The 56,002-nt window shown below is 71.5% G+C and carries 52 protein-coding genes, 2 tRNA genes, 1 other RNA gene and 4 pseudogenes (1 of these 59 cut by a window edge); 29 read left to right on the forward strand and 30 right to left on the reverse strand.

Annotated features, from left to right (window positions below):
• Together GVV04_RS30435 and GVV04_RS30440 are read left to right on the forward strand one after the other, a co-directional pair.
• Positions 1–522, forward strand: a pseudogene (locus tag GVV04_RS30435) (helix-turn-helix domain-containing protein); the annotation flags it as partial.
• Between the two features lie 2 nt (positions 523–524).
• Entirely contained in the window at positions 525–764 is a 240-nt protein-coding gene (locus tag GVV04_RS30440; RefSeq protein WP_161692465.1) for a hypothetical protein, read from the forward strand.
• Positions 765–966: 202 nt separating this feature from the next.
• Here GVV04_RS30440 and GVV04_RS30445 read toward each other — a convergent pair whose 3' ends face one another.
• The 7 genes from GVV04_RS30445 to GVV04_RS30475 all read right to left on the reverse strand — a co-directional run bounded on the left by GVV04_RS30445 (position 967) and on the right by GVV04_RS30475 (position 7,660).
• Positions 967–2,199, reverse strand: coding sequence for an ABC transporter permease (locus GVV04_RS30445; RefSeq protein ID WP_161692466.1), 1,233 nt, complete (start codon positions 2,197–2,199; stop codon positions 967–969).
• Positions 2,196–2,879 (reverse strand): ABC transporter ATP-binding protein, encoded by a 684-nt coding sequence (locus GVV04_RS30450; protein ID WP_407938862.1) that lies wholly within the window; start codon positions 2,877–2,879, stop codon positions 2,196–2,198. Before GVV04_RS30450 ends, GVV04_RS30445 begins: the two co-directional genes overlap by 4 nt.
• Before the next feature lie 5 nt (positions 2,880–2,884).
• Positions 2,885–4,027, reverse strand: a complete 1,143-nt coding sequence (locus tag GVV04_RS30455; RefSeq protein ID WP_161692468.1) for a peptidoglycan-binding protein — start codon at positions 4,025–4,027, stop codon at positions 2,885–2,887.
• Positions 4,024–4,578 (reverse strand): hypothetical protein, encoded by a 555-nt coding sequence (locus GVV04_RS30460; protein WP_161692469.1) that lies wholly within the window; start codon positions 4,576–4,578, stop codon positions 4,024–4,026. Before GVV04_RS30460 ends, GVV04_RS30455 begins: the two co-directional genes overlap by 4 nt.
• Positions 4,579–4,724: 146 nt before the next feature.
• Positions 4,725–5,993, reverse strand: a complete 1,269-nt coding sequence (locus tag GVV04_RS30465) for a beta propeller repeat protein (RefSeq protein ID WP_161692470.1) — start codon at positions 5,991–5,993, stop codon at positions 4,725–4,727.
• A complete protein-coding gene (locus GVV04_RS30470; RefSeq protein ID WP_161692471.1) occupies positions 5,990–6,535 on the reverse strand; it encodes a SigE family RNA polymerase sigma factor in 546 nt (181 codons plus the stop codon). The genes GVV04_RS30465 and GVV04_RS30470 overlap by 4 nt, the downstream gene beginning before the upstream one ends.
• A 189-nt stretch (positions 6,536–6,724) precedes the next feature.
• Entirely contained in the window at positions 6,725–7,660 is a 936-nt protein-coding gene (locus tag GVV04_RS30475) for a recombinase family protein (protein WP_201754412.1), read from the reverse strand.
• Between the two features lie 88 nt (positions 7,661–7,748).
• Here GVV04_RS30475 and GVV04_RS30480 point away from each other — a divergent pair, with 88 nt between their 5' ends.
• Together GVV04_RS30480 and GVV04_RS30485 are read left to right on the forward strand one after the other, a co-directional pair.
• Complete coding sequence (locus tag GVV04_RS30480; RefSeq protein WP_161692472.1) at positions 7,749–8,135, forward strand: MerR family transcriptional regulator; 387 nt, start codon at positions 7,749–7,751, stop codon at positions 8,133–8,135.
• 24 nt (positions 8,136–8,159) lie between these two features.
• Positions 8,160–9,176: an NADPH:quinone oxidoreductase family protein gene (locus GVV04_RS30485; RefSeq protein ID WP_161692473.1), complete on the forward strand. Its 1,017-nt coding sequence runs from the start codon at positions 8,160–8,162 to the stop codon at positions 9,174–9,176.
• On the opposite strand, the pseudogene GVV04_RS32490 reads toward GVV04_RS30485, so the two are convergent.
• A pseudogene (locus GVV04_RS32490) lies at positions 9,173–9,319 on the reverse strand (integrase core domain-containing protein); the annotation flags it as partial. The gene GVV04_RS30485 and the pseudogene GVV04_RS32490 overlap by 4 nt on opposite strands.
• Positions 9,320–9,332: 13 nt before the next feature.
• Positions 9,333–9,689, reverse strand: a pseudogene (locus GVV04_RS33685) (GNAT family N-acetyltransferase); the annotation flags it as partial.
• A gap of 197 nt (positions 9,690–9,886) precedes the next feature.
• On the opposite strand from GVV04_RS33685, the gene GVV04_RS30495 reads away from it, so the two are divergent.
• Positions 9,887–11,797, forward strand: a complete 1,911-nt coding sequence (locus GVV04_RS30495) for a CBM96 family carbohydrate-binding protein (RefSeq protein WP_161692475.1) — start codon at positions 9,887–9,889, stop codon at positions 11,795–11,797.
• Positions 11,798–11,858: 61 nt separating this feature from the next.
• On the opposite strand, the gene GVV04_RS30500 is transcribed toward GVV04_RS30495, so the two are convergent.
• Positions 11,859–12,449 (reverse strand): TetR/AcrR family transcriptional regulator, encoded by a 591-nt coding sequence (locus GVV04_RS30500; RefSeq protein WP_328822661.1) that lies wholly within the window; start codon positions 12,447–12,449, stop codon positions 11,859–11,861.
• A gap of 92 nt (positions 12,450–12,541) precedes the next feature.
• Here GVV04_RS30500 and GVV04_RS30505 point away from each other — a divergent pair, with 92 nt between their 5' ends.
• Entirely contained in the window at positions 12,542–13,417 is an 876-nt protein-coding gene (locus GVV04_RS30505; protein WP_161692477.1) for an NmrA/HSCARG family protein, read from the forward strand.
• 80 nt (positions 13,418–13,497) lie between these two features.
• Here GVV04_RS30505 and GVV04_RS30510 read toward each other — a convergent pair whose 3' ends face one another.
• On the reverse strand, positions 13,498–13,971 hold the full coding sequence (locus tag GVV04_RS30510; RefSeq protein ID WP_161692478.1) for a hypothetical protein: 474 nt from the start codon (positions 13,969–13,971) through the stop codon (positions 13,498–13,500).
• On the opposite strand from GVV04_RS30510, the gene GVV04_RS34645 reads away from it, so the two are divergent.
• Positions 13,913–14,605, forward strand: coding sequence for an MFS transporter (locus GVV04_RS34645; protein WP_328822662.1), 693 nt, complete (start codon positions 13,913–13,915; stop codon positions 14,603–14,605). The genes GVV04_RS30510 and GVV04_RS34645 overlap by 59 nt on opposite strands.
• Positions 14,606–15,124: 519 nt before the next feature.
• Here GVV04_RS34645 and GVV04_RS30520 read toward each other — a convergent pair.
• Positions 15,125–15,769 (reverse strand): histone deacetylase, encoded by a 645-nt coding sequence (locus tag GVV04_RS30520; protein WP_328822663.1) that lies wholly within the window; start codon positions 15,767–15,769, stop codon positions 15,125–15,127.
• A 269-nt stretch (positions 15,770–16,038) separates the two neighbouring features.
• Here GVV04_RS30520 and GVV04_RS30525 point away from each other — a divergent pair, with 269 nt between their 5' ends.
• On the forward strand, positions 16,039–17,415 hold the full coding sequence (locus GVV04_RS30525) for a sensor domain-containing diguanylate cyclase (protein WP_161692518.1): 1,377 nt from the start codon (positions 16,039–16,041) through the stop codon (positions 17,413–17,415).
• A 112-nt stretch (positions 17,416–17,527) separates the two neighbouring features.
• On the opposite strand, the gene GVV04_RS30530 is transcribed toward GVV04_RS30525, so the two are convergent.
• Both GVV04_RS30530 and GVV04_RS30535 read right to left on the reverse strand, forming a co-directional pair.
• A complete protein-coding gene (locus GVV04_RS30530; protein ID WP_161692479.1) occupies positions 17,528–18,592 on the reverse strand; it encodes an aspartate-semialdehyde dehydrogenase in 1,065 nt (354 codons plus the stop codon).
• A 5-nt stretch (positions 18,593–18,597) separates the two neighbouring features.
• The gene (locus GVV04_RS30535) at positions 18,598–19,863 is read right to left on the reverse strand and encodes an aspartate kinase (protein WP_161692480.1); all 1,266 of its coding nucleotides are present in this window, start codon (positions 19,861–19,863) and stop codon (positions 18,598–18,600) included.
• Between the two features lie 246 nt (positions 19,864–20,109).
• Between GVV04_RS30535 and GVV04_RS30540 the strand changes: the two genes are divergently transcribed.
• The 3 genes from GVV04_RS30540 to leuA all read left to right on the forward strand — a co-directional run bounded on the left by GVV04_RS30540 (position 20,110) and on the right by leuA (position 23,633).
• Positions 20,110–20,898 (forward strand): hypothetical protein, encoded by a 789-nt coding sequence (locus tag GVV04_RS30540; RefSeq protein WP_328822664.1) that lies wholly within the window; start codon positions 20,110–20,112, stop codon positions 20,896–20,898.
• A gap of 85 nt (positions 20,899–20,983) precedes the next feature.
• Complete coding sequence (locus tag GVV04_RS30545; protein WP_161692481.1) at positions 20,984–21,535, forward strand: nitroreductase family protein; 552 nt, start codon at positions 20,984–20,986, stop codon at positions 21,533–21,535.
• A 340-nt stretch (positions 21,536–21,875) separates the two neighbouring features.
• Positions 21,876–23,633 carry a 2-isopropylmalate synthase gene (leuA, locus tag GVV04_RS30550; protein WP_161692482.1) on the forward strand — a complete coding sequence of 586 codons (1,758 nt, stop codon included), beginning with the start codon at positions 21,876–21,878 and terminating at the stop codon, positions 23,631–23,633.
• 35 nt (positions 23,634–23,668) lie between these two features.
• Here the strand turns inward: leuA and GVV04_RS30555 are convergent, their stop codons facing one another.
• Positions 23,669–25,123: an MFS transporter gene (locus GVV04_RS30555; protein WP_235967251.1), complete on the reverse strand. Its 1,455-nt coding sequence runs from the start codon at positions 25,121–25,123 to the stop codon at positions 23,669–23,671.
• Between the two features lie 141 nt (positions 25,124–25,264).
• Between GVV04_RS30555 and GVV04_RS30560 the strand changes: the two genes are divergently transcribed.
• Together GVV04_RS30560 and GVV04_RS30565 are read left to right on the forward strand one after the other, a co-directional pair.
• Positions 25,265–25,936, forward strand: a complete 672-nt coding sequence (locus GVV04_RS30560; RefSeq protein ID WP_161692484.1) for an HNH endonuclease family protein — start codon at positions 25,265–25,267, stop codon at positions 25,934–25,936.
• The gene (locus GVV04_RS30565; protein ID WP_161692485.1) at positions 25,918–26,349 is read left to right on the forward strand and encodes a hypothetical protein; all 432 of its coding nucleotides are present in this window, start codon (positions 25,918–25,920) and stop codon (positions 26,347–26,349) included. The genes GVV04_RS30560 and GVV04_RS30565 overlap by 19 nt, the downstream gene beginning before the upstream one ends.
• 49 nt (positions 26,350–26,398) lie before the next feature.
• On the opposite strand, the gene GVV04_RS30570 is transcribed toward GVV04_RS30565, so the two are convergent.
• The 9 genes from GVV04_RS30570 to ffs all read right to left on the reverse strand — a co-directional run bounded on the left by GVV04_RS30570 (position 26,399) and on the right by ffs (position 36,456).
• Positions 26,399–27,517, reverse strand: a complete 1,119-nt coding sequence (locus GVV04_RS30570; RefSeq protein WP_161692486.1) for an ABC transporter ATP-binding protein — start codon at positions 27,515–27,517, stop codon at positions 26,399–26,401.
• On the reverse strand, positions 27,514–28,635 hold the full coding sequence (locus tag GVV04_RS30575) for an ABC transporter ATP-binding protein (RefSeq protein WP_161692487.1): 1,122 nt from the start codon (positions 28,633–28,635) through the stop codon (positions 27,514–27,516). The genes GVV04_RS30570 and GVV04_RS30575 overlap by 4 nt, the downstream gene beginning before the upstream one ends.
• Positions 28,636–28,757: 122 nt before the next feature.
• On the reverse strand, positions 28,758–29,720 hold the full coding sequence (locus GVV04_RS30580; protein WP_161692488.1) for an ABC transporter permease: 963 nt from the start codon (positions 29,718–29,720) through the stop codon (positions 28,758–28,760).
• Positions 29,717–30,721: an ABC transporter permease gene (locus GVV04_RS30585; protein WP_161692489.1), complete on the reverse strand. Its 1,005-nt coding sequence runs from the start codon at positions 30,719–30,721 to the stop codon at positions 29,717–29,719. Before GVV04_RS30585 ends, GVV04_RS30580 begins: the two co-directional genes overlap by 4 nt.
• Positions 30,722–30,799: 78 nt before the next feature.
• Entirely contained in the window at positions 30,800–32,464 is a 1,665-nt protein-coding gene (locus GVV04_RS30590) for an ABC transporter substrate-binding protein (protein ID WP_161692490.1), read from the reverse strand.
• A 328-nt stretch (positions 32,465–32,792) separates the two neighbouring features.
• Positions 32,793–33,386 carry a recombination mediator RecR gene (gene recR, locus GVV04_RS30595; protein WP_161692491.1) on the reverse strand — a complete coding sequence of 198 codons (594 nt, stop codon included), beginning with the start codon at positions 33,384–33,386 and terminating at the stop codon, positions 32,793–32,795.
• A 12-nt stretch (positions 33,387–33,398) separates the two neighbouring features.
• The gene (locus GVV04_RS30600; RefSeq protein ID WP_201754419.1) at positions 33,399–33,707 is read right to left on the reverse strand and encodes a YbaB/EbfC family nucleoid-associated protein; all 309 of its coding nucleotides are present in this window, start codon (positions 33,705–33,707) and stop codon (positions 33,399–33,401) included.
• Positions 33,708–33,817: 110 nt separating this feature from the next.
• A complete protein-coding gene (locus GVV04_RS30605; RefSeq protein ID WP_161692493.1) occupies positions 33,818–36,259 on the reverse strand; it encodes a DNA polymerase III subunit gamma and tau in 2,442 nt (813 codons plus the stop codon).
• A gap of 107 nt (positions 36,260–36,366) precedes the next feature.
• Positions 36,367–36,456, reverse strand: an RNA gene (ffs, locus tag GVV04_RS30610) — signal recognition particle sRNA small type.
• A gap of 82 nt (positions 36,457–36,538) precedes the next feature.
• Between ffs and GVV04_RS30615 the strand changes: the two genes are divergently transcribed.
• From GVV04_RS30615 to GVV04_RS30660, 10 genes are all read left to right on the forward strand, one after another.
• Positions 36,539–36,626 (forward strand) — tRNA-Ser (locus tag GVV04_RS30615).
• A 442-nt stretch (positions 36,627–37,068) separates the two neighbouring features.
• Positions 37,069–38,427, forward strand: a complete 1,359-nt coding sequence (locus GVV04_RS30620; RefSeq protein ID WP_161692494.1) for a helix-turn-helix domain-containing protein — start codon at positions 37,069–37,071, stop codon at positions 38,425–38,427.
• Between the two features lie 25 nt (positions 38,428–38,452).
• Positions 38,453–38,965 carry an NUDIX domain-containing protein gene (locus GVV04_RS30625; protein WP_161692495.1) on the forward strand — a complete coding sequence of 171 codons (513 nt, stop codon included), beginning with the start codon at positions 38,453–38,455 and terminating at the stop codon, positions 38,963–38,965.
• A gap of 10 nt (positions 38,966–38,975) precedes the next feature.
• Positions 38,976–39,590: a hypothetical protein gene (locus tag GVV04_RS30630; RefSeq protein ID WP_161692496.1), complete on the forward strand. Its 615-nt coding sequence runs from the start codon at positions 38,976–38,978 to the stop codon at positions 39,588–39,590.
• 32 nt (positions 39,591–39,622) lie between these two features.
• A complete protein-coding gene (locus tag GVV04_RS30635; protein WP_201754421.1) occupies positions 39,623–40,147 on the forward strand; it encodes a hypothetical protein in 525 nt (174 codons plus the stop codon).
• A gap of 80 nt (positions 40,148–40,227) precedes the next feature.
• The gene (locus GVV04_RS30640; RefSeq protein WP_161692498.1) at positions 40,228–42,327 is read left to right on the forward strand and encodes an NACHT domain-containing protein; all 2,100 of its coding nucleotides are present in this window, start codon (positions 40,228–40,230) and stop codon (positions 42,325–42,327) included.
• Positions 42,328–42,523: 196 nt separating this feature from the next.
• A complete protein-coding gene (locus GVV04_RS30645) occupies positions 42,524–43,042 on the forward strand; it encodes a hypothetical protein (protein WP_161692499.1) in 519 nt (172 codons plus the stop codon).
• Between the two features lie 76 nt (positions 43,043–43,118).
• A complete protein-coding gene (locus GVV04_RS30650) occupies positions 43,119–43,967 on the forward strand; it encodes a DUF4097 family beta strand repeat-containing protein (RefSeq protein ID WP_161692500.1) in 849 nt (282 codons plus the stop codon).
• A 25-nt stretch (positions 43,968–43,992) separates the two neighbouring features.
• A complete protein-coding gene (locus GVV04_RS30655) occupies positions 43,993–44,949 on the forward strand; it encodes an ATP-binding cassette domain-containing protein (protein ID WP_161692501.1) in 957 nt (318 codons plus the stop codon).
• Complete coding sequence (locus GVV04_RS30660) at positions 44,946–45,737, forward strand: ABC transporter permease (protein WP_161692502.1); 792 nt, start codon at positions 44,946–44,948, stop codon at positions 45,735–45,737. Before GVV04_RS30655 ends, GVV04_RS30660 begins: the two co-directional genes overlap by 4 nt.
• 124 nt (positions 45,738–45,861) lie before the next feature.
• Here the strand turns inward: GVV04_RS30660 and GVV04_RS30665 are convergent.
• Positions 45,862–45,951, reverse strand: a tRNA-Ser gene (locus GVV04_RS30665).
• A 75-nt stretch (positions 45,952–46,026) separates the two neighbouring features.
• Between GVV04_RS30665 and deoD the strand changes: the two genes are divergently transcribed.
• Entirely contained in the window at positions 46,027–46,734 is a 708-nt protein-coding gene (gene deoD / locus GVV04_RS30670; protein ID WP_161692503.1) for a purine-nucleoside phosphorylase, read from the forward strand.
• A gap of 107 nt (positions 46,735–46,841) precedes the next feature.
• Here the strand turns inward: deoD and GVV04_RS30675 are convergent, their stop codons facing one another.
• The 4 genes from GVV04_RS30675 to GVV04_RS30685 all read right to left on the reverse strand — a co-directional run bounded on the left by GVV04_RS30675 (position 46,842) and on the right by GVV04_RS30685 (position 48,837).
• Positions 46,842–47,303, reverse strand: a complete 462-nt coding sequence (locus GVV04_RS30675; protein WP_201754422.1) for a nucleoside deaminase — start codon at positions 47,301–47,303, stop codon at positions 46,842–46,844.
• A gap of 211 nt (positions 47,304–47,514) precedes the next feature.
• A complete protein-coding gene (locus GVV04_RS30680) occupies positions 47,515–48,039 on the reverse strand; it encodes a tRNA adenosine deaminase-associated protein (RefSeq protein ID WP_161692504.1) in 525 nt (174 codons plus the stop codon).
• A 129-nt stretch (positions 48,040–48,168) separates the two neighbouring features.
• The gene (locus GVV04_RS32495) at positions 48,169–48,336 is read right to left on the reverse strand and encodes a hypothetical protein (protein WP_201754414.1); all 168 of its coding nucleotides are present in this window, start codon (positions 48,334–48,336) and stop codon (positions 48,169–48,171) included.
• A gap of 111 nt (positions 48,337–48,447) precedes the next feature.
• Positions 48,448–48,837: a hypothetical protein gene (locus GVV04_RS30685; RefSeq protein WP_161692505.1), complete on the reverse strand. Its 390-nt coding sequence runs from the start codon at positions 48,835–48,837 to the stop codon at positions 48,448–48,450.
• Positions 48,838–48,968: 131 nt separating this feature from the next.
• On the opposite strand from GVV04_RS30685, the gene GVV04_RS30690 reads away from it, so the two are divergent.
• The 3 genes from GVV04_RS30690 (at position 48,969) to GVV04_RS30700 (ending at position 53,984) form a co-directional block, all read left to right on the forward strand.
• Positions 48,969–49,739 carry a M23 family metallopeptidase gene (locus tag GVV04_RS30690; RefSeq protein ID WP_161692506.1) on the forward strand — a complete coding sequence of 257 codons (771 nt, stop codon included), beginning with the start codon at positions 48,969–48,971 and terminating at the stop codon, positions 49,737–49,739.
• Positions 49,740–49,948: 209 nt separating this feature from the next.
• Positions 49,949–52,849: a glycosyl hydrolase gene (locus GVV04_RS30695; protein WP_328822665.1), complete on the forward strand. Its 2,901-nt coding sequence runs from the start codon at positions 49,949–49,951 to the stop codon at positions 52,847–52,849.
• Between the two features lie 70 nt (positions 52,850–52,919).
• The gene (locus GVV04_RS30700; RefSeq protein ID WP_161692508.1) at positions 52,920–53,984 is read left to right on the forward strand and encodes a PHP domain-containing protein; all 1,065 of its coding nucleotides are present in this window, start codon (positions 52,920–52,922) and stop codon (positions 53,982–53,984) included.
• Here the strand turns inward: GVV04_RS30700 and GVV04_RS30705 are convergent.
• A pseudogene (locus GVV04_RS30705) lies at positions 53,873–54,959 on the reverse strand (DMT family transporter); the annotation flags it as partial. The gene GVV04_RS30700 and the pseudogene GVV04_RS30705 overlap by 112 nt on opposite strands.
• A 116-nt stretch (positions 54,960–55,075) precedes the next feature.
• Between GVV04_RS30705 and GVV04_RS30710 the strand changes: the two are divergent.
• The gene (locus GVV04_RS30710) at positions 55,076–55,675 is read left to right on the forward strand and encodes a Uma2 family endonuclease (protein ID WP_161692510.1); all 600 of its coding nucleotides are present in this window, start codon (positions 55,076–55,078) and stop codon (positions 55,673–55,675) included.
• A 52-nt stretch (positions 55,676–55,727) separates the two neighbouring features.
• Positions 55,728–56,002, forward strand: the 5' portion of a protein-coding gene (locus tag GVV04_RS30715) for a DUF885 domain-containing protein (protein ID WP_161692511.1). Its footprint extends 1,396 nt past the window's final position; the window shows 275 of its 1,671 coding nt (coding positions 1–275); it begins with the start codon at positions 55,728–55,730; its stop codon lies off the right edge, out of view.

Below are 56,002 nucleotides of genomic sequence, written 5' to 3' on the forward strand. Positions count from 1 at the left end.
ATCGCCCCGCCCGACCCGGACGACGGAACACCACCGGAGCTGTCGCTGTGCGGGACGCTGCTCGTGCAGGCCGCCCTGGCCGCGGCCCGACACGGCGACGACCAGACCACCGCCGACCTGATCGACGAGGCCGCCGACATGGCCGCCCGGGTAGGCGACGGCCACGACCACCACCGGACCGCGTTCGGGCCGACAGCGGTCGACCTGGCCCGTGCCGCCGCAGCCCTCGAACTCGGCAACGCACCCGACGCGGTCGCCTGGCACGAGAAGACCACCAAGCGGGACACCTGGCGGTGGCTACCGGTCGAACACCGCGCCGCCCACCTGCTCGACGCCGCCCGCGCCTACCTCCAAGCAGACGACCCGATCAGCGCGGGCCGGCTGCTGATCGACGCCGACCACACCGCACCGGCCGAGATACGCCACCGCCCCGCAGGCCGGGAGGTCCTCGCCCAGGTCGCCCGCGACCCACACGCCCCGGCCACGATTATCCAACTCGCCCTCACCCTCGGCGTGACCTGAACATGACCGCACCATTCCTGTCCCTGGCCCAGATCCGCAACCGACTGATTCTCACCGCCCGCTGGGTCCTCCGCGACCACCAACCCCGACCCGACGGCCACTGCCCGATCTGCCGGACAGCAGACTGCCCGGTGGCCACCGCCGCCCGCGACGTCCTCCGCGCAGCCAAGGAAGTACAGCTGTGGAGTACAGCAACCGAGCCGACCACACCCGACCGGGACGACTCGCAGCAGGCCGATTGACCTCGGAAGACACCCGATCCGACCGCCTCGCCGCCAGTTCGGGACGAAGAGGTCGTCGGTTCGAATCCGGCCACCCCGACCGAGGCCAGGGGGCACATCCGATCGACGGCGCCGAACCCGGGTACTGCTTGGGACAACGCATGCCACCGACGCTCGCCCCGGCAGGAAGACGGACATGGCCGTCCCGGTCAGGCTTGCTGAATCACGTGCCGGCGAGGGCTTCGGTCGGCGCGAGTCGGCTTGCTCGTACGGCGGGGTAGAGGCCGGCGACGGCGCCGATCAGGAGGGTGGACGCGAGGCCGCCGGCCATTGCCCAGGCGGGCACCACGACGGGCCAGCCTTGACTTGCCGCGTAAAGGCCGGTAACGACGGCGCCGAGCAGGGTGCCGCCCGCACATCCGAGCGCGGAGAGTAGTAGCGATTCGGCGAGGAACTGGCCGAGGATTTGTCCGCGGGTGGCGCCGAGTGCTCGACGTAGTCCGACCTCGACGCGGCGTTCCAACACCGAGATCACCATGGTGTTGGCGATGCCGACTCCCCCTACCAGGAGCGCCACCGCGCCCAATCCGAGCAGCAACCCGTTCAGGGCGCTGTCGGTGGCCTGCTGGGCGGCCAACGCGTCGGAGGGTCGGGATACCGCCACCTCGTTTGGTGTCTGCGGGTTGACGGTGCGCCCGAGTACCGCCCGAACCGCCGCGACCTGGGTGGGCGCGGCACGGAGGTAGAGCCGGGTGGGATGGCCGTCGAATCCGAGGTAGGACTGAGCGGCCTCCCACCCCACCAGCGCGGCCGAGTCCAGCTCCTCGATCAGGGGTACGGGCGTCAGGATGCCGATTACCGCGAACCACTCGCCGCCCAGCCACAACCGCGTCCCGACTCCGGGTACGTCCAAGCGGCGCGCGGCGGCGGAGCCGAGTATGACCGTTGGATAGGTGGCGGTGGCGGGCGTGAACCAGGAACCGGCGTGCATCGTGGCGTCAACGACGGTCAACAGTTCAGGTTGGGCGGCGAGCACCTGGATGCTGCCGGTCTGACCTGCGGGGACGTGGTCTGTGCGGTAGATGGATTTCTTGATGGCAGCGGTTGCGCCGACCGTTTCCACCGGCCCGATCCGGCCGACCGACGCCGTTGACTCCTTGGGTAGGACCGCCTCTTCGCCCGTCTGGGTCTCGCCTGGGGCTGCGGTCAGCAGGTTGGTGCCGAGCCGGTCGAGGGTTTGGTCCAGTTCGGCTCGGCTGGAGGCGGAGATGCCCACCACCGCCAGCATCGCTCCGATGCCGATGGCGATGCCCAGCGCGGAGAGGAAGAGCCGAAGTGGTCGGGCCCGCAACCCTGCCGCGCCCAGCCGGGCCACGTCGGCTGGGCTGAGGCGGGCCGGCCGCGGTTTAGGTGTGCCGAGTTTCCGGGGTGTGGCGGTGCCGGCTTTCTGGGTCATCGGCGCACCGCCGGAGGCCCACCCGAATCGCGGGTGATCCGACCGTCCCGCAGCGTGATCTGCCGGGGCAGACTGGCCGCGATGTCCTGGTCGTGTGTGATTACGACGACCGTTGTGCCTTGGGCATGCAACTCGTGCAGCAGTGCTAGCACCGCCGTGCCAGCGGTCGAGTCGAGGTTGCCGGTCGGCTCATCGGCGAGCAGCAGCGCTGGCTCGCCGATGACGGCCCGCGCGAACGCGACTCGTTGTCGTTCACCACCGGACAGCTCATGCGGCTGGTGGTCGAGCCGGTGGTCGAGGCCGACTCGGGCCAGGGCGTTCGCCGCGCGTCGCCGCCTTTCCCGCCTGGGTGTGCCGGCGTAGAGCAGTCCGTCGGCCACGTTGTCCAGCACGGGTATGCCGGCGGCCAGGTGGAACTGTTGGAACACAAAGCCGATCCGGCGGCTGCGGAGGGCGGACACCTCCCGGTCGGTGAGGGTGGACACGTCGTGCCCATCGATACGCACCGTCCCGACCGACGGGCGGTCGAGGGTGCCGATCAGGTTCAGCAAGGTGGACTTGCCGGAGCCGGAAGCGCCGACAATCCCGGCCAGTTCTCCGTAGGCAATGGTCAGGTCAACGTCGCGTAGCGCCGTCACTCCGCCGGGGTAGGCCCGGGACACCCCGACGAGTTCGATCACATCGGTCATTGCGGCACCCCCACCATCGCGCCCTCGGTCAGGCTTTCGCCGCTGACCTCGACCCGCCCGTCGGCGAACAAGCCAGCTTGCACTGCCACGATCCTGGCTCCGGCCGGTTCGGTCACCTCCACGCCGTACCCACCCTCGGCGAGCGCCAACAGCGCCTCCACCGGCACGGTGAGCACGTCCCGGCGCTCCTTCGCGACGTATCGCACATCCACCGGCGTGGCGCTCAACCCACCCAAAGCCTTCTGATCAGCGATCGCGATAATGACCTCGACCGTTGCGGCACCGGTGCCGGGCCGTTCCGGGTTGGCAGGCTGCTGCTCACCTCCGGCTGGGGCGCCGGCTGCTGGGGCGCCCACCGCGCTGACCTTGCCGGCCACCGAGCCGCCGGTGGGCAGCGTCACGGTGACCTTGGTGCCCTTCGCCGCCCAAGCGGCCTCGCCCGCGCCGGCGGACACCGTCACCATTCGGGTACTGCCGGTGTACGTCAGCACGTCCCCGGTCGCACTCGCACCAAGGCGTACCAGGTGCTGCGCGATGCGTACCGCCTTCGGCGCGTAGACCACCCGGTCCCGCTCGACCGTACCGGTCTCCGGCAGCTCCAGGTCCTTCTGCCAACGCTTCACGGCGACAGTAGTGGTCGCGGAGAACACCTCATCCGCCGTGAACCCGCCATAGCCGAGGGCGGCGAGATTTCGCTCGAACTGCCGCACGTCCGAGCCGGTGCTGCCCTCGGCCAGTGGCCGGTACATCGGTAGGAGGCCATACAGCAGCACCACTGGCCGCTCGTCGGCGCGTAGCAGCACCGCGCCGCGCCGTACCGTGGCCCCGACCTCCGGTAGCCAGGTCACCGTGCCGGTGGCGGTCGAGGCGAGCGGTATGGCTGGGCCGTATCCGAGTTCGCCGGCCAGCGTCACGGTCTTGACCAGCGTCTGCCGGGTGACCGGCGCGGTGGCGGCCGGCCCCGTACGCGCCGACGACGGTGTGTCCCCACCCCGCCCGCCGAGGCCAAGGGTGGCCGCGCCGGCCACCGCGAGGGTGACCAGCGCGGCAACGCCGCCCAGCGCGGCCCGCAGCCGCCGTCGCCGCCTCCAGCCTGTTGGGGTAGGGGCCGGCTCGGCCGGGGGTACCTGCTGGCTCATCCCTGGAAGGTCGCCTTCGGGTTCGGGGTGGTCTTCGGACGCCCATCAAGCACCGGTGCACAGATTTGCATCGCTCGCAGTTTCGCCGCCTGCTCCTGCGGGGTGAGTTCCACGCCCATCCCGCCCTCAGGCCATCCGCCATCCGGGGCCGGGTCAGGCGAGTCGGGCGACCCGTTCGCGCGCATGCACTTCGCGTACTCACGCCGGTGCCCAATCTGCTCCGCAGTCAGTGAGGGCCCCTTGTCCTCCAACTCCCCAGGGAAAGGCAGGTTGAAGTCCTTACATTTCGTTTGAGCCGCCAACCACTTCGGATCAGTCTTTCTCGAGCCGCCGAATTGGCTTAGGTCGACGTGCCCCTTGGCGTCCGGATCTGGCAGGTCAAAGCCCTCTTTACGCAGGCAGTTGACCCACTGGCGCTGCCCTTCGATGTACTGGGCGACAGGCCCACTGACCGCACCGGCCGATCCCGTCGGCTGGGCGCTGGAACCGTCGGCGGTGGCCACCGCCGGCACCTCGGCGCCACCGCATGCGCTGAGCGCCAACGTCACCATGACAGCAGCTCCCGCACTGATGACATGACGCCGATACCGGTGGGAAATTCGTAGATTAACCATGCTCTCCTGACCTCTATGTCCGGGCTACGTGCGCTGAAGCCGCACGGGCAATCAAACGAGCTGACCAAAAAGGGGGCGATGTTTTAGGAGCCGCGGGCTACCGGCGACCAGTGCCAGCCATCGGTCGACCCGTACAGCACCTCGTCGTCGTAACTGGTTGTGTAGAACCAACCGTCGGACGTACGGCGGATCGGGTAAACGGTGGCCGGGAGGCCATCTGGTTCGACTGCCTCATACGTGCCATCCGAGCCCGCCGCCCACCAGCGGTAGCCGTCGAGGTCCCGGTCGCGTTGGGGCACGGATTCGAACAGCACATGGGTCCCATCGGACGTGACGAACGACTGGGGGCTGCGGCTTTGGTCAGCCGGCACACTGTCCGCACCAGAAACGCGCTGCCAACTACCACCGTCCTGGCTGCCGTCGTCCACGTAGCGGTAGACAGCTCGGTGCTGCGCGCCGACGACCACCGAATACCCGGTCGCCCCGTCACCCGTTGCCAGGTACGGCGCTAGACAGCGGTCTCGGGCGCAGCTCGGCGCGTCCGCGAAGACATGGGTGGACCAGGTGCCTCCAGCATCCCGGCTCACCGCGACCCCCGGTCGGCCGGTCGGCGGATCGATGCCCGACGCCCACAGTCGGCCAGCCGACTCCTCGACCCGCACATCATCACTCAAAGTCAAAGCGGGTTGATTGGTCAGCGGCGCGATCCGGTGTGATCCCGGATCAAGCGCGTGCATCCTGCACGGTGAAGCCGCCTTGTTCGGCTCCGGCCAGCACATGGCAATGCTGCCGGTCGGCACCGCCGCGACGGGAGGGACACGATCCAGCATGTGCCAGGTTCGCCCGCCATCAGTACTGGTCTGCAGGGTCCGCTGCGAGCCGTGCAGGACGACGGCGAGCAGCCGGCTGGGTCCGAGGACCTCGAAGCTGGCGGCATCGATCGGCCCGCCCCGGTCGCTCCAGGTTCGTCCGCCATCGTCGGAACCAACCAGTTGCACAACGGTCTTGACGCAGGGACCCGTGGCGCATCTCGGCTGCGTCGACATCGACAGGTACAGGTGTCGTGCGTCGGCCGCCCCGGCCCACCGAATCCGCTCCCCACCGTGTGGCAGGACGCCAGGCACCGACTGCCGACCAACGCCCGTCTCGCCTCTGACGGACCGCTCCTGACTGACCATTGCGGCAATGCCCGTACCGGCGGTCATCACGAGGGCCACAGCGACCGCGAAGTTGGCGGCCGTCTGCCGGCGGCGACGCCGGCGGCCAGCCGCGTACAGCTCATCCGCGACCAATCGGCTCGGCGGCGGCGCCGAGTTCGCCGCCGCCTCGAAGAGATCACGCAGCTCTGTCATTCCTTTCCCCCCGTAGCACCCGCCAGTACGGGGACAGAAAGCGCGTCACCCAGAACCTTGCGTAGCGTGGCGAGACCCTTCGATGTCTGACTCTTCACCGTGCCCTCCGAACAACCCAACGCGACGGCCGTCTCGGCCACGTCAAGCCCTTGATAGAACCGGCAGACCAGGGTCACCCGCTGCCGCGGTGGCACCTGACGCAACGCCTGAGCAAAGACCACCCGACGGGCCACCGACTCGGCGTCGTCACTCCCGCCGGCCACATCGGGCATCTCCGCCACCACGCGCTCACGGCGCCGCCACACCCGCCGCGTCTCAGACAGGTACGTCCGGACCAGACAGGTCCGCACGAACGCGTCCAACGCCTGCGGATCGCGGACCCGGTGCCAGGCCGAGGCAACCCGGATGAACGCAGCCTGGGTCAGGTCATCCGCCCAGTGCCAGTCCCCGCACATCAGGTATGCGGAATGCCGGACCACCTCGCGCCGAGCAGTGAAGTACTCACTGAACTGGCGCCGATCCTCGTCTTCGTGGCTTCGCATCCGACTCCCTTCACCCTGTAGGTGCGCGGGCGAGGTGGGATCGGTTGCTTGGATCGCCAAGGATTTTTCGCGCTGACCGAGACCAGCCAAGCTTTGGTCCTTACAGCGGCGGTCCGGTGTGCCGCTTGCTGCGGCCGTAGGGCCAGGGGTTGGCCTGGCAGCCGTTGAGGAACAGCGTCTGCTGCGTCATCACCGGCACACGCTTCCCCGCCCCCGGACACCGCTCATGCCTGGGGCCACGCCGTCTGGGCAGCCGGGTTGCTGAACCGCGATGGTCGCTTCGTCGTGCTCGCGGAGCAGCCTAAGGATCGTCGCGGGAGACGGATGCTGTCCCTTCTTCTTTCCCTTGGTGATGACCAGCCGGGAGGCGATGTCGCGCAGGCTCAGCTCCTGGCTGCGTAGGTGCAGTGCCATGGACAGCATGTGGTCGTCGGTGACGCTGGCGCCGCCGATGCTCTTGCCCCGAGTGCGGGCGGACTCGTGGCCTTCCAGGGTGCGATCTCGGATGTACTCGCGTTCCATCCCGGACAGGGCGGCTAGCACGGTGAACACGATTCCGGACGGGTCGTGTGAGCCTTGGAGTTCGCCGGTAAGGAACTCCAGGCCGACGTCCGAGGCTTTCAGCTGCTCGGCCAACGCGGCCAGTTCCAGGCCCCGGCCGAGGCGCTTGTGCTCGTGGACCACGAGGGTGACCGCGACGCCGGAGGCCCGTAGCTCCCCTGCGAGGCTTATCGCCTTGTCGAGTTCGGGCCGCCTTGTCGCGCGGGTGGAGATCTTCTCGGAGAAGATTCGGGTAACGCCGGCCGTCCGCAGCGAGTCGAGCTGGGTGTCCAGGGACTGCCGGACGGTGGAGGCGCGTGCGTAGCCGATGCGTACGTGCCCGGCTGGTTCGGTTCCGCGGACGGCGGGGCGGGGCAGTTCGACCCACACCGACCCCGGCTTGCGCACCGGTGGTGTCGCGACGGCGAGAGCCTTGGCCAGATGGGGTACCAGCCGGAAGCGTGCGGTGTGGTACTGCACGGCCACCCTGCCCTTGCCTGTCCGGCACGGCGACCCGGCCGGGGCGGCGCAGGCGGACATCGGGCAGTCGCACGCTTCCACGCGCTGGAAATCATCGTCGCTCACCTGCGGAGTGTTTCATGTGGGCGTTTCACTAGGTAGCTTCTTTGCGACCGCTGGAAGATCGCGGTGCGCCTGGACGTTGCCTCTAGGTATGAGGATCAGCGCAGCTTCCAGAGTCAGCGGCGTGAGTGCACGGTCGTTGCGGCACTACGAGGATGAGGGCTTGATCGTCCCCGGTCGTTTCAGTAATGGGTTCCGCGACTACTGCCAGTCCACGATCGACCGGGTCCTCGTCATCCGCTCGCTGCTGGAGTCCGGGCTGCCCGTGCGGTTGATCAGGCAAGCTCTGCCCAACCTCACTGAAGGATCTGATGGCGGCACGGATGTGGTGCACGCGGAGTTCCTGCACGAGGTGCAGAGCCATCGCGATCGGCTCGCTGCGCGTATCGCCATTCTCAGCGACCAGCAGGCGGCACTCGATGCGTACCTACAGGAGGCCCGTCGCACTGCCTATGACCGCCACTTGACCTTGACGTAAGTGTGAGGCTCCTACGCTTCGTACATGGAGATCAGCGAGCAGCAGCACAGCACCGGGCAGACGGTACGAGCACTGGTCCAGCGGTCGAACCGGGGACCGAAGGACCTGACCCTCACGACAGGCCTGCGCCGCCCCACCCCGAGACCCGGCGAGTACCTAATCCGCGTGAGCGCCGCCGGGGTCAACTTCGCTGACGTCATGCAGACCCATGGCACTTACGAAGGTGGCCCACAGGCACCCTATGTGGCGGGCTTCGAAGCCGCTGGCGAGATCGTGGGCATCGGCCCAGACGTCGAGAGCCTGCTTCCGCTCGGCACCCACGTCGTCGGAGCCGGCCCGGGCGCCTTCGCGCAGTACATGACGATGCCGGCCGCTGGTGTACTCCCCGTGCCTTCCGGTTGGAGCGACGCCGAAGCCCTCGGCCTGGTGCTGAACTGGGCCACCGCCTTGGCCGCACTGAAGCCGTTGGGCGAGATCAAGACGGGGGAGGTGGTGCTCGTTCATGCCGCGGCCGGAGGCGTGGGACAGGCCGCTGTCCGCCTCGCTCGCCACTACGGCGCACGCGTAATCGCCACGGCGTCACCAGCCAAGCACGATACCGTCAAAGCGCTCGGCGCTGACGAGGTCCTGGACAGCGCGCGCCCCGATCTGACCGAGGAGATCACCCGCTTGACCGGCGGGGTCGACCTGGTCCTGGAATCGGTGGGACAGGCTACGTTCAAGGTCAGCCTGTCGGTCACCAAACCCTTCACCGGACGCATCGTCGTGTTCGGTGCTGCTTCCGGCGACGCCACAGTAACCACACACGACCTGGTCTTCACCCACCACGTCCAGCTCAAGGGCCTGCACATCGGTGCGCTGGCGGCCGCGGCACCGTCGCTCTACCAGTCGTTGCTCGTCGAGATTGGGGCACTGATCGCTCACGGCGTGTACCCGCCCGGTGCCCCCCAGGTTCACCCCCTGGCCGAGGGGCCGTCAGTGCTGCAGCAACTCGGAGCCGGCCAGACCCGCGGCAAGCACGCACTCGATCCCTGGCGCTAGTTGTAATGCCCAGCACCGTTGTTGACGCGGGTGATGGGTGGTTTGCCGCCGAGTGAGGTGTGGTTGCGGTGGTGGTTGTAGGTGTGGATCCAGGTTGGTAGGGCGTCGGTGCGGTGTTGGTTGCTGGTGTAGGGCTGTTGGTAGAAAGGCGTGCACCCGCGACCAGCGCCCGTCGTCGCGGGCCTCGTCGAGCAACAGCCGGACCGCCCGCTTGGCCACCCCCCGACCCTGGTGCTCCGGCAGCACCATCCAGCCGATCTCGCCTCCGGGCTCGCCGTCGCTCTCGTGCCGTACGAGGGTCACCGTGCCGGCGACCGTCGCCGGGTCGGCCGGGTCGGGCACGATCATCCTGATCAGCCCGGTGCCCCGCGCCACCATGTCGATGTCGTGCCGGAGCTGGCCCGGCACGGACTCCGGTGGCCTCGGCCCGCCGAGGTCGGCCATCATCACCGGGTCGCAGCGCATCCGACGGTACGCGTCGACGTCACCGGCGTGGACGTCACGAAGAAGCATCCGTATCCCCTCGATCCAGGCGGCTGGCTCCGACGGTAGCCGCCGACGTCCCCGGCGACGGCGCGCGAAATCGCGCCCGCAGGTCCGCAGACCACCGCCTGAACGGTTGATGCCTCTTGGCGCAGCTCGACGGTTAGATGCCAATAACTGTCCTGGGTGGACGCTCCGGGCGCAGCACACGGGGAGGAAAATCTACTGTGATCGAACTCTGGCCACGTCGTGTCCTCGCCGGCCTGGTCGCGTTGACGCTCGGCGTCACCGGCCTCGCCGTCATCACCACCGGCGGTGCCGCCGCAGCGGCACCGCACACCGAAACGCCCCCGTCGGTGCAGGTCGGCTGGACCGACTCAGCGACGCCGACCAAGGCGTACAACCTGACCGATCAGGTCAACCTGCCGCTCGGCACCCGGATCGACGAGGACGGCGTGAGCCACACCTCCCGGGTCTACGCCACCTTCGACCTCTCGCAGTTCGAGGGCAGGAAGGTCTACGGCGGGAAGGTCTTCGTCACGGAGTTCAGCGCGGCGGACTGCACCAAGCGGGCCGTCGAGATCTGGCGTACCAAGCCGGTCGGCACCACGCCCACCTGGAACCGCCGCCCTGCCCCGCTCACCAAGCTCGACGAGGTGCTCACCCCGAACTTCTGCCCGAAGGGATCCCTGACCTTCGACGTGGGGGCCGCCGTGCAGGACGCGATGGCACACAAGCAGCGTCGGGTGACCTTCGAGATCCGGGTGCCGGAGCAGTTCGAGAACGACCCGGCCTACGGCCGGACGCTCAGCTGGTCTTACGGCGTACGCCCGTCGGTGGATTACAACTCGCTGCCAACGATCGACAGCAGCAACCTCTACAACGGCGGTGTCCCCTGCACCCAGTTGAAGCCGTACCCCCGGCGGGGCGGACTCGCCAACGTGCTCCAGGCCCTGGGCGCCGACCCGGACGAGTGGGACCAACCGAGCCTGGTGACGGAGTACGCCATCTGGCCCAAGAACGACGCGACCGCGCGGGCCGTGTTCACCGCGGATTCCAGCATGCCCGGCCGGGTCAGCACGGTCAACCTGCCGGCGGGAACCCTGGTCGACGGGAAGTCGTACGGCTGGCAGGCCCGCGCCGGTGACGGCACCGACCTCTCGGCCTGGTCGAAGAAGTGCTTCTTCACCTACGACGGCACCGCGCCCACGACCCCGACGGTCAGCTCGGCGAACTATCCGCCGACCAGCTCGGGCGAATCGGCCCCGGTGGGCGTGCCGGCGACGTTCACGTTCTCCGGCAACGGGAACAAGGACGTGGCGGGCTTCGAGTACGGCTGGAACGGCCTTGGCACCCCTGCGTGCGCGGGGAGCGGCGACGCCGGGCAACTCGAGTGCCCGGCCCCGTTCAGCCGGCCGAACTCCGTCAGGGCGGACGCCCCGGGTGGCTCGGCCACGGTGACCCTCAGCCCGGCCGGATCCGGGCCGCAGCGGCTCACCGTCCGGTCTATCGACCTGGCCGGCAACCGCTCCGGGAGCATCGAGTACATGACCTTCGTGCCCGCGAGCGAGCCGGAGGTGCGAGTCGAGGGCGGGCAGCCGGAGTGGGGGCAGGATGTCCTGCTCAAACTCGTCCCGGCCAACGGCATGCCGGGCGTCACCGAGTACGAGATCACCCTGGACGGGGGCAGGCCGGACACCCGGCAGGCCGAGGAGGACGGCACGGCGTACTTCCTGTTCACCGCCAACAACCCCAACGGGCACCGCGTCTCCGTGCGCAGCCACAGCGCCAACGGCTTCGTGTCGCCGGCGGTAGAGTGGTTCACCTACTTCCTGCCCTGGCCGGGGGTGAAGTCGGACGTCTACTACTCCCCGGAGGACGGGCACGCCGTCGGCGGCGTGGGAGTGCCGGGCACGTTCACGTTCTCCCCGCCGCCCGGCTGGACGGACGTGGCCGGGTACCGGTACTCGTTCAACGGCGGCGAGGTCGCCGACGCCCCCGCCGGTGGGGACGGCCGGGCCACGATCAGCTGGACGCCGACCGAGGCGGGTTACGTGACGCTGATCGTCCACGCCGTCAAGGCCGACGGCACCGTGAGTGACTACTCGAACTGGTACTCGTTCGAGGTCGGGTCCTAGGGTCACCACCGGCGGAGACCCCGACACCGCAGCGGCCGATCAGCGAAGTGGCATCGGAGTATCAGCCGGGCGTTTCGTGAACCACGTCGAGGCCATCGACCACCAATGCGACCAGCCGGTCAGCCAGACCCGCGTCGGCGGGACGTTGCTCGGTCACCCACGCGATTGCGTACGCGATCGCCAGCAGGTCGCCGTGGTCGGTGTCCCTGCGTACGCCATTGTGGTTCTGGGCGTGCGCGAGCAAGCGGGCGATCGCGGCATTCATCCGGTCGCACGCCGCGCGTAGGTCGGACCGCTCCTCGCGTAACGCGGTCGCGACCGCGGCGGAAAGCCCTCGAACGGCGGCGCTCGCCGCGGTGAACTCCCGAAGCCAGCTGGTCAGCGCCGCGCGCGATTTCCGGCCTTCCATCAGGCACAGTTCGTCGGCGCGCTCCGTGAGCCGCGCGAAGTGTTCCCGCAGCACGGCTTCCATGAGAGCTTCCCGGGTCGGGAAGTGACGATAGAGGGTCCCGATCCCGACGCCGGCGGCGCGGGCGATCCGCTCCAGCGACGTGTTCACACCGTCGATTTCAAACGCCGCTCGCGCCTCGATCAGCAAGCGCTCGTAGTTGCGCCTCGCGTCGGCCCGAAGCGGCCGTGTGACATCGGTCACGCACATCACCTACTTGCCCATCCGGAGGGTGGCTCCGTATTTTCGTCATTCGGAGCATCCCTCCGGATAGCCTACTCCGACCAGGAGACTCGATGAGCAAGCCCATTCTCGTGACTGGGGCGACCGGCAAGCAGGGCGGTGCCACCGCCCGACATCTACTTGCGCAGGGCTGGCAGGTCCGCGCCCTCGTCCGGGACCCTGAGGCCCCCGCTGCCACCGCGTTGCGGCGAGCCGGAGCGCGACTCGTCGCCGGTGATCTGAACGATCGGACCGCACTGGACGCCGCGGTCGCGGGTGCGTACGGCGTGTTCAGCGTCCAGGCAATCAACCTCGCCACGCCCGACATGGAGGCGCAGCAGGGCATCAACGTCGCCGAAGCCGCTGCGGCAGCCGGCGCGGCACACCTCGTCTACACCTCGGTCGGCGGGGTCGAGCGGCACGAAGCGGGGGCTGGCGCCCACGACAGAAAGCGCCAGATCGAGCAGCACATCGAAAGGCTCGGGATACCGGCGACCATCCTGCGGCCGGTCACCTTCATGGAGAACTGGGCGAGCCCGGGGTACGTGCCCGGCCTGCCGGACGGACGCCTTGGCACCGCCCTGCGACCGGAGGTCCCGATGCAGCTGATCGCCGCTGAGGACATCGGCATGTTCGCCACACTCGCGTTGACACACCCCGACGAGTACGCCGGTCGGGCGATCGAGCTCGCCGGCGATGCCCTCACGGCACCGCAGATCGCGGCGGCGGTCAGCAAGGCAACCGGACGAGAGGTGACCTACGTACACCTGCCGTACGAGGACCTGCATCCGCTGCTGGCCTGGGGGTTCCGGTGGTACAACGAGGAGGGCTACCGGGCCGACATCCCAGCTCTGCGCGCGTCGCACCCCGAGTTGATGACCTTCGAAGCCTGGCTGGACCGCTCCGGCACCCGGATGTACAAGCAGGTGTTCGAGGGTCTGGACGGGTAGCCGCCGCCGGCTTCGGGCACACCCGCTCGGCCAGCCACCCCGTCCACCCGGGGCACGCAGCCACCGGCGCACTGCGCGGCTCAGTCGTGCAGCTCGGTGCGCCGGATCTCGGCGAACGCGGCGGTCAGCCAGCCGTCGAGCGGCCGGTCGGTCCCGGCCAGCAGGTCGGCGAGCAGCAGCGGGGCGTGCCGGGCCAGCGCACCCGGTCCGGGCGGGGTGGCGTCGTCGTCCGGGTCGTACACGCCGAGGGCGCCGGCCAGCAGCACCAGCACCACGTGCGGGTCGACGTCCGGCAGCCAGCTCGCCGCGCCCCGCACGCAGGCCTCCAGCACCTGCCGGACGTCGTCGCCGTCCAGCCCGTCGGGATGGGTCTCCTCCAGCAGCAGCCGGACCACCGCGCCGAGCACCAGGCCGGACCGGTCCGCCCCCGCGAGCCGGTCGACCGCCTCGTCGTACGCCTCCCGGTCGCGCGCCCGGGCTGCGGACACGGCCTCGGTGGCCGCCACGGCGATCTCGCGGGCCGGTGCGGGCAGGTGTCGCCAGGTCGTCGTCATCCCGATCAGGATCGCAGACCGACCAGCCGGCGTCGTCGACCCGGTCCGGCCGGAGCCCCGGCCGCCGCCCGCGTCGACGGTTGCGGGCCGTGTCACCACCGGCTTCCTGCCGAGCGCGTACGCGCCGGAAAACGGCTCGCGGCCGGTCGTACCCTCCGCCCAGAATCACCGACATGCTGCGTCGCGCCCTGCCCCGTCGCCCGGAAGCACGGCGCGAATCCTCGTCGGCACCCTGCTTTCGGCGGTCGGTCGCGGCCTCACCCTGCCGTTCCTGTTCATCTACCTGACCGACGTGCGCGGCCTCTCCGACCCGCGCGCCGGCCTGGTCATCGGCTGGTACGGCGTGGTCACCCTGGCGCTGTCCCCGTTGGGCGGGACGCTGATCGACCGGTTCGGCGCGCGCCGGGTGGTGCTGCCGTGCCTGCTGGTCGAGGCGGTGGGCACGGGCTCGCTGGCCCTGGTCTCCGGGACCGCGTCGGCGTTCGCGGTGATCACGCTGATCGCGATCGGCAGCTCCGCGATCTGGCCGGGGCAGAACACCATCCTCGCCTCGCTGACCGACCGCGACGAGCAGCAACGGGTGTTCGGCATGACTTCGCCCTGCTCAACCTCGGCATCGGGGTCGGCGGGCTGATCTCCGGGGCGGTCGTGGACGTCACCCGCCCGGTGACCTTCCAACGCGAACCCCCCTGCCGACCGCCTGACCCACGCGTGGCCTGCTCGGCTGAGACGACGGTACGGCGGTCGGCTCCCCCCTCACGAGAGCCGACCGCCGCACCGACCGGGCGTGCGGTCAGCAGTTGGTGTGGCTGCCGCTACTCCCCCCACGAGCGGGAGTCGATCAGGGTGCCGGCGGAGCCACGTACGTACGCGGTGTCGCCGGTGTTGTTCCAGATATTCGCGCCCGACCCCCCAGTGTCGGCGGGTCGCGGTGTTTGTGCCCTTGCCGGCGTACAGGTAAACGCACCTGTTGCCGGCCGACCCCTGGCGGTGCCGGCGTGGAACGTGCACGAGGCTACCGACCCGTCCGGCCACAAGGGAATTTGTGACGCCCTCGCCGCCAACTACCGGCCGCGGGTCGGCCGATCGCGGCCGAACGTCGTCCCCGGCCGGCGCGAACAGCGCCCGGACCCGACGCGAACGGCGGGTCACGTCACCCGCCGAGCGCACCGGCGACCAACGACTCGACGGCGGGACGCTCCCACCGGCCAGCCACTCCGGGCCGGTCCGCCAGGTAGCCGGCGATCTGCGGCGCGTCCCAGCCGTGCGCCTCGCGTAGGCCCCCGGCGAGCATCGCGAGGTACACCGGCGCGGGCGCGTTCCACTCGACGTCCGCCGCCCGCCCCGGCGCCGTGAAGGTCAGCATCGGCACGCCGTCCCGAACGCCGGTGCGAACCAGCGTCTCGTACCGGCCGGGGCCGAGGGTCGCCCGCCCCCGCGCGACGGCGACCTCGATCAGGTCTAGGTCGGCGCCGGGTTCCCGGTACATCTCCTGCGCGGCGAGGTCGGCGAACTGCCCTGCGGTGAGCAGCCACGCCCGGGCCGCGGCCACCCCGGGCAGCCCCGGGTCGTAGAAGGCCATCCCGCCGGTCCAGGCCCGGGACTCTCCGGCGAAGTAGATCCCGCCGGGCACCAGCACCGCCGCCTGCCGGCGCGGCGGCCGGCAGTCCCGGCAGCCGGGGTACGTCCGCAGCCCGCCCGGGGGACGGCCCCCGCCCAGATACCAGCTCAGCCGGTCGGCGTGCATGTTGGACCCGTACGCGACGTACCAGAGCAGGCCGTCCACGGCCGTCAGCACGCCCCGGTCGGGTGGGTGTCGCTGGGCTGGGCGATGAGCATCGAGTCCTCCACGTCGACCGGCAGGCCCAGGCTAACGCCCACCGCCCGGGATCCACAGGCCCCGTCCACAGCCTGTGGATAGCACATGTGTACGACGGATTCGATCTTGGAAGATCGCCCCTGAGCTGCGGTGAGTACGCTTGATCGGACAGCCGCCCCTCCCCTGTCTGGAACCACGTGCGCGTAGATCACGACCGGCTCGTCCGGGACGTCACGGTCCGCCTGCCGATGGCGTCGACCGCCGTCGAGGCGTGCCGATGGACCGTCACCGCGCTCGCCCGGCACGCGCCGGCCACCATCTCCGTCCTGCTCCCCATGCCGGACCGGCTCCGCTGCGTCGCGGCCACCGGCGCCTGGCAGGTCTTCTCGACCGTCCCGTCGGAGACCGGCATCGTCGGCCGGGTGTACGCCTCCGGCATCGGAACCACCGTCCCCGACGTCGCCGCCGACCCCGACTACCTCCCGGCCCGCCCCGGCGTGACCGCCGAAATCTGCGTGCCGGTGCTCGACCCGGCGGGCCGCCCGGTCGGAGTGCTCGACCTCCAGTGGAGCGGTCCGGTCGAGCTGGCCCTGTGGCGGCGGACCGCCGAGCGCGTCGCCGGCCGGCTCGGCGCGCGGATCACGGCGTTGGGCGGCCCGCCGTCGGAGAGCCGCAGCGAGAAGCTGCTGCGACACGCCGCCGCGCTGACCACCGCCCCCACCGAGTGGGACCTGATGACCGAGGCGATCTGCGCGGCCCGGGAGGTCTCCGCCCTCTCCGCGGCGATGCTGCTGCTGGCCGGCGGGTCCGGCCCCCGACTGGGCGCCCCGACCGGCGCGACCGGCGAGCTGGAGTCCCGCGTCCGGGCCGAGCTGACCGAGGCGGGTGCCCCGGCACTGCACCGCATGATCGCCCGGGCCCACCGGCACGGCTCCGGCTACACCCTCGGGGAGACGGGGCACCCGCCCACGGCGGAGTACCGCCCGCTCGCCGACGCCGGGGTACGCACCCTGGTGGCGGTGCCGGTCGGCCCCCCGGACTCCGGCGGGGTGCTGCTGGTCGCCGACGAGCGGCTGCTGCAGCCCGACCCGACCACCGTCAACCTGATGGAGCTGCTCGCCGGGCAGGCGTGGACCTGCCTGGACCGGCTACGCACGCTCGCCCGGCTGCGCGAGCAGGCCAGCTCCGACCCGCTCACCGGGCTGCGGCACACCGGGCCGTTCGGGCAGCGGATCGCCCGCGCCACGCCCGGGCGTACGGCCCTGCTGGCGATCGACGTGGACGGTTTCAAGGCGGTCAACGACACGTACGGCCACCAGGCCGGCGACCGCTTGCTGGTCGGGCTGGCCCGGGCGCTCGAAGCGGCTCTGCGCCAGGGCGACGAGTTGTACCGGATCGGTGGGGACGAGTTCGTCGCGGTGATCGAGGTGAGCCGCCCCGAGGAGGCGGTCCGGATCGCCGAGCGGCTGGGCGAGGCGGCCCGGGGCACCGGCCACACGATCAGCGTCGGCGTCGCCCTGCCTCACCCCGGCGAGTCGCCCGAGCAGACCCGCCGCCGCGCCGACCAGGCCCTCTACGCGGTCAAGCGCCAGGGCCGCGACGCCGTCCACCTATCCACCACCTAACCCCCACCACCCCCACCCCCGCTTCCCGCCCCGCACTTTCGGTGAATGCGTGGCCATCCGCCGCCTCAAAGGCACTCTTTCTCTGAAAGTGCGGCCGGGGTGTGTGGGGGGGTTAGGGGTGGGGGGTTAGTTCCTTGGCCAGGAGTTCGGCGATCTGGGCCGTGTTGAGGGCGGCGCCCTTGCGGAGGTTGTCGCCCGTCACGAAGAGGTCGAGGGCGCGCGGGTCGTCGACGGCGCGGCGGATGCGGCCGACCCAGGACGGGTCGGTGCCGACGGCGTCGATCGGCATCGGGAACTCCCCGGTGGCCGGGTCGTCGACCAGGATCACGCCGGGGGCGTTGCGCAGCGCCTCGCGGGCGCCCTCGGCGTCCACCTCGGTGGCGAAGACGGCGTGCACGGCCACCGAGTGCCCGGTCACCACCGGCACCCGGACGCAGGTCGCGGAGACCTTCAGGTCGGGCAGCCCGAGGATCTTGCGCGACTCGTTGCGCATCTTCAGCTCCTCGGACGACCAGCCGTCGTCGGCGAGCGAGCCGGCCCAGGGCACCACGTTGAGCGCCACCGGGGCCGGGAACGGCCCCATCTCGTCGCCGACGGCCTGCCGCACGTCACCGGGCCGGGAGCCGAGCGCCCGGTCCCCGGCGATCTTGCCGAGCTGGAGGTGCAGGGCGTCCACCCCGGCCTGCCCCGCCCCGGAGACCGCCTGGTACGAGGCGAGCACCAGCTCGCGCAGGCCGTACTCGTGGTGCAGCGGGGCGATCGCGACGATCATGGCGAGGGTGGTGCAGTTGGCGTTGGCGATGATGCCCTTCGGCCGGTTGCGCACCTGCTCTGGGTTGATCTCGGGGACCACCAGCGGGACGTCCCGATCCATCCGGAACGCCCCTGAGTTGTCCACCGCCACCGCGCCACGGCTGACCGCGACCGGCGCCCACTGCGCGGAGACGTCGTCCGGCACGTCGAACATCGCCACGTCGACGCCGTCGAACGCCTCCGGGGTGAGCGCGCCGACGGTCAGCTCCTCGCCCCGGCAGCGCACCTGCCGCCCCACCGACCGCTCGGAGGCGAGCAGCCGGATCTCGCCCCAGACGTTGCGCCGGGACGACAGCAGCTCGCACATCACGGTTCCGACGGCACCGGTCGCCCCGACCACGGCAAGGGTGGGCAGCGACGGCATCGCCGCTACCGCCCGGTCCCCGCGTACACGACGGCCTCGGAGTCGCCGCCCAGCTCGAAGGCGTCGTGGATGGCCCGGACGGCCTTGTCGAGATCGGTGTCCCGGCAGACCACGGAGACCCGGATCTCGGAGGTGGAGATCATTTCGATGTTGACGCCGGCGGTGCCGAGGGCGGCGAAGAAGCCGGCCGCCACGCCCGGGTGCGACCGCATCCCCGCGCCGATCAGCGAGACCTTGCCGACGTGGTCGTCGTAGAGCAGGCCCTTGAACTTGACCGGCTCCTGAATCTTGCTGAGCGCGGCCATGGCGGTCGGGCCGTCGGTCTTCGGCAGGGTGAACGAGATGTCCGTGCGGCCGGTGCCCTCGGTGGAGACGTTCTGCACGATCATGTCGATGTTGATCTCGGCGCCGGCAACGGTGTCGAAGATCCGCGCGGCGGCGCCCGGCTCGTCCGGCACCCCGACGATGGTGATCTTCGCCTCGCTGCGGTCGTGGGCGACCCCGGTGATCAGTGCCTGTTCCACGGGAAGGTCCTCCATCGATCCGGTGACCATGGTGCCGGTGTTGGTCGAGTATGACGAACGGACGTGGATCGGCAACCCCGCGCGCCGGGCGTACTCGACGCTGCGCAGGTGCAGCACCTTGGCGCCGCAGGCGGCCAGCTCCAACATCTCCTCGTAGGTGATGTCCCGGATGTGCCGGGCGTTGGGCACGATCCGTGGGTCGGCGGTGAACACGCCGTCGACGTCGGTGTAGATCTCGCACACGTCGGCGTGCAGCGCGGCGGCCAGCGCCACCGCCGTGGTGTCCGAGCCGCCCCGGCCCAGCGTGGTGACGTCCTTGGTGTCCTGCGAGACGCCCTGGAAGCCGGCCACGATGACGACCGAGCCCTCGTCGAGCGCGCCCTTGAGCCGCCCCGGGGTGACATCGATGATCCGCGCCCGGCCGTGCACCGAGGTGGTGATCACGCCGGCCTGCGAGCCGGTGAACGAGCGGGCCTCGTACCCGAGGTTGTGGATGGCCATGGCCAGCAGCGCCATGGAGATCCGCTCCCCGGCGGTGAGCAGCATGTCCAGCTCACGGCCCGGCGGCAGCGGGCTGACCTGGTTGGCCAGGTCGAGCAGCTCGTCGGTGGTGTCACCCATCGCGGAGACGACCACGACCACGTCGTCGCCGGCCTTGCGGGCGGCGACGATCCGCTCGGCCACCCGCTTAATCCGCTCGGCGTTCCCGACGGAGGATCCGCCGTACTTCTGCACCACGAGTGCCACGACGGCGTACTCCCTCCCAGCGTCACTGAGCGTGCCGACGCCGCCGGAAAACCGGTCGGCGGCGCGCGTCAGACCACATCAGGGTATCCGGCGCCCCGCGCGGCCGGGTCAGGTGATCCCACCATCCGGCCCGCGCGGGTCGGCCCGGCCACCGTCCCACCAGGTCGGCAAGGGGTACGCGACACGCCGGCCGGGTCGGCGTCGCACGGGTCCTCCGGCGGGGGCGGCGCACCGCAGAATGACCCGGTGCATGCCCACCTCCGCGTGGCCCGGCGCCTGACCGGCGTCCTCACGCTCACCCTGCCGGCCCTGCTCGCCTCCTGCGTCGGCGACCCGCCCGCCGCGACGACCTCGACGCCGTCGAGCGAGCCCGCACCCGCCGCGATCGACTCCGCCCGCGACGAGCTGGCCGCCCTGGCCGCGGCGGCCCAGGACCGGCACTTCACCGCCCGGTACACGCTCACCGACGGCGGCCCCGATCGCACGATCCTGGTGACCAGCGCGAACGACGGCACCTGGCGGGTCGACGTCCCGGGTGGGGCGCTGGGCGGCACTGCGGACGTCTCGTTCGCCGGCACCGCCGACGGGCTCTTCCAGTGCGGCCTGCCGTCGGCCGGCCGCCCCGAGCCGGCGAGCTGCGTACGCCTCGGCGACCCGGACGACGCCGTCCCGGGCCGGCTGGACCCCCGGGTGCAGCACCCGTTCACCGACTGGCTGGAGGTGCTCACCGACCGGCGGGCCCCGCTGGCGGTCTCCCCGGCCCGGCCGCCGGCGGGGGCGACCGGGGCCTGCTACTCGGTCGATTCGACCTCGGCCTCGCTGAACGCCCCGCTGGACGTCGGGATCTACTGCTACGCCCCGGACGGGACGCCGACCGCCGTGCGGACCGTGACCGGCACCCTCGTCCTGGCCGGCCCGGCCGCGCCCGCCCCGGCGACCGTGCAGCTCGCCGGGCCGGTGACCGACGGCGAGCCGCTCGGCGTCGCGGCGCCGCGCGCGGACGAGCCGACGCCCCAGTCCACGGAAACGCCCTGACCCGACGTCCCGTTACGGGTGGTTCTGACCACACTTTCCCACCCCCGACTCCGGGGCAAAATGCCCGATACGGGACGCTTGCCCCATGGCCGACCTCACCCCGCTGCTCGCCTTCCGCTGGAGCCCTCGGGCGTTCGACCCGACCGCCACGCTGCCCCTCGCCGAGGCCGCCTCGCTGCTTGAGGCGGCCCGCTGGGCGCCCTCCGCCGGCAACCGCCAGCCGTGGCGGTTCGCCCTCGGACACCGCGACGACGAGACGTACAAGCGGATCCTGGTCAGCCTGCCCGCGTCCGAGCAGCGGTGGGCCCGGCACGCCGCCGCCCTGCTGCTCGGCGCCCACCTCACGGCTGGCCTGGCCGACGGGCCGGGTCCCGGCGGCCGGGCCGCGTACGACCTGGGGCAGGCGGTGGCACACCTCACCGTGCAGGCCACCGCGCTCGGGCTGTACGTGCGCCAACTGGCCGCCTTCGACGCCGCCGGGCTCGCCGCCGACCTGGAGCTGCCGGCCGGGATCCGCCCCCTGGTGGTGGCGGCGGTCGGCCGGCTCGGCGACCCGTTCGGCCTGCCCGAGGAGCTGCGCCGGCAGGAAATTGGCCTACGCCGCCGTCACCCGCTGGCCGAGCTGCTGCTGCACTGACCCGCGGGCGGCCAGCGCTGACCCGGCCAACGCGGACCGGGCGACGCGGACCGGGCGACGCGGACCGAACCGGCGCGGACCGGGCGGTGGCTGCGACGTCGATCTCATACTCCGGACCGACCTTCCCACCCCTCACCTCATCACGTAGGGTCACTCTGTCATGTGGCAGGCGCACCTTCTCCTTGGTCGCCGCGACGGGGCCTGACCGGCCGGCACCTCGTCGCGGAGTCGAACCGCGCCGTCCAGCACATTCGAGCTTTTCATCGGCGCCTCGCGCCGACCCGGCATCGTCGCCGACCTTCCGATTGCTGACGCCACATGTTCAGGGGAGCACTCCGTCATGGCTCAACCCACCGGCACCACCGGCGCTGACACCGATCCGATCGCCCAGCAGCGTCCCAGCCGGATGCCGTACCACCGGTACCAGCCGTACCACCAGGAGTTCCGGATCGACCTGCCGGACCGCGCCTGGCCGACCCGGCACGTGGAGGCCGCGCCCCGCTGGTGCGCCGTCGACCTGCGCGACGGCAACCAGGCACTGATCGACCCGATGTCCCCGGAGCGCAAGCGCCGGATGTTCCAGCTCCTGGTGCAGATGGGCTACAAGGAGATCGAGGTCGGCTTCCCGTCGGCCAGCCAGACCGACTTCGACTTCGTGCGGCAGCTCATCGAGCAGGACCTGATCCCCGACGACGTGACCATCCAGGTGCTCACCCAGTGCCGGGAGCACCTGATCGAGCGGACCTTCGAGTCGCTGCGCGGCGCGAAGCGGGCGATCGTGCACTTCTACAACTCGACCTCCACCCTCCAGCGCCGGGTGGTATTCGGGCTGGACCGGGACGGCATCACCGACATCGCCACCACCGGCGCGCGGCTCTGCCAGAAGTACGCGGAGATCCACACCCCGGACACCGACATCTACTACGAATACTCTCCGGAGTCGTACACGGGCACCGAGCTGGAGTACGCGCTGGAGGTCTGCTCGGCGGTGATCGACGCGATCGACCCGACGCCGGACCGGAAGCTGATCATCAACCTGCCGGCGACCGTCGAGATGGCCACCCCGAACGTGTACGCCGACTCGATCGAGTGGATGCACCGGCGCCTGCCCCGGCGGGACAGCCTGGTGCTGAGCCTGCACCCACACAACGACCGGGGCACCGGCGTGGCCGCCGCCGAGCTGGGCCTGCTGGCCGGCGCCGACCGGATCGAGGGCTGCCTGTTCGGCAACGGCGAGCGCACCGGCAACGTCGACCTGGTGACGCTGGGGCTCAACCTGTTCTCCCAGGGCATCGACCCGATGATCGACTTCTCGAACATCGACGAGGTCAAGCGGGCCGTGGAGTACTGCAACCAGCTCCCGGTGCACGAGCGCCACCCGTACGCGGGCGACCTGGTCTACACCGCGTTCTCCGGCTCCCACCAGGACGCGATCAAGAAGGGCTTCGACGCCCTGCACGCCGACGCGGCGGCGGCCGGCGTGCCGGTCGACCAGCAGACCTGGGCGGTGCCGTACCTGCCGATCGACCCGAAGGACCTGGGCCGCACCTACGAGGCGGTCATCCGGGTCAACTCGCAGTCCGGCAAGGGCGGCATCGCGTACATCATGAAGTCCGAGCACCAGCTCGACCTGCCGCGCCGGCTCCAGATCGAGTTCTCCGGCGTGGTCCAGCAGGTCACCGACCACGCCGGCGGCGAGGTGGACCCGGGCACCATGTGGGGGATCTTCGCGAGCCACTACCTGCTCGACCACCAGCCCGACCCGGCCGTCACCCTGGCCGGCTACGCCATCGGCACCGCCGACGGCAAGGTCGAGATCGAGGCCCGGGTGGGCGTCGGCGGACAGGTCCGGTCGCTGGCCGCCGTCGGCAACGGCCCGATCGACGCGTACGTCAACGCGCTCGGGTCGGTGGGCGTGGCGGTACGGGTGCTCGACTACCACGAGCACGCGCTGTCCTCCGGCGGGGACGCGCAGGCCGCCGCGTACGTCGAGTGCGAGGTCGACGGCCGCACCGTGTGGGGCGTCGGGGTGGACGCGAACATCGTCACCGCCTCCGTGAAGGCGGTCACCAGCGCCGTCAACCGCGCCCGCGCCTGAGGCACCGGCGGCGCCCGGCACCCGCCGGGCGCCGCCTACCGCCTGTCGGGTGGGATCGAGGCGGGCAGCGACCGGCGCGGCTGCGAGCCTGGTGCCTCGCGGGGCGGGCGGTGGATCAGCAGCCCCGCCAGCGCCGCACCGACCAGCAGCAGCCCGGCGCACCAGGCCAACGCGCCCCGGAACGCGTCGGTCAGCGCCGCCTTCTGCTCGTACCCGGTGCCGCTGAGTCCGACCAGCAGCGGCAGCGCGGCCACCGCCAGCAGGCCGCCGGCCCGGGACGCCGCGTTGTTGAACCCGCTGGCCACCCCCGCGAACCGGTCCGCCACGGCGGCCAGCACCGAGGCGGTCAGCGGCGCCACCACCAGGGTCAGGCCCAGGCCGAAGAGGGCCACCCCGGGCAGCACGTCCGTCCAGTACGACGCGCCCGGCCGCACCCCGCGCAGCAGCAGCAGGCCGATCGCGGCCACCACCGGGCCCACGGTCAGCGGCAGCCGGGGGCCGATCCGGGCCGACAGCGCCCCGGCGCGGGACGAGCCGACCAGCAGCAGGACCGTCATCGGAACGGTGGCCAGGCCGGTGAGCAGCGCCGACCAGCCCACCACGTTCTGCAGGTACACGGCGAGGAAGAAGGTGAACCCGCCCAGCGCCGCGTACACCACCACCGTGAAGACGTTCAGCACCGAGAAGAGTCGGCTGCCGAACAGCCCGACGGGCAGCATGGCGGTGTCGCCCCGGCGCCGTTCCACCAGCACGAACGCGGCGGCGGCGAGCACCCCGACCAGCGCCGACGCCAACACCGGCAGCGAACCTCCCCGGGCGGGCGCGTCGATCAGGGCGTATGTGACGCCGCCCAGACCGAGCGCGCCGAGCAGCGCGCCGGCCACGTCGAACCGCCGCCGACCGACCCCGGTACGCGAGGCGTCCTCATCGCGGCTCTCCGGCACCCAACGCAGCGCGGCCAGCACCACCGGCACGGCCAGCGGCAGGTTGATGAAGAAGATCCACCGCCAGGAGAGGGCGTCGATCAGCCAGCCCCCGACGAGCGGGCCGAGCGCGGTGGAGACCCCGGCCAGCCCGGACCAGGCCCCGATCGCCCGGCCCCGGTCGTCGGGGTGGAAGCTCGACTGGATGACCGACAGCGAGCCGGGGGTGAGCAGCGCGCCCCCGGCGCCTTGGAGGAACCGGGCCGCGACCAGCCAGCCGGTGCCCTGGGCCAGGCCGCACAGCGCCGAGGCGACGGCGAACCAGACCACCCCGATCAGGAACACCCGCCGCCGCCCGAACCGGTCGCCGAGCGCCCCGCCGAGCAGCACGAACGCGGCCAGCATGAGCAGGTACCCGTTGATGGTCCACTGAAGACCGGCCACCGTGGCGTCGAGTTCCGCGCCGAGGCGGGGCAGGGCCACGTTGACCACGGTGCTGTCCAGGAAGACCATGCCGGAGGCGAGGATCGCGGCGAGCAGCGTCCCCCGGGCGGCGGGGGTGCCCATCCGGAGTGCGGGCGTGAGTGTGGACTCGGTCACGGTATTCATCCTCCTCCGGTCGATTTGCCGGACGCCACGATTCATGGAAACGGTGCCGGGGTACTGTGCGCAATCGCCGGGAGCCCGCAAGCTGGAGAGGTGTCGTCTGTGCGTACCAGATCAGGACGTCGTGTGGCCGGGGTGGTCGCGGTCGCCGCGGCGCTCGCCCTCGTGGCCGCCGGGTGCTCGCCCGTCGACGAGCCCGAGGCCCCGCCCAGCGGCAACGGCAGCGGCAGCGGCGGCAACGTCAGCAAGCAGTTGGGCCAGCTGACCGTCGCCAGCGCCGGCTCGATGAAGGGCTACAGCCGCGACCACTTCCCGCACTGGCGGAACACCGGAAAGAACTGCGACGTGCGGGACAGCGTCCTCAAGCGCGACGGTGAGGACATCCGGCTCTCCGGCTGCAACGTGGTCGGCGGCCACTGGGAGAGCGTGTACGACAGCCGGGTCTTCACCGACCCCTCCGACGTGGACATCGACCACACCGTGCCGCTGGCCAACGCCTGGCGCTCGGGGGCGGACGAGTGGGACGACGCCAAGCGGGGTGACTTCGCGAACGACCTCACGAGACCGCAGCTCTTCGCGGTTTCCGCCTCCTCGAACCGGGCAAAGGGTGACCAGGACCCGTCCCAGTGGAAACCGGCGAACCGCTCGTACTGGTGCAAGTACGCCGAAAACTGGGTGACGGTGAAGCACCACTGGCGGCTGACGGTGACCAGTGCCGAGAAGGCCGCCCTGACCGACATGCTGGGGGGCTGTACATGGGCGAGCAAGCCGTGACCGGGACCGAGGCCGGGACGAGCAAGGATGCCACCACGGCCGGGATGATCGCGGACGGTGCCCCGGCGGCCCCGGCCGACGTCTCGGGTGCTGGCATGTCCGCCGACGCGGGGGGCACCAGCGCCGCGGCGTCCCCGCCCACGGGCGCTCCGGCCGGTGGCGGGGCGCAGAGCCGCACCGCCGACATCGTCCCCGGCCCGGGTGGCGTGATGACCGACGAGGCCGGCGTGGTGACCGGCGAGCTGACCCTGCGCACGGAGTACGCCGACGGCCAGGTCGTCCTCCGCGTGCAGTACCGGGAGGCCGACGAGTGGTACGTCGTGACCGGCGGGAAGGCCCCGCTGGCCGACCCGGCCGGGCTGGACGCGGTGCACACGATCGCGGTCGGCCTGCTCAACCGCCCAGAGGGCTGACCTGGCCGGGGCCCCTGCGGCGCGAGCCGCGCCGACAAGGGCCCCTCGCTCACACGTACGAGCCGGGCTCGGTGGGGGCAGAGACGACGGCCGGAGCCCCGCCCTCGCCCTCGGGCCGGACGATCTGCACGCTCACCTTGTGCGGGCGCAGCTCGCCGCTGGCGATCCGCTCCGCGAAGTGACAGGCGACCCGGCTGCCCCCGATGTCCCGCAGCGCCGGCCGCTCGTCGGCGCACCGGGTGGGCTGGGCCCACGGGCAGCGGGTGTGGAACCGGCAGCCCGCTGGCGGGTTGGCCGGCGACGGCAGGTCCCCGGCGAGCAGAATGCGCTCCCGCCGGTCCTCCACGTCCGGGTCCGGCACCGGCACGGCCGACATCAGCGCCCGCGTGTACGGGTGCAGCGGCTCGCTGTACAGCCGGTCGCTCGGTGCCTCCTCGACCAGCGCGCCCAGGTACATCACGCCGACCACGTCGGAGATGTGCTTGACCACGGCAAGGTCGTGGGCGATGAACAGGTAGGTCAGGCCGAGGTTGTCCTGGAGCTCTTCGAGCAGGTTCACCACCTGGGCCTGGATGGAGACGTCCAGGGCGGAGACCGGCTCGTCGGCGACGATCAGCTCGGGGCCGAGCACCAGGGCCCGGGCGATGCCGATGCGCTGCCGCTGACCGCCGGAGAACTCGTGCGGGTACCGGGACAGCGCCCAGCGGGGCAGCCCCACCGCGTCGAGGGTCTCGCCGATGATCCGCCGCCGGTCGTCCCGGTCGGTCCCGATGCCGTGGGTCTGCAACCCCTCGACCAGGATCGACTCGATGTTCTGCCGGGGGTCCAGGCTCGACATCGGATCCTGGAAGATCATCTGCATCCGGCGGCGCATGGTGCGCAGCTTCCCGGCCGGGAGCGTGGTCAGCTCGACGCCGTCGAAGCGGACCTCGCCGCCGGTGGGCGGGGTGAGCTGGAGCAGTGCCCGGCCGAGCGTGGACTTGCCGCAGCCTGACTCGCCGACCAGTCCGTACGTCTTCCCGCGCGGGATGCTCAGGTCGACCCCGTCGACCGCCTTGACGTGGCCGACCACCCGGTCGAGGAGGATTCCCCGCTTGATCGGGAAGTGCACCTTCAGGTCGCGGACCTCGACGAGGATGTCGCTCTCGGTCCCGGCTTCCTCGGTCACGGCTTCTCCTTCTCGCGCGGGGCAGGCACCGGGCCCGCGGTCGCGTCGTCGGCCGCTGCGGGGGCGGCAGCACCGGCCGTTGGGGCGTCCGTGGCCGGGTCGGTCGCGGCCCGGCCTCCGGTGGCCCACGGGGGCACGGTGCCCGGGACCGGGGCCGGGTTGAGGCACCGGTAGCTGCGGCCGTCGTGGGCGAGCACCAGCTCCGGCGGCTCCCCCACGCACTCGTCGATTCGGCGGGCGCAGCGCGGGGCGAAGGCGCAGCCGTCCGGCCAGGCCAGCAGGTCCCGGACCGAGCCGGGGATCGGCTTCAGCCGCTCGCCCGGCCCGGCGTCCAGGCACGGCACCGAGCCGAGCAGACCCACCGTGTACGGGTGCCGCGGCTCGCGGAACAGCGGGCGTCGGCGGGCCGTCTCCACCACCCGGCCGCCGTACAGCACGTTGATCGTGTCGCACATGCCGGCGACCACCCCCAGGTCGTGGGTGATCATCACGAGCGCGGTGCCGGAGTCCCGGACCAGGTCCTTGAGCAGCTCCAGGATCTGCGCCTGGATGGTGACGTCCAGCGCGGTGGTCGGCTCGTCGGCGATCAGCAGCCGGGGCTGGCAGGCCACCGACATGGCGATCAGGGCGCGCTGCCGCATGCCGCCCGAGAGCTGGTGCGGGTACTCCTTGAGCCGGCGGCGCGGGTCGGGGATGCCGACCCGGTCGAGCAGGTCGGCCGCCTCCTTCTTGGCCGCCTCCCCCCTCATCCCCCGGTGCCGGGTCAGCACCTCGGTCACCTGCAACCCGATCGGGATCACCGGGTTCAGTGAGGAGAGCGGGTCCTGGAAGATCATCGCGACGTCCCGGCCCCGGATGTCCCGACGGGACCGGTCGTCGAGCTGGAGCAGGTCCGTGCCGTCGAAGACCGCCTTGCCGCCGACCCGCAGGCCGGGCTGCTTGGGCAGCAGGCCCATGATGGCCAACGAGGTGACGCTCTTGCCGCAGCCGGACTCGCCGACCAGGCCGACCACCTCGCCGGCGTCGACCGAGAAGGACACCCCGTCGACGGCGTGCACGGTGCGCTGACCGCGCCGGGCGAAGGTGACGGAGAGGTCGTCCACCTGGAGCAGTGCCATTACCGACCTTCCGTTCGCGACTGCCGGGATCGCAGGCTCAGTCCTCGCGCTTCACCGGACCGGCTTCCTGCTTGCGACTGCGGGGCTCGCAAGCTCACTCCTCGCGCTTCGCGCATACCGGCCTACTTCCGCAGCTTCGGGTCGAGGGCCTCGCGCATCGCCTCGCCGAGCAGGGTGAAACCGAGCGCGGTGACGATGATGGCGAGGGCGGGCAGGACGGCCAGCCGGGGCGCGGCGTCGAGGTAGCGCTGCGCGTCGGCGAGCATCACGCCCCACTCCGGGATGGACGCGTCGTTGTTGCCGAGGCCGAGGAAGGAGAGCGCGGCGGCCTCGATGATCGCGGTGGCCAGGGTCAACGTCGCCTGGACGATCACCGGGGCGAGCGAGTTCGGCACCACGTGGGTCAGCGCGATCTTCGGCTTCTTCACGCCCAGCGACGTCGCGGCCAGCACGTAGTCGCTGTTGGCCTGGGAGATCATCGAGCCGCGTAGCAGCCGGGCGAAGACCGGCACGGAGACCACGCCGACCGCGATCATCACGGTGGTCAGGCCGGAGCCGAGCAGCGCGGCGATGCTGATCGCGAGCAGCAGGCTCGGCATGGCCAGCAGCATGTCGACGAAGCGCATGATGACGTTGTCGAGGGCCCGGCCCCACTTGCCGCCGAGACCGGCCGCAGCGCCGGCGACGCCGCCGAGCAGCGACCCGACGGCCAGCCCGATCAGGGTGGAGACGATGCCGACCAGCAGGGTCTGCCGGGCACCGATGATCATCCGGCTGAACTCGTCGCGGCCGATGTGGTCGACGCCGAACCAGTTCTCCGCCCGGGGGCCCGGGAAGTAGCCGATGTTGTCCCGGATCTCGCCCTTCCAGAGCTGGGCGTCCGCCGGGTGCGGGACCAGGAACGGCCCGACGATGGCGACCAGCAGGAACAGGCCCAGGATCACCGCGCCGACGATGGCGGCCGGGTTGCGCCGCAGCCGGCGGAACGCCTCCTGCCAGAGGCTCACGCCGCGCTCGTCGTCCCGGCCGGCCAACTCGGCGAGCCGGTCGATCTTCTCGCGCTTCTTGCCGCTGATCGTCGTCATCGCACCCTCACCCTCGGGTCGATCACGCTGTAGGAGAGGTCCACCAGGAGGTTCACCAGCACGTACACCACCGCGATGATCAGGATGAAGCCCATCAGCACGGGGTAGTCGCGTTGGCCGATCGCCTCGGCGACGAACGCCCCGATGCCGCTGAAGGCGAAGACGGTCTCGGTCAGCACCGCACCGGAGAGCAGGCTGCCGGTGAGCAGGCCGATCGAGGTGACCACGGGCAGCATGGCGTTGCGCAGCACGTGCCGGCGGCGGACCGTGTTCTCGGTCAGGCCCTTGGCCTCGGCGGTGCGGACGAAGTCCTCGTTGAGGACCTCCAGCACGCTGGCCCGGGTGATCCGGACGATGATCGCCAGGGGGATGCTGGCCAACGCGAGGCCCGGCAGCACCAGGTGCCAGAGCGCGTCGGCTGCGGCGTCCCACTCCCGGGTCATCAGCCCGTCGAAGACGAAGAAGTTGGTGATCCGGGTCGCCCCGAGGGTCGGATCCTGCCGGCCGCTGGACGGGAACCAGCCGAGGTTCTCCGAGAAGATCGCCTTCAGCACGTACGCCAGGAAGAAGACCGGGATGCAGATTCCGATCAGCGACCCGCCGACCGAGAGATGGTCGAGCATCCGGCCCCGGCGGCGGGCGGCCAGGTAGCCCAGCGGGATGCCGATCCCGATCGCGATCACCATGGCCATCACGGTCAGCTCGACGGTGCCGGGGAACCGCTCGATGAACTCGGTGACGACGGGGCGCTTGGTGGAGGTCGAGGTGCCCAGGTCCAGCTTGATCAGCCGCCGGACGAACCGGCCGTACTGGATCAGGATCGGCTCGTCGAGACCGAAGTTGCGGCGGATGGCGGCGCGCATCTCCGGCGTGCCGCGCTCACCCAGGATGGCGGTCTCGGGGCCGCCCGGCAGCCGGCGCAGCCAGATGAACAGCAGGAGGGAGAGCCCGATCAGCGTCGGTATGAGCTGTAGCAGGCGTCTGACGATGAACCGGAACACGGCGGCCTCGGAAGGGTGTGCGGAGGGGGGCGGGCGGGCGCCGTGGTGACAGCGCCCGCCCGCGTTCCTTGCGTCAGATCAGGACTTGAACTCTGCGGTAGAGAACCGCTCGTCGGTGAGCGGGCTCGCCTTGATCCCGGTCACGTCCTTGCCGAACACGATCGCCGGCGGCGAGTGCGAGATCGGCACACCCGGCAGGCGATCCATGATGGCCTTGTTCAGGGCCTTGTACTTCTCCACCCGGGCCGCCTGGTCGGCGGTGGTGTCCGCGTCCTTGAACTGGTCGAAGAGGGCCTGGTCGGTGAAGCCCCACTCGTCCTTCGGCCGGTCGAAGAAGGTGCCGATGAAGTTGTAGGCGTCGCCGTAGTCACCGGTCCAGCCGAGGAAGTGGATGTCGTGCTTGTTGCCCGAGGTGGTGGCGTTCAGGTAGTCCGGGCTCCACTTGAGCGGGATGGCCTCGACCTTGATGCCGACCGCCTTGAGGTCCGCCGACAGCAGCTCGAAGATGTCCTTCGGGTTCGGCATGTACGGCCGGGTGACCTCGGTCGGGTAGTGGAACCGCAGGGTCAGGTTCGACGCGCCGGCCTCGGCCAGCAGCGCCTTGGCCTTCTCCGGGTTGTAGTCGTACTTGGTCACGTCGCCGTTGAAGCCCTCGACGGTGTCCGGCATGAAGTTCACGCCGACCTTGGCGCCCGGGGGCAGCTTCGAGTCGACCAGCGCCTGACGGTTGAGCGCGTACGCGATCGCCTGGCGAACCTTGATGTCGGCGAGCTTCGGGTTCCCCTTCTGGTTGATCGCCAGGTAGAGGACGTTGAACGCCGGGCGGGTGAGCATGTTGAAGCCCTCGGACCTCAGCGGCTCGACGTCGGCCGGCCCGACCAGGTCGTAGCCCTGGATGTCGTTGGAGCGCAGCGCCTGCTTGCGCGCGTTCTCGTCCGAGATCGTCTTGTAGATCAGGGTCTTCAGCTTGGCCTTGTTGCCGTAGTAGTCGTCGTTGCGCTCGATGGTGAGCGTCTTGTTGGCGACGTCCCAGGCCTTGAACTTGAACGGGCCGGTGCCGGTCGGGTGCTCCATCGCGTACGACGGGTACTTGATGTCCTCAGCGGTGCCACCCACGTTGCTGGCGTCGTACTGCTGCAGCGCCTTCGGGCTGTGGATGGAGAACGAGGGCAGCATCAGCGCGGCCGGGACCTTGCTGGAGACCCGGGTGAACGCCAGGTCGACCGTGGTGGCGTCCTTGGCGGTGCACGACTTGAACAGGCTCGGCGGCAGGTCGGCGCTCTCGTTCTTGGCGAACCCGCCCATGACGTCCTGCCAGTACGCGGTCACGTCCGGGCTCTGCATGAGGCCCTTGGCGTTGTACCAGCGGTTGAAGTTGACGCAGACGGCCTCGGCGTTGAAGTCGGTGCCGTCGTGGAACTTCACGCCCGAGCGGAGCTTGAACGTCCAGGTGGTGCCTGCGGCGTCCGGGGTCCACGACTCGGCCAGCCCGGGGGTGACCTTGGTGCCACCCTCCTCCGGCCGGACCAGGGTCTCGAAGACCTGACGCGCTACGCGCAGGGACTCGCCGTCGCTGGCGAAGCTGGGGTCGAGGACCTTCGGGTCGCCGGCCACGCCGAAGACCATAGTGTCCTTCTTGCTACCGCCGGAACTGTCATCGCGGTCGCTCTCGGCGCAGCCTGCTACCGCGAGGGCCGCGACCGCGACGGCCGCAATTGCGACCTTCGGGCTGGGTGCACGCATGGGTGCTTCACCTCGTCCTTGGGGGTACGGACATCGTGGTGACAGGGGTCACCGATGGCGTGACCTTAGCCGCCGTTCGGACCGCCGGGAAACCGCCGAGGAAGCGGTTGGTACCGGATCGTGTCTTAACCGGTGCGGCTCGCACGCGCCGGCCCAGCGGACCGCCACCAAAGAGGCGATTTGTGCTGTTTCATAGATGCGAATTTGTTACATCGACCGTCTCCCTGGTCCGACCACATGTCAGACGCCCCACAGTGGATCGGACGCCGGAAGGACCGACGGCCGGCACCGGTTTCCCGGTGCCGGCCGTCGGGTCGTCGGGTACGGGTCAGACGGCGCGACGGCCCTCGAAGGCGCGGCCGAGGGTGATCTCGTCGGCGTACTCCAGGTCGCCGCCGACCGGCAGGCCGCTGGCCAGCCGGGTCACCGCGATGCCCATCGGCTTGATCATCAGCGCCAGGTACGTCGCGGTCGCCTCGCCCTCGGTGTTCGGGTCGGTGGCGAGGATCAGCTCGCGCACCGCGCCGCCACTGAGCCGGGTCAGCAGCTCCCGGATGCGCAGATTGTCCGGGCCGATGCCCTCCAGCGGGTTGATCGCCCCGCCGAGCACGTGGTAGCGGCCCCGGAACTCGCCGGTCCGCTCGACCGCCACCACATCCTTCGGCTCCTCGACCACGCAGAGCACCTCGTCGGTGCGGCGCGGGTCCCGGCAGATCCGGCACTGCTCAGACTCGGCGACGTTGTAGCAGGTGGTGCAGAACCGCACCAGGTCCTTGACCTTGCGCAGCGCGCCGGCCAGCCGGTTGATGTCGGCCGGATCCGCCGACAGGACGTGGAAGGCGATCCGCTGGGCGCTCTTCGGGCCGACGCCCGGCAGCCGACCCAGCTCGTCGATCAGGTCCTGGATGGCACCTTCGTACATCTGGTCGCCGGCTCAGAAACCGGGGAGGCCGAGGCCGCCCGCGCCGCCCGCGACCGGGCCCATCTTCTGCTCGGTCAGCACCCGGGCCGCCTCGGCGGCGTTGTGCAGCGCGGCGACCACCAGGTCCTCCAGCGTCTCCACGTCCTCCGGGTCGACCGCCTTCGGGTCGATCTTGATGCTCTTGATGTCGCCGGAGCCGGAGACGGTCGCGGTGACGAGGCCACCACCGGCGGTGCCGGTCAGCTCGGCCTCGGCCAGCTCGGCCTGGGCCTTGGCGATCTGCTGCTGCATCTTCTGCGCCTGCTTCAGCATCTGCTGCATGTTCGGCTGTCCACCTGGGCGCACGGATGGCTCCTTCTCGCACTCGTCTGCTCGGCCGCGCCCAGCCTAGTCGGGGCGTGGCCCGTTCTCCGGTACGGGCGACATCCGCGTCAGCGGGCGTCCACCTCGTCGATCTTCTCGGCGCCGAACGCCTCCCGGAGCAGCTGCACCGCCTGCTCCTCGCTGGACTGCCGGGCGGTCCGCTCGTCGATCACCTCGTCGAGCGGCTCGTCGCCCGGGTCGAAGCCCTCGTGGGCCGGGGTGGCCGGCGCCGAGCCCGGTCGGCCGCCGCCACGCACCGGCCCGTCGTAGTCGGGGTCGTAGGGCGGCTCGCCGGCCCATTCGGCGTCCGCGGACCGCCGGGCCCCGTTCTGGGTACGCGGGCCCCGGCCGGCCGCCGCCGCCCGCGCGGCGGCGATGGCGCTGCTGACCGGCGCGCCGCCCGCACCGCCACCGTTGCCGGCGACGCCGTTGACCGGCGGGGCCGCCGGTGCCGGGCCGGCGCCTCGCGCAGGGGCGGCGGGGGCGGGCTCACGGGCCGGAGCAGCGGGGGCGGGGGTCGGGGTCGGGGTCGGGGTCGGGGCGGTCGCCCCCGCGCCGACGGCGGGTTGCCCGGCGGGGTCGGGCCCGCCCGGGCGGGCCGCCTCCGGCCAGTCGTCCTCCTGCGTCGCGTTCGCGGCCGGCGCGGCCCCGCCGGGGCGGGCCGGTTCGGGCCACTCCTCGTCCCCCGCAGCCGACGTGGCCAGCCCACCCGGAGCCGCGCCACCCCGGCCGTCCGGCACACCGGACGTCGGCCGGGCAGCGGGGGCGGCCGGTGCCTGCGGGGCCGGGCGGGCCGGCGCGGTAGCCGCCGACCGGGAGCCGCCGCCCCGCTCGCCGGAGACCTCGCAGCGGATCTGCCACCGCCCGCCGAACTCCTCGTAGAGCGCATCGGTGAGCACCTGGGCGTGATCGGACATCATCTTGGCCAGCACGGTCGACTTGACGGTCAACAGCAGCACATCGCCGTCCAACTCCCGGACGACCGCGTCGCGCATCAGCGCCGCGATCCGCTTGTTGGTCCGGTTGACCTTGCCGACGACATCCGGCCACGCCCGGCGCACCGCCACCGCGTCCAGCGCACCCGGGGCCGCCGCGCCCGGACGGGGCGGGGCCGGGGTGCCCGGGTCGGGCATGACCGCCTCCGGCGGGACCTCCCGCCGAGGCGCGACCGGGGCGGCCGGAGCCGCCGACACGGGAGCGGCGGGCGGAGGCGGGTCACCCGCCGGGGCGGCGGACGCCGCCGGCGCGGTCGACGCGGCAGCCGTGGGCGGGGTGGCCGGCTCGGGGCGTACCGGAGGGGCCGGGGCGACCGGCGCGGGACCGGCGGCGGCCGGCGGCGGCTCGGTGCCGCCGAGGGTGAGCCGGCGCTCCATCCGCTCCAGGCGCTGGAGCAGGGCACCGGTCGAGTCGTCCGCGCCCGGCAGCAGCATCCGGGCGCAGATCAGCTCCAGCAGCAGCCGGGGCGCGGTGGTGCCGCGCATGTCCACCAGGCCGTTGTGCACGATGTCGGCGCACCGGGACAGGGTGGCCGGGCCGAGCCGCTGGGCCTGGGCGGTCATCCGCTCGATCTGGTCGGCCGGCCCGTCGATCAGGCCCTTGGTGGCGGCGTCGGGCACCTGCTGGAGCACGATCAGGTCGCGCAGCCGCTCCAGCAGGTCCGAGGCGAACCGGCGCGGGTCGTGCCCGGCCTCGGCCACCCGGTCCACGGTCGCGTACGCGGTCGCGCCATCCCCGGCGGCCAGCGCGTCACACATCTCGTCGATCAGCGCCGAGTCGGTGACGCCGAGCAGCGCGGCGGCCCGGGCGTAGCTGACCCCCTCCGGACCCGCGCCGGCGATGAGCTGGTCGAGCACGGAGAGGCTGTCCCGGGCGCTGCCGCCGCCGGCACGCACGACCAGGGGGAAGACCGCCGGCTCGACCGTGGCCCCCTCGGCCTCGCAGAGCTGCTCCAGGTACGGCCGGAGCACCTTCGGCGGGATCAGCCGGAACGGGTAGTGGTGGGTCCGCGACTTGATCGTGCCGAGGACCTTCTCCGGCTCGGTGGTGGCGAAGATGAACTTGACGTACTCCGGGGGCTCCTCGACCAGCTTGAGCAGGGCGTTGAAGCCGGCCGACGAGACCATGTGCGCCTCGTCGATCACGTAGATCTTGAACCGGCTCTGGGCCGGCGCGAAGAACGCCTTCTCGCGCAGCTCCCGGGCGTCGTCGACGCCGCCGTGGCTGGCCGCGTCGATCTCCAGCACGTCGATGGAGCCGCCGTCGGTGGCCAGCGCGCGGCAGGACTCACACTGCCCGCACGGCTCCGGGGTGGGGCCCTGCTCACAGTTCAGCGAGCGGGCCAGGATGCGCGCGCTGGAGGTCTTGCCGCAGCCGCGCGGGCCGGAGAAGAGGTACGCGTGGTTGAGCCGCCCGCTGCGCAGCGCCTGCGACAGCGGCTCGGTGACGTGCTCCTGCCCGATGATCTCGGCGAAGGTGCGCGGCCGGTACTTGCGGTAGAGCGCCAGTGCCACCCGTCCCGCCTCCTCTCGACCGAGCCATTCTGCGCCGGTCGGGCACGCGTGACCACCCACCACCCCGTGACCCTGACCTCGGGTACGGTACCGGCGCCCGGAGACAAAAAGGCCTCCCGTGCACCCGGCAGAGCTCGCTTATCCTTGCTGCCTTCCGGCCCTGGGGAGGTTCACGAGATACCGCCGCACGGGAGGTGAGACCCACCCTACCCGACCGCCGGTCGATCTTCGGGGGGTGGTGGGGTGGCTGGGCCGCGACGGACCTGTATCGTGTCTCACGGAGGATTCGCCTAGAGGCCTAGGGCGCACGCTTGGAAAGCGTGTTGGGTTTACACCCTCACGAGTTCGAATCTCGTATCCTCCGCCAGCCTCACCAGGCACGACAGCAGGGCCGGCCCCACCGGGGACCGGCCCTGAATCGTCTCTGGTCTCAGTCGGCCGACTCAAGCGTCATGCGCTGTCGGCGAGGGCTCCTAACCACAGCTCGCCTGGACCAGCCGGCAACACAGCGTTCAGGCGGACAGCGATGGCGTCTGGTGGGGGTTTGCGGCGAAGAGGCGACTGCGGCCACCCCTGTCAGCTATGGGTTCAGCAGGTGGTGTTGCCGGCCGGCACCCGACCCTCGCGACCACCACGACCTACCCCTGCCGGTGGTCGCTGTCGTTTTCGGTGCCGAAGTCGTAGCCGAGATGGTCACCACGCCGACGGTCTTCGGAATGCTCCCCATATACACGGCATGCATACCGCCCAGCCCTTTCGAGCAGTTGAATCAGGGTCTGAGTCCGCAGCAACCCAAGGAGCCACCGTCCATGGCGACGCGATACGTCTGTCCCCGGTGCGGCGGGAGGTTGGCGCGCGACAACAGCAGTGGGCGCTGCGCCCCATGCCAGGCCGCCGAGCGGGATCGCCTGGTCGCGCCACCGAGCCTGCCAAGCACCTTCTGGGAACATCAGCCGATCCGCCGCTCGCTCACGGAGCGGCACATCGGCTGGGTGATTCGGGCATACCGGTGCCACCCGTACCACGGCAACCGACCCCTGCCACAGAGCGTCGTGGCGCGCTGGGTCGGGATCACGCAGGCCCAGCTCAGCCGGATCGAGACCGGCACGCCCGTCGTTCACCTCGATCGCCTCATCCACTGGGCCCGAACTCTCGACATCCCGGCCCAACACCTGTGGTTCCACGTGCCGCCGTCCAGCAACCGGGGCGGTACGCCTGCCGCTGATGGGGAGCAGTCCTCGGTCGAAGCGACAAGAGGGGACCTGGGGCTGCACTTCCTGAAGTCGCTACGGTCGACGGACCGTCAGGTCGGCGGCAGCTACCTGTACGCCACCATCGCCGCCCACCTGGCGAGGGGTACCGATCCGACAGGGCGGGATGACCGGAGCGCTTCCCTAGCCCCGGACGACCTCGCGGCGCTCGCCTCGCTCAACGAGATGGCCGGCTGGATGGCTCACGACGCCGGGAACGACGATCACGCCCGCAGGCACCTCGGCGACGCGCTCAACGTGGCGATACGGAGCGGAGACCACCATCTCACCGCCCAGGCACGGGCGAGCCTGAGCCACCTCGCCTGCCACGACGGTGATCCCACCAACGCCCTGGTGCACGCCGAGGCCGGGCTGACGCTACTGACAACTGTCGCCCCCCTCCACATCCTCACCGCCCGGCTCCTGGCCCTCAAGGCGCGAGGGCTCGCCATGGCCGGCAAGGTGGCCGAGTCCTACCAGACGTTGGACAACGGAGAGGCGGCTCTTCAACAGGCGAACGGGCCAACCTCGGAGTGGGTCAGTCCGTTCGACGCTACATCGTTCGCCATCGAGGCTGCCCGCGTGTTTCTTCGCTCCGGCGATGCCTTCGAGGCCCGACGCCGACTGGAGGGCATTTTGGTCGCTCCGGACGCGGAACGGGTACGAAGCCGCGCCTTCGCGCGCCTTCTCCTCGTCCGGGCGCTGCTCGGGCTGGGACACGTCGAGCAAGGGTGTGCGCTGACCCATCAGGTCCTGGATCAGACGGCCAGCCTCGGATCGGCCGTGATCGTCGACCACCTGCGCCAGGTGAGCGTCCTCCTCGGCTCGTGGGCCAGGCAGTCCGCCGAGGTGCCACCTCTCCTCAACCGCCTGCGCAACGCCGTGCGTGAGCGAGCATGGATTGACGTCCGCGTCTGAGGCCCGCAGGACCGACAATGGTCGGGTGGCGGACGAGATACCCCTGTACGAGCGAGACCCAGGCGCGTGGCGCGCGTACCTCGCCGAGGGCAACGCCCAGCAGGCCCGCAAGCGGGTGGGCGCGGACGTCCTCATCCGCAACCGTCGGGGTGACGTCCTGCTGGTCGACCCGCGCTACAAGCCGGACTGGGACCTTCCCGGCGGCATGGCGGAGGCGAACGAGCCGCCGCACCACGCGGCCGAGCGGGAACTACGCGAGGAGCTGGGGCTGGTGGTACGGGTGGGGATGCTGCTCGTCGTCGACTGGGTCCCGCCCCACGATCCGTGGGACGACAGCCTGATGTTCGTCTTCGATGGTGGCACGGTCGACGCGGGCGCGGATCAGCTACGGCCGACCGACGACGAGTTGTCGGACTGCCGATTCGTCTCGCTCCCCGACGCGGCCACGCTGTTGCGCCCCCACGTCTGGCAGCGCCTCGAACAGGCCGTCCTCGCCCTGACCGTCGGCTCACCCCGCTACCTCGTCAACGGCTCCTGACGTCCGTCCGATGAGTTACCAGCTCAGTGCCGTCGTCGCCGACGTCGAGTTGCTCCGCGAGCAGACCGCCGACCTGGACCACGCCGTGCTCGCCGCGCTGCGCCAGGACTTCGCGCTGCTGCCGGTCACCCCGCAGCTCGTCGAGGAGCTGACCGGGGTACTGCCGGACTTCGTCGTGGGCGGGCCCGGTCCCGACCAGCCGTTCGAGCTGGTGCTCTCGCCGGCCCTGGCCGCACTGTTCGCCGGGTGGTCGCGGCTCGGGCCGGTGGCGTACCTGGAGGCCGAGTTCTCCGGCGGCGTCGGCCGCCAGGCGTCGGTGGTCTGGCTGGCCGGCGCGGTGAGCTGGGGGCCGCGCTTCGACGACGTGCTGGACTCCCCGCGCGAGCGGTGGCCGCTGAACGCGGCGCTGATCCGCCTCGGCGCGGAGCCGGGCCGGTGGATCGACCCGTTCGCCGAGCTGGGGCTGCACCTGGAGCGGAACACCGACGGCTGGCTGACCCATGGGCGGCGCGGGCTGACCGCCGACTACTGGGACGAGCTGGCCGAGGAATGGGAAATCAGGGAATCCGCCGATCGGCAGCAACCTGAGCGCCCCGGCCCCGTTGGGGACTGGGGGATTCCATGAGATTGCGACAATTCGTTTTCATTGCGACACTACTGGCGGCTGCCTCGATCATGGGCAGTGGCGTACGTCCACCGGGGCCCGTCGGCGACCTTCGTCCGCCCGACCCGCCGCCCGGCGCCGGCCGACCGGCCCGCCCCGCAGAGGTCGTCGACCTACGCGGGCTGCGCAACGTCGAGTTCGGCGACACCGGGGCGGACCTGACCCGGCGCGGCATACTCCGCGCCGAGGTCGACGCGTGCGGGCCGACGCTCGCCGGCCACGAGGAGACCAGCCCGATCTTCGTCGACGACCGGCTGGTGCTGCTCTGGCTCGACGACCCGGTCCGCACCCCGGAGGGCGTCACCGTCGGCACCCCGGTCGACCAGGTCGGGGCCCGCTACGCGCGGGTCAGCCGGCTCGTCGCTCCACACGGGACGTACCGGTTCGACGGCCTGCTGGCCCGCCGCGGCGACCGCGCGTACCTCTTCCTGCACGACGGCCACACGGTCCGAAAGATCATCGCGGGATACGCCAACTGGGCCCGCCGCCTCTTCACCGAGGGCCACGGCCCCTGCTGACCCGGGCGACCGCCCACCCGGCGGGAGGGCGTACCCGATCACGGGTTGTGCGCCACGGCGGCGGACGGTAAAGACTACGCATGCGTCGGGTAACCACGGTCGTCCTCACGGTGGTCTGCGTGACCCTGCTGGGGGTCGTCACCAACGTCGCCACGGGGGTGCTGCCCGACCGCTGGTCCCCGTACCTGTGGGTCGCCTGGCCGTTGCTCGCCTTCGTGGCCACGGCGCTGACGGTGGTCGAGGTCCGCCGGGCCCGCGAGCCCGGCCCGGTCGGCGGCGCGAGCGCGGCGCGGGCCCGCCGGGTGCTGCTCGATCGGGTGCGCCGCTACTGGATCACGAGCGTGCTGGACCGCTCGCTGCACATGGAGGCGCGGCTCCAACTGGGCATCACGGCGTCCGCCGACGACCGCCGGTATCCGTGGACGCTGCGGGCCAGCCACCGGGACGGCTTCACCGGCGTCCTCGACGACCGGACGTCGGTCGCCGCGATCTTCGAGCGGCTCGACCGGGCCATGGTGATCCTCGGGGCACCCGGCGCCGGCAAGACGACCACGCTGCTCGAACTCGCGCGGGAGTTGCTCGACGGGGCCGAGACGGACCGGGACGCGCCGGTCCCGGTGGTCCTGAACCTCTCGTCGTGGGCGACGCGCCGCCAGCCCCTCGCCCAGTGGCTCACCGAACAGCTCACCGAGCGGTACGGGATACCGTCGGCCCAGGCTGCGGCCTGGGTCGCGGGCGGCGAGATCCTGCCCCTGCTCGATGGCCTCGACGAGGTGGTCGAGGCGCGCCGCGACGAGTGCGTGGCGGCGATCGCCGCGTTCCACGCCCAGCAGCCCCTCACCCCGATCGCCCTCTGCTGCCGTGCGGCGGAGTACCAACGGCTCCGGACCAGCCTGCCCGTCTACGGCACCGTGACGATCGAGCCGCTGACCCGGCCACAGATCGAGCGACACCTGGACCGGTCGGGGCCCGCCCTCGCCGGCCTGCGAGCCGCCCTCGCCGCAGACGAGGAGCTGTGGGAGTTCACCGGGTCGCCGCTGCTGCTCAGCATCATGGCGCTGGCCTATGCGGACGGCCCCGGCCCGGAGACCGGCACCGGAAGCCGCCGGCACCGGCTCTTCGCCCGGTACACCGAGACCATGCTGCGGCACCGGCCGCACCCCGGCTACCTTCCCGAGCAGGCCACCCGGTACCTCTCGCTGCTCGGTGACCGGATGCGGGCGCGCCAGCAGTCCATCTTCGTCCTGGACCTGGTGGCCCCGGACTGGTCACCGACCTGGCCGCGCAGGGACGCCGACCTGTACAGCCGGACCGCGATCAGCATCGCCGTCGGGCTGGTGGTCGCTCTCTGCGGGGCGGCGCTGGCAGGCCGGCCCGGCCTCGCCGCCGGCCCGGTGGCCGCCGTCCTGACGGCGCTCGGCCTCGCGTTCGGCGAGTACGACGACCTCACCCTGATCGCGCGTTGGGGGCGACGGCCCGAGGGCCGGCGTTCGATCCGGGTCAACTGGCTGACCGACACGGCTACGGAGTTCGCAGAGGTCCTGTTCAAGTCGGCCGTCGGCGGATCGGTCGTCGCCGGCACGCTCGCGGTCGGGGCGGTCTTCGGCCTCTCCGGCGGCTGGGCGGGCCTGCTCACCGGCCTGGCGTACTGGGGCGGTTTCGCGCTCGCCGCGCTGCTCGCCATGAGCGTCGGCAACACCGTGGCGTTCCACCTCTACGTCGTGGGCCCGCCCGGGGGCGCCCCACGCCGCGAGGTCCCGAGCCCCGCGCTACGCCAGCGCCTCCGCTTTGCCCTCCGCGCCACACCGGCCCTCGGCGTGATCGCCGGCACCCCGGCCGGGTTGCTCGTCGCCTGGCCGCGGACCGACGCCGACGGCTTCCGGTACGGCCTGCTCGTCGGGACGGCGGCGACGCTGTACCTGTTGGCGTCCGTCGCGGTCGGGCCGATCCTGGAGCAGTGGCTGGTCCGTCGGCGGCTCGCCCGGGAGGACGCCCTGCCCCGACCGCTACGGCCGTTCCTCGACTACGCGGTGCAGTGCCTCTTCCTGCGTGACGTCGGAGACGGGTACATCTTCGTCCACCGGGAGTTGCTGGAGTTCTTCGCGGACCAGGTGCCGGCGGGACAGCTGAGGCCGCTCCCGCCGCCACCCGTCGACAGCATCACCCTCAAGGACGGCTGAAACGATCGACACGAAAAGCGAGCGAGAACGCCCGGCTGATCCTCCCGGATCGTCCGGGCGTTCTCGCATTTCACGAGCGGTGGCGGAGGTGGAACTCGGCCCGCCGGACGTTGCCGAGCGCAAGCCTGGCACCAACCTGGTGCCACTCTGAGCCAAACTTGTTGCCCATGGCACCACTGTGTGCCATAGTGGTGCCATGAACCTGACCCCGTACGTGGCCTCTCTGGGTCGTGAGCTGCTGACGGCCGTGGAGACCGGTGGTCACGACGACACCGCGTTGATCGAGCGGTTGACCGTGTCGATGGAGTCGGCGATCCGGCTCGCCCTGCTCGAAGCGCTGTCGGCCGCCGCCGACGAGATCACCAGGGAGCTGGCTCCCGGCTCGGTCCAGGTTCGCCTGCGTGGCCGTGACCCCGAATTCGTCGTGACACCCCACCAGGTGGAGCAGCCACGGAAGGACGCCGCCGACCGGGGTCCGGTGCCGGCCGACGATGCCGCGATGGGCTTCGAGGACGGCGCCACGACGCGCATCAACGTCCGCCTCCCGGAACAACTCAAGGCCGCGGTCGAGGATGCGGCCGGCAAGGAGGGCCGGTCGGTCAACGCGTGGCTGGTGCGTGCCGCCTCGACCGCGCTGCGAGCGTCGGAACGCGACCACGGCTCCGACCGGCGCGGCAAGCCCAGTGCGCAGCGCTACACCGGCTGGGCGCGTTAGCCGAGCCCGGCCCCACCTTCCTTTCACGTCCCCTACCAGCGGGGATGTTCTTCCGACTCAGCTTGAGGGGACAGCCATGCCTGTTTTCGCCACCCCGGAATCGATCTCCGTCACGATCGACATCTCCGTCGGCGACGTGCGGCTCATCGCGAGCGACCGCACCGACACCGTCGTCGAGGTACGGCCGAGCGACGAATCCGACAGCTCCGACGTGGAGGCCGCGCAGCAGACCCGCGTCGCGTACGCCAACGGCACGCTGACCGTGCGCGGGCCGAAGGCCCGTCCGTTCGACTTCTCCAAGAAGACCAGGTCGGTCGCTGTGCTCGTCGAACTCCCCACCGGCTCGACGGTGCACGGTGACGTGTCGGTCGGGGACTTCCACAGCACCGGCGTGCTGGGTGAGTGCCGGTTCAAGTCGTCCGTCGGGCACTTCCGACTCGACCGGACCGGCCAGCTTCGCCTGGACACCTCCGGTGGCCACATCACGGTCGACACGGTCGTCGGTGACGCCGAGGTCGCCACCGGCACCGGACGGGTTCACATCGGCGAGGTCGGCGGGGCCGCGGTCATCAAGAACTCCAACGGCAACACCGACATCGGCACCGTCACCGGCGAACTGCGTGTCCGTGCGGCCAACGGCGACATCTCCGTCGACCGGGCCGGCGCCGCAGTCGAAGCCAAGACCTCCAACGGAACCATTCGCATCGGCGAGGTCACGCGCGGCTCGGTCACGCTGCACACCGCGACCGGCGACCTGGAGGTCGGTGTCGCTGCGGGCACCGCCGCGTGGCTCGACCTGAAGACCGGGCACGGGCGAGTCGACAACGCGCTGGACGACATCGGCCAAGGGCCGGAGAAGTCCGAGGAGACCGTCGAAGTCCGCGCGAGCACCTCCTTCGGCGACATCACCGTCCGCCGTTCCTGACCAGACCTCTCGAAGGGGACCTCCCATGACCACCCCATCCCAGTCGGCGATCACGGCGACCGGACTGCGCAGGTCGTTCGGCGACCACGTCGTGCTCGACGGAATCGACCTGAACGTCCCACGGGGCACCGTTTTCTCGCTGCTCGGCGCGAACGGAGCGGGCAAGACCACCACGGTCAAGATCCTGTCCACGCTGATCCGCGCAGACGGGGGCAGCGCGCGGATCGCGGGCCACGACCTGGCCGCCGAGCCCGACGCGGTCCGCGCCGCGATCGGCGTCACCGGCCAGTTCTCCGCGGTCGACAACCTGCTGACCGGCCAGGAGAACCTGACCATGATGGCCGATCTGCACCACCTGGGCCGGGCGGCGGGCAGGCGCAGGGCCGCCGAACTGCTCGACCAGTTCGACCTGGCCGACGCGGCCAAGAAGCCGGCCGCGACCTATTCCGGCGGCATGCGTAGGCGGCTCGACCTCGCGATGACCCTGGTCGGCACACCCCAGGTGATCTTCCTCGACGAGCCGACCACCGGGCTGGACCCGCGCAGCCGCCGTGGCATGTGGCAGATCGTGCGGGAACTGGTCGCGGGCGGCGTCACCATCTTCCTCACCACGCAGTACCTGGAGGAGGCCGACGAACTCGCCGACCGGATCGCGGTACTGGACCACGGCAAGATCGTCGCCGAAGGCACCCCGGACGAACTCAAGCGCCGCATCCCCGGCGGCCACATCCTGCTGCGGTTCGCCGGCGTCGGCGACCTCGAGTCCGCCGCGCGCGCCGTGGGTCAGGCGTCCCGCGACAGCGACGCGCTCGCCCTGCGGGTGCCACACGACGGCAGCCTCCGCGCGCTGAAGGCCCTGCTCGACCGGCTCGACGAGAACGCGGTCGAGGTCGACTCGCTGAGCATGCACACCCCCGACCTCGACGACGTCTTCCTCGCCCTCACCGGCAACCCCAAGAACGAGAAGGTGTCCACGCGATGAGCACGATGTCGTACGCACTGACCGACTCGGCGACGATGCTGCGCCGCAACCTCAAGCGAATGGTGCGCTATCCGTCCATGACGGTGATGCTCATCGGCATGCCGATCGTCTTCCTGCTGCTGTTCGTCTACGTCCTCGGCGGCACACTCGGCGCCGGGCTCGGCGGCCCCTCCGGCGGACGGGCGGAATACGTCAACTACGTCACCCCCGCGATCATCCTGATGACGATCACCGCCGCGGTTCAGGGCACCACCATCTCGGTCGCCATGGACATGACCGAGGGCATCGTCGACCGGTTCCGCACCATGGCCATCGCCCGCATCTCCGTCCTGACGGGGCACGTCGTCGGCAGCCTCATCCAGACGATGCTCAGCATCGCGGCGGTCATCGGCGTCGCACTGCTCATCGGCTTCCGTCCGTCGGCGGGTCTCGGCGACTGGCTCGCCCTCACCGGCGTCCTGGCGATGATGGCCTTCGCCTTCATCTGGCTGTCGGTCGCATTCGGTCTGGCCAGCAAGACCGTCGAGTCGTCGAGCAACGTCGGCATGCCGCTGATCCTGCTTCCGTTCCTCGGCAGCGGGTTCGTCCCGACCGACTCGATGCCCACCGCGCTGCGCTGGTTCGCCGAATACCAGCCATTCACCCCGCTCATCGAAACCATCCGCGGTCTCCTGATGGGCACTCCGATCGGGAACAGTGCCGTCGTCGCCATCGGCTGGTGCGTCGTCATCACCCTCGGCGGCTACCTCTGGTCGAAGAAGCTGTTCAACCGCGAGTCCACCCGGTAGAGCTCGGCGGCTACTGCCCCGAGCGCAAGCCGACCGCCAGGAGACGGCCGACACGAAGTCCCAAAGCGGGCAGCGAAACACCCGGCGGCTCCGAGTGGAGCCGCCGGGTGTTTGCCCTGCTACATGGCGGTGGCGGAGGGATTTGAACCCTCGGAGGGCGTTAACCCTCACACGCTTTCGAGGCGTGCTCCTTAGGCCACTCGGACACGCCACCGCCGAGAAGGGTACAGGACTCCGGGTCTGGACGCCCAACCGGTATCGCCCGGGCCGGCCTGGCAGGATCTTTGCCATGAGTACGCACATCGGCGCGAAGCCGGGAGAGATCGCCGAACGGGTCCTGATGCCGGGTGACCCGCTGCGGGCCAAGTGGATCGCGGAGACCTACCTCGAGGGCGCCAGGTGCTACTCGACGGTTCGGGGCATGCTGGGCTTCACCGGCCGCTGGAACGGCGTGGAGGTCTCCGTCCAGGGCTCCGGCATGGGCATGCCGTCGGCCTCCATCTACGCCCATGAACTGGTCAACGACTACGGCGTGAAGTCCCTGATCCGGGTCGGCTCCTGCGGGGCACTCTCCGAGGACCTCCGGCTGCGGGACGTGGTGGCGGCGATCGGCTCGTCCACCGACTCGAACATGAACCGGATGCGCTTCGACGGGTTGATCGACTACGCCCCGGTCGCCGATTTCGGGCTGTTGCGTACGTCGGTCGAGGTGGCCGAGCGGCGCGGCGTCGCCATGCGGGTGGGCCCGGTCCTCGCGGCGGACGCCTTCTACACCGACCGCCCTGACCTGTCCGACAGGCTCGCCGACTACGGCGTGCTGGCCGTGGAGATGGAGTCCGCGGCGCTCTACACGATCGCCGCCCGGTTCAAGGCCCGGGCGCTGACCATCCTCACGGTCAGCGACCACATCAAGACCGGCGAGAAGACCACCTCGGAGGAGCGCGAGCAGACCTTCTCCCAGATGGTCGAGATCGGCCTGGACACCATCATCGCCTGATCACTCCGTTCCCCAGGATCGCGCTCGATCCAGGAGACAGTGGCCTCCAATTGCCTTGGGGGCCACCACATCCGGGACCGGGCGCGATCCTGCCCACGACCCCCGCTTCAGCGGAAGAAGGCTCGCAGGACGGCGGAGTTCTCGGCCTCCAGCACTCCCCCGTACACCTCGGGGCGGTGGTTGAGCCGGCGGTCGCGCAGCACGTCCCAGAGCGAGCCGGCCGCCCCGGTCTTGGGCTCCCACGCCCCGAAGATCACGGTCGAGATCCGGGCCAGCACGATCGCCCCCGCGCACATCGTGCACGGTTCGAGGGTCACCACCAGGGTGCAGTCGTCGAGCCGCCAGCGGCCCAGGCGCTCGGCGGCCCGGCGCAGCGCCAGCACCTCCGCGTGCGCGGTCGGGTCCCCGGTCAGCTCCCGCTCGTTGCGCCCGGCGGCCAACTCTGTCCCGTCCGGGCCGTAGATCACGGCGCCCACCGGCACGTCGTCCGCCACCGGGCCGGCCTCGGATGATTCAGGGCCGATGACGGGTCCCGGGCCGGTCACGGCGACCTGGAGCGCCCGGCGCATCCACAGCTCGTGCCGCTGTCTGCGGCCGAGCCCGTCCAGCTCAGCCAGCCCTTCGGCCGCGCCCGGGCCGACCCGCCCGACCGCGCCCGGGGTCGGCTGACCCGGTCGCACGGGCCCCAGCGCCGGGTCGGTCGCGTCGGCCGGCTCGGCGGCACCCGCCGCCGCCGACCCGCCGCCGGCCAGCCCGGCCCCGCCGGTGGAGGGCGGCGGGTCAGACGCCACGTAGCTCCTCGACCTCGTCCGCACACCCGAGGATCTGACACACCTCGGCGGTGACGTCGGCCGGCAACATCCCCTCGTGCGCGCAGAGGGCCAGCAGCCGCTGCGCGGAGATGCCCAGGTCGGCCAGGAGGTCCGCGTCGCCGACCGGGTCGGCCTCCGGGTCGACCGCCGGCTGTTCGTCGTCGTCGCCGGTCGCGCTCGGCCGGGGCTCCTCGGTGTCGTCGAAGCCGGTGACCGACCCCTTGAGGTCCCCGACCAGCAGGGCGCCGAGCCGGGACTCCTCCGCGTACGCGGAGTCGGAGCCGAAGACCCGCAGGTTCTCGGCCTCGTCGAGGCGCAGGACGACGAGGTAGGCATCGTCGGCCTCGACGAAGAGCAGCGACAGATCGGCGTCCGGCTCGACGTCGCGCAGCCGGTCGGCGACCTCGTCGACGTCGATGGCGCCACGCAGGTTCACCTCGGCGGCCGTCCAGCCGCCCTCGTCGCGCACCACGGCGGCAGCGAAGTACGACACGGTCCCCCCAAATAGCCTCGGCGCAACTCGCCGACTCGTTACGCGTGCACGTTAACCGGTCGGGTCGGCAGGCGACCGGGCAACGCCCCGAAGGGCCGGTCAATCCCGTGGAAAGTGTGGTGTGCCGGCTCAGCCGGCGACGCGACGCCGGGTGGCGATCAGCTGCCGCAACTGCTCGGTGCGGGCGCGCTGCGGCCGGTCCTGCATGCGTACCGCTCGGGCTCCCGCCAGCTCGGCGAGGATCCGTAGGCGGCGGCGGCTCCGCTCGGGGTCGAGGCGGGAGGTGGTACAGGCCATACCGCCGAGGGTGCGCCGTCTGAGCGGGTACGTCAAGACGGGACTTTCGTGTGCCACCGGGGGCGCGGCGAGGGCTCCGTCACCGGCCTCGCGTCGCCGCCCGCCGCAGCCTCACCACAGGGGCCAGTCGCCGACGGTCGCCCAGCGCACGGCGACCACGGCCGCGGCGACGCTCCAGCCGCCGGCGGTGACGATGGCGACCCCGGTGGCCACCCCCCGGTCGCCGAGCCGGACGAGCCCCAGGGCGGCCAGCCAGGCCAGCCCACCCGCGAGGACGGTCCACCAGGCGTATCCGGGGACGTCGTGGCCGAGCAGGCCGAACAGCACCAGCCAGGCTGCGGCGAGCGCGCCGCCGGAGGCGACGCCCGCGCCGGTGACGGGGTGCGGTTCGCGCCAGGTCGGCCGGGTCGACGGCCCGGAGGGGAAAAGCCCCGAGGGGGTACGCGAACCGGGACGCCCCGGTTCCGGGTGGGTCGGGAGGGTGGGCTGCCACGTCGTCACCGTCACTCCTTCCGAGCCGGCGCTCCCGCACCGGGCGGTCGGCCGGCCGGTCCGGCCAGCGCGCGGGACGGGTGCCGGCGGCGCCTGGGACCGTACCGACACAACCGTAACCGTTCTGTCAGGATGATCGAATGTCCTCGTGCTTCTCGCGCCGGAGCCGCGCGCGTGCGGCGTACCCGGTCCTGCTGCTGCTCGCGCCGGTGCTGGCCGCCGGCTGCTCGGCGCCGCCGTCCGCCGCGCCGAGCGGCGGCGGGTGGGTCGGGACCGCCCCGGCCACCGCCGACCAGCCGGCCGTGCCGACGGCCGCGCCGACGCCGACGCCAGCGCCGACGGCCGCCCGGCCGTCGGCCTCGCCGACCCGGGCCGGCCTGCGGCACGTGTTCCCGGTACGCGCCGGCAACGTCGACTACCACCCGACCCACTCCGCGTACCCGGGGACGGACATCTTCGCCGACTGCGGCGAGCCGGTGGTGGCGGTGACCGACGGGACGGTCCTCGAGGTGAGCCGGGTGGACCGGTTCGACCGGCGAGGACCGCTGGGGCCGTACAACGGGGGCCTGTCGGTGTCGCTGCTGGGCGACGACGGGGTGCGCTACTACGGCTCACACCTCAGCGCGATCACCGCCGGGATCGACGCGGGGACCCGGGTGCGGGCCGGGCAGCAGGTCGGCAGGGTGGGCCGGACGGGCAACGCGAACAACGTCTGTCACGTGCACTTCGGCATCTCGCCCGCCTGCACGGGCCGGGGCGACTGGTGGATCCGGCGCGGGGTGGTCTGGCCGGCGCGCTACCTCGACTCGTGGCGGCGGGACGGCAACCGGGAGCCGGCCGCCGAGGTGGGCGCGTGGCGGCGGAAGCACGGCTGCCCGAAGGCCCCGACGGCCGGCGGCGCAGCCGGCTGACCGGCCCGGACAGGCCACCCGCCGGGAACGGGCTCACCCCCTCGGCCAATCGCGACATCACGGCTTAACCGGTCGGACACATTGACGCATGTCTTGGCAAGCGGTTAACGTCGCGTCGTGAGAGAGCGCTCTCACAGGTAACGAACCTCCCGATTGACCCCAAACGCCGCCGCCGGCCGGTCCGGCGCCCCCGCGCGATGGAGGCACCCGTGACACCTCCCGCACCACACCGCCACCGCCTCTGGGCCCTCGTCTCGACCACCGTCCTCGCCCTCGTCACCGGCGGCCTCGCCGTCGCCGCCAACACCGCCCCCGCCGAGGCCGCCCCGGTCGGCGCGGGCAGCTACACCACCACCCCCGTCGGCCCGCTGCCCTCCGGATGCGGACAGCTCTCCACCAACCCCCGGCAGTACGTCACCGCCGACGCCCCCGCCGGTGCCGTCCCCACCAACGACTGGTGGTCGTCGCTGCTGTTCAAGCGCACCGACTGCGCCTACAGCGAGCCGCTGCACGCCCACCCGCTCTCCTACGACACGTTCACCGACGGGCTGGGCTTCTCCGCCAACTCCACCCCGGCGATCAGCGGCACCGCCACCGGCGTCGGCGAGTTCCACTACCCGTACGTGCAGGACGTCCGCGTCGGGGTGGCCGGGCTGGCCGCGCCGACCGTGAAGGTCGCCAACTGGACCGATTGGACCGTCACCCCCTACTGGAGCGACGGGGCCCGGACCATGCGCGCCACCATCGGCCACGGGCTGCCGTTCGCGTACTTCCAGACCACCGGCGGCGACGCGGTGGTCAGCGCCAACAGCACCCCGACCGTCTGGTCGAACAGCGGCGCCACCATCGGCTTCACCGTCGCCGGCCACGACTACGTCGGGTACGCCCCGACCGGCGCGAGCTGGACGGTCAGCGGCGGCCGGATCTCGTCCACGCTGGCCGGCAAGGGCTACTTCTCCCTCGCCCTGCTGCCCACCACCGCGAGCAGCACCGCGCAGGAGCGCGCCGACCTGGCCGCCTCCTACGGCCGGTACGCGCACGCCCACGTCACCGGCACCCGGGTCTCGTACGCCTACGACCAGGCGAGCAGCCGGGTGACCACCACGTACGCGTTCACCACCACGGCCCGGGAGGGCACCGCCACCCAGACCGTGGTGAGCCTCTACCCGCACCAGTGGAAGGCGCTGACCGGGTCCACCCCGATCGCCCAGAGCTACCCGTCGGCGCGGGGCCGGATGAAGGTGCTCACCGGCGTCAGCCAGTTCCGCACCGCGATGACCTTCCAGGGGGTGCTGCCCGAGCTGCCCGCCGTCGGCGACGGCTCCGGCGCCGACCTGACCACGCTGCGCGACCAGCTCGCCGCAGTGCGGGGCAACCCGATGGACCAGCGCGGCGGGGACACGTACTGGACCGGCAAGGGCCTCGGCCGGGCCGCCCGGATCGCCGAGGTGGCCGACCTGGTCGGCGACACCGCCACCCGGGACAGCGCGCTGAACGCCATCCGGGCCACCCTCACCGACTGGTTCACCGCCTCGTCCGGCAAGGCCGCGAAGGTCTTCTACTACGACCAGAACTGGGGCACCCTGATCGGCTACCCGGCGTCGTACGGGTCCGACCAGGAGCTCAACGACCACCACTTCCACTACGGCTACTTCATCGCCGCGGCGGCGACCCTGGCCAAGTTCGACCCACAGTGGGCCACCGGCGGCCGCTACGGCGGCATGGTGGACCTGCTCATCCGGGACGCCGACAACTACGACCGCAACGACACCCGGTTCCCGTACCTGCGGGACTTCGACATCTACGCCGGCCACGACTGGGCCTCCGGGCACGGCTCGTTCGGCGCCGGCAACAACCAGGAGTCCTCGTCGGAGGGGATGAACTTCGCCAACGCCCTGATCCAGTGGGGCCAGGCCACCGGTAACACCGCCGTCCGCGACGCCGGCATCTTCCTCTACACCACCCAGTCGGCGGCGATCCAGGAGTACTGGTTCGACCACGCCAACGAGAACTTCCCGGCCGCCTTCGGGCACTCCACGGTCGGCATGGTGTGGGGCGACGGCGGGGCGTACTCGACCTGGTTCAGCGCCGAGCCGGAGATGATCCAGGGCATCAACCTGCTGCCGGTCACCGGCGGGCACCTCTACCTCGGCTACGACCCGGCGTACGTGCGCACCAACTGGGCGGAACTGGTCCGCAACAACGGTGGGCAGCCGACCGTGTGGCAGGACATCCTCTGGCAGTTCCAGGCGCTCGGCGACGGCAACGCGGCGCTGTCGAGCCTGCGGGCGAACCCCGGCTACACGCCGGAGGAGGGCGAGAGCCGGGCGCACACCTTCCACTGGATCCGCAACCTCGCCGCGCTCGGTACCGTCGACACCACGGTCAGCGCGAACCACCCGCTGAGCGCCGTCTTCACCCGCAACGGGGCGCGGACGTACGTGGCGTCGAACATCACCGCCGCGCCGATCACCGTCCGGTTCTCCGACGGGACGACGCTCGCCGTGGCGGCCGGGAAGACGGCCACCACCGGGGCGTACACGTGGAGCGGTGGCAATGCGACCGGCGGCCCGGGCCCGTCGCCGAGCCCCACTCCCACCAGCCCGTCGCCGAGCCCGACCCCCACCACCACCCCGCCGCCGTCCGGCTCGCCGACGCGGTACCTGCTCACCGGCGGCGGCCTCGGGGCAGCCAGCAGCGCGGGCACCACGACGGTGGGGGCGGCCAACGGCAACCACGACGGCACCCCGACCAACGCCCAGGTGTTCACCGCGACCGGCCTCAACCTCGGGTACGCCGGCGGGCAGACGTCGTTCGACCTGTTCCTCGACGCCGGCGCCGCAGTCGGCAACGGGGTGCAGGTGCGGGTCTCCTACGACCTGACCGGCAACGGGAGCTGGGAGCGGGTGGAGACGTACCGCTACTTCGCCACCGACCCGGTCGCCGGGTACGAGCACTACACCCAGGCCGCCGGGCTGGCCTCCAGCAGCGGGACGCTCGGTGCCCTGACGGGCGGCACGGTCAGGGTGGAGGTCTGGTCGGCGATCGGCAACAACCCCACCACCCTCGGCCTCGGCAACCAGTCGGTCGTGAGACTGCCGTACTCCTGATCCGACGCATCACCATCCCCGCACCGCCGGTCGCCCCCGACCGGCGGCGCGGGCGCGTAGGTTGCAGGGCATGACCGCCCGGGACCCCGTCGCCGACCTCCGCCGGATCGCCTTCCTACTGGAACGGGCCAACGAGGCGACGTACCGGGTCCGGGCGTTCCGGTCGGCGGCGAGGGTCCTGGCCGCGCTGCCGGTGGAGGAGGCCGCCGAGCGGGCCCGTGCCGGGACGCTCACGGACCTGGCCGGGGTCGGCGACGTCACCGCGCGCTGCGTCGCCGAGTCGCTGGCCGGCGAGGAGCCGGTCTACCTGCGCCGGCTGGTCGCCACGGAGGGCACCGACCTGGACGCCGCGGCCACCGCGCTGCGTACGGCGCTGCGCGGCGACTGCCACACCCACTCCGACTGGTCCGACGGCGGCTCGCCGATCGAGGAGATGGCGCTCGCGGCGGTCGAGCTGGGCCACGAGTACGTCGTGCTGACCGACCACTCCCCCCGCCTGAAGGTGGCCCGTGGGCTGACCGCGGACCGGCTACGCAAGCAGCTCGACCACGTGGCGGCGGTCAACGCGGCGCTGCCCGAGGGGTTCCGCATCCTCACCGGGATCGAGGTGGACATCCTCGCCGACGGCTCGCTGGACCAGGACGAGGAGCTGCTGGCCCGCCTCGACGTGGTGGTCGGCTCGGTGCACAGCGGGCTGGGCGACGAGCGGGGCAGGATGACCCGGCGGATGCTGGCCGCGATCGCCGACCCGCACCTGGACATCCTCGGCCACTGCACCGGTCGGATGGTCTCCTCCCGCCCGGCCGGGGTGAAGGGGCCGGGCGACCGGGCGCACCGGCCGCGTACCCGGGCCGAGAGCGACTTCGACGCGGACGCCGTGTTCGCCGCCTGCGCCGAGCACGACGTCGCCGTCGAGATCAACTCCCGCCCCGAGCGGCAGGACCCGCCGAAGCGGCTGATCCGCCGGGCCCTGGAGGCCGGCTGCCGGTTCGCGATCAACACCGACGCCCACGCCCCGGGACAGCTCGACTGGCAGCGGTTCGGCTGCGAGCGGGCGGCGCTGTGCGGCGTACCCGCCGACCGGGTGGTCAACACCTGGCCGGCGGACCGCCTGGTGGAGTGGGCCCGGCGCTGATCAGCCGACGGCGGGCCCGGGCGCCGGCTCGGTCGGGCCGGGAGCCCCCGCCGGACGCCTGGGCCGGCCGAGCAGGCCCTGCGTCACCGCGACCCCGGCCAGCACGACCAGCGCGCCGACCGGCTGGTGCCAGTTCAGCCGCTCGTCGAGCGCCAGCGCCCCGATCAACACCGCGAAGATCGGAATCAGGTAGGTCACCGTGGAGGCGGTGGTCGCCCCGGCGACCCTGATGTTGCGCATGTTGATCACGAAGGCGAGCCCGGTGCCGAGCGCGCCCAGCGCGAGCACGCTGGCAAGCACCTCGGCCGAGAGGCCGGTGGGCACCGGCGGCGCCCCCGCCACCAGCGGCCCCACCACGGCGAGCTGGGCGGCCGCCAGCAGGAGCTGGGCCGCCGACAGCGACAACCCGGAGTGGGAGCTGCCCGCGATGAACCGCTTCTGGTACGGGATGGCGATGCCGTAGCAGGCCGCCGCGCCGAGGCACATGAGCTGGCCGGTGAAGTGCGCCCCGCCGACGCCCTCCCAGACGCCCAGCACCACGAGCACCCCGGCGAAACCCAGCCCCAGCCCGACCGCGCTGCGCGAGGTCATCCGCTCGGTGCGGAACACCAGCACCGCCATCGGCAGCACGATCAACGGCGTGGCGGCGTTCCAGATCCCGGCGAGCATCGACTCGACCCGCTGCTCGCCGTACCCGAAGAGGGTGAACGGCAGGGCAACGCCGAGGGCCGCGGCCACGAAGAGGTGGGCCCATACCCGGGGCTCCCGGGGCAACCGGTCCCGCAGCAGCGGGAGCAGCACGAGCAGGGTCAGCGCCCCGGCGGCGACCCGGTAGAGGGTGAGGTGTAGCGGGTGCAGCTCCCGGACGCCGATCTTGATGAACAGGAAGCTGGAGCCCCAGATCGCGGCGAGCCCGAGGAAGCCCGGCAGCCAGCTGCGCAGCGCCGACCTGTCAGGGGTGATGTCCGGTGTCACCCCTGACACTCTGCCGGAGCGGTACGACGAAGTCCCGCGCTTTTCGGCCGCCGTGTCCCGCGCCACAGAAACCACCTAGAGTGGTGGTGCGTTGACCAGCCGAGGAGGTGCCCCCGATGGCGATGCCGATGCGTTTCGACCCGCTCGTCGACCTCGACGGGATCTGGACGACCCAGCTCGCGGAGCGTTACCTCCCGCTGCCGGAGCTGCCCGATGCGCGGTACGAGTGCATCGACGGAAGGTTGGTCATGACGCCCGCTGAGGTCGGCACGAACAGTTATGGCGAGATCGAGCTCGCCCACCTCTTGAAGCCGGCCGCCCGGGCCGCCGGCTTCTACGTCTACGGCCAGGTGAACCTGACCTTCGCGCCGCAGCGCTGGATCCAGCCGGACGTCACGGTGCTGCACGACCTGCCGAAGACCGACGAGGAGGACCGGTGGGTCCCGGTCCAGCTGTGCACGATGGCCGTCGAGTTCGTCTCGCCGGGCAGCCGCCGGCAGGACTTCGTCGACAAGCCGCGCCGGTGCGCGGAGGGTCGGGTGCCGTACTTCATGCGGGTCGAGATCTCCCGCCGGCTACGGCACGCGGCGGTCGAGCTGTTCACCCTCGGCAAGTTCGGCGGCTACGACACCGTCGCGCGGGCCGTCAGCGGGGAGCGACTCCGGGCCGACGGGCCGTTCCCGATCGATTTCGACCCGGCCGAGCTGCTGCCCTGAACACGCCAAACAGGTCGACAGGGCGGCGGGATGGTCGCGTAGGGTCGCAGCCGTGGGACGAATCGATGACCTCGCCGACCGGTACGTCGCTGACTGGGCGCCGCTGAGCCCGACCGGCGCGACCTACGTCGGCATCGCCGGATACGACGATCAACTGGACGACCTGTCGCCGGAGGGCTACGCGGCCCGGGCCGAGCTGACCCGCCGCACCCTCGCCGACCTCGACGTCACCGAGCCGGAGTCGGAGTCGGAGCGGACGGCCAAGGAGGCCATGCAGGAGCGCCTCGGCCTGGACCTCGCCCGACACGACGCGGGCGAGACGACCAG

The sequence above is a fragment of the Micromonospora rubida genome, assembly GCF_009908295.1.
GTDB lineage: Bacteria > Actinomycetota > Actinomycetes > Mycobacteriales > Micromonosporaceae > Micromonospora > Micromonospora rubida.

Excerpts from the sequence above, each read along its gene's own strand:
- GVV04_RS30440 (WP_161692465.1), top strand. The coding sequence starts at position 525 with ATGACCGCACCATTCCTGTCCCTGGCCCAGATCCGCAACCGACTGATT.
- GVV04_RS30445 (WP_161692466.1), bottom strand. The coding sequence starts at position 2,199 with ATGACCCAGAAAGCCGGCACCGCCACACCCCGGAAACTCGGCACACCT.
- GVV04_RS30455 (WP_161692468.1), bottom strand. The coding sequence starts at position 4,027 with ATGAGCCAGCAGGTACCCCCGGCCGAGCCGGCCCCTACCCCAACAGGC.
- GVV04_RS30460 (WP_161692469.1), bottom strand. The coding sequence starts at position 4,578 with ATGGTGACGTTGGCGCTCAGCGCATGCGGTGGCGCCGAGGTGCCGGCG.
- GVV04_RS30465 (WP_161692470.1), bottom strand. The coding sequence starts at position 5,993 with ATGACAGAGCTGCGTGATCTCTTCGAGGCGGCGGCGAACTCGGCGCCG.
- GVV04_RS30470 (WP_161692471.1), bottom strand. The coding sequence starts at position 6,535 with ATGCGAAGCCACGAAGACGAGGATCGGCGCCAGTTCAGTGAGTACTTC.
- GVV04_RS30480 (WP_161692472.1), top strand. The coding sequence starts at position 7,749 with ATGAGGATCAGCGCAGCTTCCAGAGTCAGCGGCGTGAGTGCACGGTCG.
- GVV04_RS30485 (WP_161692473.1), top strand. The coding sequence starts at position 8,160 with ATGGAGATCAGCGAGCAGCAGCACAGCACCGGGCAGACGGTACGAGCA.
- GVV04_RS30505 (WP_161692477.1), top strand. The coding sequence starts at position 12,542 with ATGAGCAAGCCCATTCTCGTGACTGGGGCGACCGGCAAGCAGGGCGGT.
- GVV04_RS30510 (WP_161692478.1), bottom strand. The coding sequence starts at position 13,971 with ATGACGACGACCTGGCGACACCTGCCCGCACCGGCCCGCGAGATCGCC.
- GVV04_RS30525 (WP_161692518.1), top strand. The coding sequence starts at position 16,039 with ATGGCGTCGACCGCCGTCGAGGCGTGCCGATGGACCGTCACCGCGCTC.
- GVV04_RS30530 (WP_161692479.1), bottom strand. The coding sequence starts at position 18,592 with ATGCCGTCGCTGCCCACCCTTGCCGTGGTCGGGGCGACCGGTGCCGTC.
- GVV04_RS30545 (WP_161692481.1), top strand. The coding sequence starts at position 20,984 with ATGGCCGACCTCACCCCGCTGCTCGCCTTCCGCTGGAGCCCTCGGGCG.
- leuA (WP_161692482.1), top strand. The coding sequence starts at position 21,876 with ATGGCTCAACCCACCGGCACCACCGGCGCTGACACCGATCCGATCGCC.
- GVV04_RS30555 (WP_235967251.1), bottom strand. The coding sequence starts at position 25,123 with ATGGGCACCCCCGCCGCCCGGGGGACGCTGCTCGCCGCGATCCTCGCC.
- GVV04_RS30565 (WP_161692485.1), top strand. The coding sequence starts at position 25,918 with ATGGGCGAGCAAGCCGTGACCGGGACCGAGGCCGGGACGAGCAAGGAT.
- GVV04_RS30575 (WP_161692487.1), bottom strand. The coding sequence starts at position 28,635 with ATGGCACTGCTCCAGGTGGACGACCTCTCCGTCACCTTCGCCCGGCGC.
- GVV04_RS30580 (WP_161692488.1), bottom strand. The coding sequence starts at position 29,720 with ATGACGACGATCAGCGGCAAGAAGCGCGAGAAGATCGACCGGCTCGCC.
- GVV04_RS30590 (WP_161692490.1), bottom strand. The coding sequence starts at position 32,464 with ATGCGTGCACCCAGCCCGAAGGTCGCAATTGCGGCCGTCGCGGTCGCG.
- recR (WP_161692491.1), bottom strand. The coding sequence starts at position 33,386 with ATGTACGAAGGTGCCATCCAGGACCTGATCGACGAGCTGGGTCGGCTG.
- GVV04_RS30600 (WP_201754419.1), bottom strand. The coding sequence starts at position 33,707 with ATGCAGCAGATGCTGAAGCAGGCGCAGAAGATGCAGCAGCAGATCGCC.
- GVV04_RS30620 (WP_161692494.1), top strand. The coding sequence starts at position 37,069 with ATGGCGACGCGATACGTCTGTCCCCGGTGCGGCGGGAGGTTGGCGCGC.
- GVV04_RS30630 (WP_161692496.1), top strand. The coding sequence starts at position 38,976 with ATGAGTTACCAGCTCAGTGCCGTCGTCGCCGACGTCGAGTTGCTCCGC.
- GVV04_RS30640 (WP_161692498.1), top strand. The coding sequence starts at position 40,228 with ATGCGTCGGGTAACCACGGTCGTCCTCACGGTGGTCTGCGTGACCCTG.
- GVV04_RS30645 (WP_161692499.1), top strand. The coding sequence starts at position 42,524 with ATGAACCTGACCCCGTACGTGGCCTCTCTGGGTCGTGAGCTGCTGACG.
- GVV04_RS30650 (WP_161692500.1), top strand. The coding sequence starts at position 43,119 with ATGCCTGTTTTCGCCACCCCGGAATCGATCTCCGTCACGATCGACATC.
- GVV04_RS30655 (WP_161692501.1), top strand. The coding sequence starts at position 43,993 with ATGACCACCCCATCCCAGTCGGCGATCACGGCGACCGGACTGCGCAGG.
- GVV04_RS30660 (WP_161692502.1), top strand. The coding sequence starts at position 44,946 with ATGAGCACGATGTCGTACGCACTGACCGACTCGGCGACGATGCTGCGC.
- deoD (WP_161692503.1), top strand. The coding sequence starts at position 46,027 with ATGAGTACGCACATCGGCGCGAAGCCGGGAGAGATCGCCGAACGGGTC.
- GVV04_RS30675 (WP_201754422.1), bottom strand. The coding sequence starts at position 47,303 with ATGCGCCGGGCGCTCCAGGTCGCCGTGACCGGCCCGGGACCCGTCATC.
- GVV04_RS32495 (WP_201754414.1), bottom strand. The coding sequence starts at position 48,336 with ATGGCCTGTACCACCTCCCGCCTCGACCCCGAGCGGAGCCGCCGCCGC.
- GVV04_RS30690 (WP_161692506.1), top strand. The coding sequence starts at position 48,969 with ATGTCCTCGTGCTTCTCGCGCCGGAGCCGCGCGCGTGCGGCGTACCCG.
- GVV04_RS30700 (WP_161692508.1), top strand. The coding sequence starts at position 52,920 with ATGACCGCCCGGGACCCCGTCGCCGACCTCCGCCGGATCGCCTTCCTA.
- GVV04_RS30710 (WP_161692510.1), top strand. The coding sequence starts at position 55,076 with ATGGCGATGCCGATGCGTTTCGACCCGCTCGTCGACCTCGACGGGATC.